This window comes from Saccharothrix sp. HUAS TT1, assembly GCF_040744945.1.
Classification (GTDB): domain Bacteria; phylum Actinomycetota; class Actinomycetes; order Mycobacteriales; family Pseudonocardiaceae; genus Actinosynnema.
Genome location: NZ_CP160453.1, coordinates 5579477 through 5635901, shown reverse-complemented (window position 1 = coordinate 5635901; position 56425 = coordinate 5579477). Strand labels below are relative to the sequence as shown.

Genomic DNA, 56425 nt, shown 5'->3' with positions numbered 1-56425 from the left:
GCTGGCCGCGGACGACAGCGTGGTGATGGTGACCGGCACCCTCGAAGAGGACAGCTCGGTGACCGCCGACGAGCTGCTGGAGGTGCTGTCCGGCGCCCGGTGGAACGGCGAGGCCGTCGTGGACGACCGCCGCCCCGACCTCACGCCGGCCGAGGGCTACCAGCGCCGGGACGCGCCCGGCGACTCGGTCCTGTTCACGCTCGGCGGCGAGGCTGGTCCGGGCGTGCCGAAGCTGCTCGCCGCGCAGTCGCTCGGGCAGGCCCCGGTCGCCGAGGACCAGCGGCGGTCGTTCGCCGTCGCGCGGTTCGAGGCGCTGCCCGCGAAGCCGTCGGTGGGGGCGGCCACCGAGGTGGCGATCGCCGGGCTGCCCGGCTGGGAGCTGACCGGCGAGGGCGACTCGGGCGCGGTGGTCTACACCGCGATCGTGTTCGACGACGACGGCTACTTCGTCGTCGCCGGCGACTTCGACCCCGCGGCGCACCCGGACCAGCTGCCGGCGTTCCGCGAGATGGCGCGGTCGCTGGTGCGGCCCTGACCGACATCGGCGACGGCCCGGTCACCGCCGCGAAGGCGTGGTCCACGCGGCGGTGATCGGGTCGGACCGCGGTGATCGAGTCGGACCGCTAGGCCGCCGACAGGGCGGCGATCACGTCGTCGGCGGTGACCGGGACCGAGAACATCGGGAAGTCGAAGCGCAGCGCGTTGTCGTGCTCCTCCTGCGAGGTGGCGGCGACGCAGTCGGTCAGCGTGACGACCTTGTACCCGTTCTCGTAGCCGGTGCGCATGGTCGACTCGACGCAGCAGTTGGTGAGGAACCCGCCGAGCACGATGGTGGTGATGCCCTTGCTGCGCAGGATGAAGTCGAGGTTCGTGCTGGCGAACGTGTCCAGCCCGCGCTTGCCCTCGACCACGATGTCGTCGCCCTTGGGCGCGAGGTCGTCCACGATCGCCGCGCCCCAGCTGCCCTTGACGAACGCCTTGCCGTCCACGACGCCCTTCAGGATGCCGTAGGGGTGGGAGGAAATTTCGTTGTAGCCCTCGACGAACGTGATGGGCGCGTGCATGACCGTCACCCCGGCCGCCCGCGCCGCCTCGACCAGCGCGACCGTCTTCGGCAGCATCCCGGTGGTGTCCATGACGTCCCTGACCGCGTCGTGCAGCGCACCGCCCGCGCTGGTGAAGTCGTTCTGGTACTCGATGAGCACCACGGCGGTCGTCTTCGGGTCCAGCACCAGCTCGGTCATCGTGTCTCCCCAGTGTTCAGCGGCGTTCGCGGACCCGATTCAACGTCCCCGCGCCCACTCGCGCAATGCGGCGTACGGGTTCACTCCCGATCGGGCTCCCGCCCCCCGAACCCCTGGAATGGCCGGTAAATCATTTGCCCGGACAGGCGACCGCTGGGCATGATGAGCGCACACCGAGCAGAGGAGGGGTCATGGACAACGCGCGACGACGCCGCCCGCTCATCCCCTGCTCCCCACCGTGACCTGTTGAGGGTTCGGACCGGGGAGCCGCCCGTCGGGTAACCGACCAGGGCGGCTTTCTCTTTGCGCACGACCCGGGAAAGCGAGTCGAACGACCATTCGACGTGCCGCACCCGTGAAATACCGGCCTCCATAGCTCAGCAGGACGGAGCGCGCCGCTACGAACGGCGAGGTCCCAGGTTCGAGTCCTGGTGGAGGCACTGCTGGAACCCGAGGCCACCGCGGCTCGCCCGGACGAACCGGGCGGGGCGCGGTCGGTGGTTCCAGACCAGCAACGCCCGGCGCGGTCGGGCGGGAATAGCCGCGGGGCACATTCCCGGTCAGTCGGAATGGCCCTCGCGCGACACATATGTGAACCGTCGAGAGCATTCCTCCGGCCACATATGTGAACCTCGAACCGGGCCCGCGACGAGCCGTTGACACGTCGGTGACATGCGCTACGGTGCGATCAGAGAGCGCTTTCCCGAAAAACCTGCACTCACCCCCTCATGCGGGAGAGGAATTACCATGCCCACACCTGTCGGGAACAGGCGCGCCCTGCTGAAGGTCGCCGTGGCCGCCGTCGCGCTGGCCACGACCGCGGTCGCGGTGCCCGGCGCCACGCCGGCGCTGGCCGCGACCACCGCGGACGGGTTCGCCTCGGTCAACGCACTCGGTCAGAACGGCACCACCGGCGGCGCGGGCGGCGCCGTGGTGACCGCCACGACGACCGCCCAGTTCCTGGACTACATCGCCCGGCCGCAACCGCTGGTCGTGCAGGTCCGGGGCACGATCACGCTGCCCACCGGCAACTCCGACGGCATGCACCCCGTCGCCTCGGACAAGACGATCATCGGCCTGGGCCCGGACGCGCGGCTGGTCGGCGGCGGCCTCAACATCGGCCTGCCGGTCGACGACGACGTCACCAGCCCGCCGGCGAACGCGGTGCACAACATCATCATCCGCAACCTGGCGCTGTCCGGGGCCACGGACGACCTGATCAACGTGCAGATGTTCAGCCACCACATCTGGATCGACCACAACGACTTCTCCAACGGCGACGACGGCGCGATCGACATCAAGCGGGGCAGCGACTTCGTCACCGTCTCGTGGAACAGGTTCCACGACCACGACAAGACGCTGCTGCTCGGCCACGACGACGACAACGGCGCGCAGGACATCGGCCGGCTGCGGGTCACCTACCACCACAACTACTTCGACGGCTCCGACCAGCGCAACCCGCGCGTCCGCTTCGGCGAGTCGGTGCACGTCTACAACAACTACTACCGCGACAACAGCTACGGCGTCGCCTCGGCGATGAACGCGGGCGTGGTGCTGGAGGGCAACTACTTCTTCAGCGTGAACAACCCGGGCCGGGTCGACTTCAGCGGCGACCTGGGCCGGATGGTGGCCCGCGACAACATCCTCGTGGACTGCAACCACGAGGTCGAAGTGCGCGGCTCCGTGGTCGAGCCCCGCACCTACTACGCCTACTCCCTCAACCGCGCCGCCGACGTGCCCACGGTGGTGCCCGCCGGCGCGGGCACCGGTCGGATCTGACAGGAGCACCCGGACAATGAGCGACATCACCAGGCGCAGCCTGCTCGCGGGCGCCGCCGCGACGGCGCTGACCGCCGTCACCGCGCGGGCCGCGTCGAGCAGCCCGGTCACCACGAACCCGGTGTGGGCGGCGCCGTTCCAGATCGCGGACGGGTTCGCCGGCACGAACACGCTGGGCCAGAACGGCACCACCGGCGGCGCGGGCGGGCCCGTGGTCACGGTGCGCGACACCGAGACGTTCCTGGACTACTGCGACCGCAACGAGCCCTACGTGATCCAGGTCGACGGGATCATGACGTTCAGCAGCAAGCAGGCCCTGCGCTCCAACAAGACCGTCATCGGCCTGCCCGGCGCGGAGATCCGCGGTGGCGGGCTGGACATGTACCGCAGGCAGAACGTGATCATCCGCAACCTCCGGTTCACCGGCGCGGACGACGACGCGATCAGCATCCAGCAGTCCTCGCACCACATCTGGATCGACCACTGCGACCTCAGCGGCGGCGCGGACGGGCTGATCGACATCGTCCGGGGCGCGGACTTCATCACGGTCTCGTGGAACCACTTCCACGACCACAGCAAGACCGCGCTGCTCGGCCACTCCGACTCCAACTCGGGCCCGGACACCGGCAAGCTGCGCACCACGTTCCACCACAACTACTTCAACGCCACCGAGCAGCGGCACCCGCGGGTGCGGTTCGGCGAGCCGATCCACGTCTACAACAACTACTTCCGCGACAACCGGCTCTACGGCGTCGCGTCCACCGAGAACGCGGGCGTGCTGGTCGAGGCGAACTACTTCGAGAACGTGCCGCACCCCATCTACTCCGGTTACGACGAGAGCGGCCCGGGGCGGGTGGTGCAGCGCGACAATGTCTTCGTCAACTCGGGCACGCCGCAGACGCTCGGCACGGTCGTGGAGCCGCGCACCTACTACGCCTACACCCCCGACAACCCGTCGACCCTGCCCAGCACCGTGCCGGCCGGTGTCGGCGTCGGTCGGATCTGAGCCTGGAGGACATCGCATGAGCCCCCTCAACCGCCGCAGCCTGCTCGCCGGCACGGCGCTCGCCGCGGTCACCGCCGCCGTGCCGCGCGCCGCGTGGGGATCGGCCGCCGCGCTCAACGTCGCGGACGGGTTCGCCGGGGTGAACGCCCTGGGCCAGAACGGCACCACCGGCGGCGCGGGCGGCCAGGCGGTCACCGTCACCACGGCCGCCGCCCTCGCCGACTACGTGGGCCGCAAGGAGCCGTACGTCATCTCGGTGTCGGGTCGGATCGAGGTCGGCGACGACATGTTGACCGTGGTCGCGAACAAGACGATCACCGGGATCGGGTCGACCGCCGAGATCACCGGCGGCGGGCTGCAGCTGGGGTCGACCACCCGGCCGGGCAACAACGTGATCATCCGCAACCTGCGGTTCACCAACGCCTCGGACGACTCGATCAGCGTCACCAACTCCGCGCACCACGTGTGGATCGACCACTGCGACCTGTCCAACGGCTACGACGGCCTGCTGGACGTCAAGCGCAACTCCGACTACGTGACGGTGTCGTGGAACCACTTCCACGACCACAGCAAGTCGGCCCTGCTCGGCCACTCGGACAGCTACACCAGCGACAAGGGCAAGCTGCGCGTCACCTACCACCACAACTTCTTCGACGGCACCGACCAGCGGCACCCGCGCGTGCGGTTCGGCGAGCCGGTGCACGTGTACAACAACTACTACCGGGGCAACTCGCTCTACGGCGTCGCCTCCACCATGGACGCCGGGGTGGTGGTCGAGGGCAACTACTTCGAGAACGTCGCCCACCCGATCCTGTCCGGCTACGACAAGAGCGGCCCTGGGCGGGTGGTGGAGCGCAACAACATCTACGCGGGTTCCGGCGCGCCGGAAACGCTCGGCGCCGTCGTGGAACCGCGCACGTACTACAGCTACACCGTGGACGCCCCGGCCTCCGTGCCGAGGATCGTCACCGCCGGCGCGGGCGTCGGCCGGGTGTAGGACGGGCTCGGGTGACAACGCGAAACCCGGCTCCCGGAGGACTGGGAGCCGGGTTTCGCGTCATCGGCCTACTGGAAGATGACGTCGCTGCAGAAGTAGTACGACTGGTCGGAGTGACTGGCCTGCCAGATCGCGTAGACGACGTGGCGGCCGGTGCGGCTGCCCGCGTTCACCGCGACCCGGTAGTGGTCGGACGGCGCGTAGCGGCCGGTGGTCGCGACCAGGTCGAGGTGGTTCCAGCCCAACGCCGTGGTCGTGGCGTTGAAGCCCTGCTTGGTCACGTACACCCGCAGGTAGTCCGCGCCGTGCCTGGCCTGGTCCCAGATGTCGAGGGTGAACTGCCGCGGCTTGGTGACGGCCTTCCACTGGCCCGGGTTGTCCAGGGCCGCGTACCGCATGCCACCGGTCCGGCCGCCGCTGCACAGCTGGCCGTTCGGGATGGCGCCCTGGTGGTTGCCCGCGACGCCTTCGCGGTACAGGCCGTTCCAGTTCCACATCGCGGTGGTGTCGGCCTGCCACGCCTGCCAGCACATCGGGTCCTGCTGGGCCATCGTCGGGTTCTGGAAATCACTGCCCCAGCGCTGCCAGCAGCCGTAGTTCCGCGACGGCGGGTCGACGGTCGACCCATGTGCGGAGGCGATGCCGGTCAGCAGGCTCGCCATGAGTCCGCCGACGATCGCTATCGTCGCGAAGAACCTGGCGAGCAGGCTTTTGTTCGCAGGGATGGACATGAGCGCCACTCTCCTCCTCGTTGAGGATGACCATGTTTGGCAGATGACCATGGATAAGCTGGGAGCGCTCCCAAATCGCACTGTAACCAGCTGTGCGCGGAAAGGGGAAGGGTTGGCGGACAACGACTTGCATTCGACGCGCATTCGACCGCAATTCGACGCGAGCACCCGGCTAATCCCGTGCCCGCGAGCGTCGGACACCAATCCGGCACAGGGTCGTCGGGCCGGAACGCGCCCGAACCCGGCGGTGCCGTTACTCCGAATAGCCGATCACGGCTCGATGAATGGCTGACAATTCACGCGCGTGGCGCGCTCACCGATCGGACACCGGGTCGGTGTCAGGAGCTGTTCGCGGTGCCGGGGACACCCAGGTGTCGGGTGAAGAACCGGATCGAACTGTCGATCTCGAAAGACGGAACCCGGAAGTGGCTGCCGGGGTTGGCGTGCAGGGTCTTCTCGGCCGAGCCTAGGGCGTCGAACAGCTTCATGACGGAGTCCCGTGGATTGCCCTCGTCGTCCCACTGCAGCACGAACTCGACCGGGATCGTGATCCGCGCCGCGATGCGGGTGAGCCAGTCGCTCCCGACGAGGCCGAGGACCGCGGCCGTGATCCGGGGTTCGGCCGCGACGAGGCGGATGCCCATCTCGCCGGCCTGGGACAGGCCGTAGTACCCGACGGGCCCGCTGTCGCCGACGCAGTCCAGTTCGCGGAGCGCGTCGAGGGTGGTCCGCCAGTCGGGCACGAGCTGTGACGCCACGGTCTCGTTCAGAGCGGGCCACTCCGGGCCGAAGGGCTCGCCCGCGGCCTCTCGTTCCTGGATGGTGGCGACGAGTCGCCGGATCTCCGGGTGCTCGGGCCTGTCGCCGGTGCCCGGCGCGTCGATCGCGGCGACCGCGAAGCCGCAGGAAGTGACGTAGGGGAAGGCCCGGGAGACGACTTCCCCTCCCTTCTTGTGCTGTCCGCCGCCGTGCCCGATCAGGACCAGCGGGCGGGGGCCGGAGGCCGCGGCGGGTGTCCAGAGCACGCCGGGGATCTCCCCGATGGTGAAGAGCTGTTCGCGGATGGCGCCATCAACGGTGTCCGAGGTGATGCGCATGGCGGCATTCAATCGGCTTCCCCCCGACGTGGCGAGCCGATTACCCGGATGATCAACACCATTGGGTCGTTCTGCGGCAACGGCATGTGGGTGCGTTCCGCTACTCGGTGACGAGAGCGCCGAGCGCGGGCCAGGGCGGGCCTTCGCGGAGCAGGGACAGGATGTCGCGGCCGTGCCCGTGCCCGTCCGGGAATTCGTCGCGGACGTCCCAGCGCCAGGCGGCGACCAGCGCGAGCACCAGCCGACGGCATTCCGCGAGCAGGACCTGGTCCAGGCCCGGGTACCGCGCGCCGACGTCTTCCGGTGCGTGGGCCACGTCGAATTCGACGGGTCCTCGGCAACACGTCTCGAAGTCGATGAACAGCAAACCTTCACGGGTGCCGAGGAGGTTGCCGGGGTGCGGTTCGCCGTGCAGCAACTGCTCGACGGCGCCGCGGCCGAGGATCCGTTCCCGAGCGTCGCGCAGCGTGTCGAGGAGGAGGCGCCGGTCGGCCTCGGCGAGCGCGGGGGTCTGTTCCCGGTGTGCGACCAGGGCTTCGGCCTGCGCGACCCGGTCCAGGAAGTGGGGGCTCGCGATCGCGACGTCGCGCATGCCGGCGTGCAGGCGCCGGAGCGCGTCGGCGTAGGCGCCCGGGTAGTCCGGGCCGGGGGCCACGACGTCGTAGTAGGTCCACAGGGTCACGGCGAAACCGTCGCGCTCGTAGACCCGCGGCTCGACCCGGGGCTCCAGCGCCGCGACGGGACTCCCGGCCGCGGCGAGCCGCCCGGCCAGCTCGACCTCGAACGCGGCCACCTCCCGCCCCGCCCGTGCCACCCGGGCGAAGACACCACACGGCGCCAGGCGCAGGGCGAGCAGGTTCGAATCCTGCAGCACCACCGCCTCGTCGACCCGCAGGCCCAGCTCACCGGCCAGCGCCACCGCCGCAGCCCTCGCACGCGACACGACCCCCGCCTCCACAACCGGAATCCTCGCACGTACCCGCCCGTCGGCAGACGCGGACGTTCACGACCCTCCCGATGCGGTGAAGAACGCCCGGATGTCGTCCACCACGACCTCCGGGACCTCGAGGGCGGCGAAGTGGCCGCCCTTCTCGAAACGGCTCCAGTGCACGATGTTGGAGTTGTCCCGTTCCGCGAACACCTTGATGGTCTGGAAGTCGTCGGCGAACACGGCCACGCCGGTCGGGGCGGCGTTCACCGGGGCGGGCTCGGTGGCGGGGGCGGCCGCGTTGTCGAAGTAGGAACGGGCCATGCCCGCGGCGGCGTTGGCGAACCAGTTGACGGACACCTCGGTGAGGATGGTCTCCAGCGGCACCAGGGACGTGCCGTTGCCGAAGGAGTTGAACAACTCGCTGTAGGCGAGCATCCCGATCGGCGAGTCGCTGAGCCCGGCCGCGACCGTCTGCGGCCTGCTGGCGTTCATGGTGTTGTAGCCGCCGACCTTCTGGAACCACCGCATGTGCTCCAGGCCGGCGTAATCCTGCGGTTCGAGTCGTTCGAACTCGGCGGGGTCGCCCGACGGGAAGGAGAACAGCTGCAGCACGTGCAACCCCAGGAAACCCTCGGGGGCGAGGATGCCGAGTTCGCGGGCGACCATCGCGCCGTGGTCGGAGCCGTGCACGCCGTAGCGCTGGTAGCCGAGCCTGCGCATGAGGGTGTCGTACGCGCGGGCCACGCGGGCGGTGGTCCAGCCCGGTTCGGTGACCGGGTTCGAGAAGCCGAAGCCGGGCGCGTCCGGCACGACGACGTGGAACGCGTCCTCGGCGCGCCCGCCGTGGGCGACGGGGTCGGTGAGCCTGCCGATCACGTCGAGGTAGTCGACCGACGAGCCGGGGTAGGTGTGCGCGAGCAGCAGCGGCGTCGCGCCCTCGTGCGGTGATTCGACGTGGATGAAGTGGATCGGCTGGTTCTCGATCTCGGTGACGAAGTGCGCGTGGGCGTTGATGCGCTCCTCGGCGGCCCGCCAGTCGAACGCCCGCCACGCCGCCACGGCCTCGCGCAGGTAGTGGTTGGGGGTGCCGTGCTCCCAGGTGTCGCCCGGCGCCGGCTGCGGCAGGCGGGTGCGGTCGAGGCGACCGGTCAGGTCGTCCAGCTCGGCCTGCGCGACCTCGATGCGGAAGGGGCGGATCTCCGTGTTCGTCATGGCACAGACGTTAGAGTGCCTATAGGAAAGGTTCGTTCCTATAAGGGGGAGGTCGTCGCAGTGGCCGCGAACACATCGGCGCGGCTCCTCGCGCTCCTGGCGCTGTTCCAGTCGCGCCCGTCGTGGAGCGGCGCCGAACTCGCCGAGCGGCTGGGCGTCACGAGCCGCACCATCCGCAACGACGTGGAACGCCTCCGCACGCTCGACTACCCCGTCGAGGCCACCCGCGGCGCGACGGGCGGCTACCGGCTCGGAGCGGGCGGCAAGCTCCCCCCGCTGCTCCTGGACGACGAGGAGGCGGTGGCCGTGGCGATCGGGTTGCGCGCCGGCCGCGGGATCGCCGGGCTGGAGACCTCCAGCGCCCGTGCGCTGGCCAAGCTCGAACAGGTCCTGCCGCCACGCCTGCGGCCGACGGTGGAGGCGCTGGCCTCGGTGGTCGACCACGCGCCGGAGAACACCGACACCGACGCCCCGGACCCCGAGGTCGACCCCGCCGTGCTGCGCACCATCGCGACCGCGATCCACGACGTGGAGTGGTTCCGCTTCGACTACCGCGACGCCTCGCTGCTCGTCGAGCCCTACCGCCTGCTCGCCTGGAAGCGGCGCTGGTACCTCGTGGCCCGCGACCCGTCCAGCGGCGAGTGGGACGCCTACCGGGCGGACTGGATCACGCCACGCATGCGCACCCACCGCCGGTTCGCCCCCACCGCCCTCCCCGACGAGGACTACACGAGCTTCACCATGCGCCGTGTCGCGTTCACCGGCTGGCAGGTGCACGCGCGCCTGCGGGTCGACGCGCCGGCCCAGGCCGTCCTCGACCGGATCCACCCGGGCGTCGGCGTGGTCGAGACGGTCACCGACACCACCTCGGTCCTCGTCACCGGCGCCGACTCGCTGGACACGATCGCCGCCTACATCGGCATGCTGGGCATGGACTTCACCGTCGAGTCGCCCGGCGAGCTCAGACCACTGCTGCGCACCCTCGCGGAGCGCTACGCCCGCGCCTGACCACCGGTTCCCGGCGGGAGCGGGGCATCGGCGAGCCGGCCCACCTGCGCGGACCGTCCGATCGGGCGGTGGCTTGACGAAGTCTTGACGTTGGCCCGGCGGGCGACTTAGGGTCCGGCATCTCGAAAATTGCCGGATCTAAGACGAAACTTTCGAACGCCGCCGTCGCAGTCGTCCGAGAAAGCGAAGAACCGCAATGAAGCCGATCCGCCTCGTCACCGCCGCGCTCGCCGCGATGGCGCTGACCACGCCGCTGGCCCCGGTCGCCTCGGCCGCCCCCGCCGGCGACCTGTCACCCGGCCACGCGAAGAAGGACACCCTGCGCTGGGTGGCGCCCAAGGGGTTCTACATCGGCACCGCCGCAGCCGGTGGCGGTCACCACGAGTCGCAGCCCTACCCCGACCCGTTCACCAAGGACCTCGAGTACCGCGAGGTGCTGGCCAAGGAGTTCAGCTCGGTCTCGGCCGAGAACCAGATGAAGTGGGAGTACATCCACCCGGAGCAGGGCCGCTACAACTTCGGGATGGCCGACGCCATCGTGAAGTTCGCCCAGCGCAACCGCCAGGTGGTCCGCGGGCACACCCTGCTGTGGCACAGCCAGAACCCGGCGTGGCTGGAGCAGGGCGAGTTCACGCCCGACGAGCTGCGCAAGATCCTGCGCGACCACATCAGGACCGTGGTCGGCCGCTACAAGGGCAAGATCCAGCAGTGGGACGTGGCCAACGAGATCTTCGACGACTCGGGCAACCTGCGCACCACCGACAACATCTGGATCCGCGAGCTCGGCCCCGGCATCATCGCCGACGCGTTCCGCTGGGCGCACCAGGCCGACCCCAAGGCGCAGCTGTACTTCAACGACTACAACGTCGAGGGCGTCAACGCCAAGAGCAACGCCTACTACGCGCTGATCAAGGACCTGCTGGCGCAGGGCGTGCCGGTCGACGGCTTCTCCGCGCAGTCGCACCTCAGCACCCGGTACGGCTTCCCCGGTGACCTGCAGACGAACCTGGAGCGGTTCGCCGACCTGGGCCTGGGCACCGCCATCACCGAGCTGGACGTGCGGATGGACCTGCCGGCGGACGGCGTGCCGACCGCCGAGATGCTGGCCAAGCAGGCCGACTACTACAACCGGACGCTGACCGCGTGCCTCAACGTCGAGGGCTGCGACTCCTTCACGATCTGGGGCTTCACCGACAAGTACTCCTGGGTGCCGGTCTTCTTCGAGGGCGAGGGCGCGGCGACCGTGATGTGGGACGACTTCACCCGCAAGCCCGCCTACGACGCCATGCGGTGCACGCTGGCCAAGGCGTCGGTCGCGCGCGGCGAGCGCCACCCGCACCTGCCGGCCTGCGCCAAGTAGCACCGGCGCGCCACCGGTCGCGTCACCACGAGCCGTCGGCCCCCGTTCGGATGAACATCCGGGCGGGGGCCGACCTCCATTCGCCATGATGGGCCGATGGCGACCCTCGTGGCCTTCCACGCCCACCCCGACGACGAGGTGCTGCTGACCGGCGGCACGCTCGCCCGCGCCGCCGCCGAGGGCCACCGGGTGGTGGTCGTGGTGGCGACCGACGCCATGGGCGTCGCGTCCTCGTCCGAACCGGACCGGTTGGCCGAGCTGCGGGAGAGCGCGGCCGTGCTCGGCGTGCACCGGGTCGAGCACCTGGGTTACGCGGACAGCGGCCACGGGCCGGTGCTGTACCCGGACCCGCCGGGCCGGCGGCGGTTCGCCCGCGCCGACACCGACGAGGCGGCCGGTCGGCTGGCCGCGATCCTGCGCGAGGAGAACGCCGACCTGCTGCTCAGCTACGACGCCAACGGCGGCTACGGCCACCAGGACCACGTGAAGGTGCACGAGGTGGGCGCGCGGGCCGCCGAGCTGACCGGGGTCCGGGTGCTGGAGGCGACGATGCCCCGCCACGCGGTCGAGCGCCTGGCCCGCCTGGTCCGGGCGCTGCGCATCCCGTTCCGCTACGACGTCGACACCCTGCGCGCGGCCTTCAGCCCCGCCTCGGCCATCACCCACCGGGTGGTCGTGCGGCGCTTCGCCCGCCGGAAGCAGGCCGCGCTGGCGGCCCACCGCTCGCAGGTGCACGGACGTGGCAGGCTCTCCCCCGTCTTCCGGTTGCTGGTCGGCCTGCCCGCGCCGGTGTTCGCGCTGGTCCTGGGCTGCGAGTGGTTCGTGGAGGCCCGGCCGCGGTGCGCTCAGGTCCACCGTCGCCGCACGGAAGGGTGAGACGCAGACCACTGCGCAGCGGGAACACCTGACGCGTCCGGACCGTTGGAAGCTTCGGTCGGTGCGGTCCGTGTCCCCGGGCCTCACCCAGCGCCGTCGCGGAATACCGTCAGGCTGGAGCCGCGTCGAGCCATTCGCCGAGAGGCGACCGCCGCGCCGACCCCTCAGCTCCCCCGCCGCGCTCAGGCGGCGACCGGCCTCAGTAGGCCAGGAACAGGATCTCGTCGCGCGAGTAGTCGTGACCCGGGTGGTTCTCCTTGAGGTGCTGCTGGGTCTTCGTCACCAGGTCGTCCTCGTCCTGACCGGTGATGTGCTCGCCGCAGGGGCAGGTGATGTTCCGCTTCATCGCAATCCTCCGCTGGTGATCTCTCCCCGTCGACTGTACTGAAAAGCGGGGGCGGCGCGGTCCGGAGGAGTTCGGTGGGACGACGGGGCCGGCCCCGCGGCGTCGTTGCCGCGGGGCCGGCCCGGCCGAGGCGTCAGCCGGCGTGCGCCTCGAACTCGGCGAGCTGCGCGGCGGGCCAGCCCGTGTTGCCGGTGAACGTCAGCCGCAGGTACCGGTGATCGGCCGACACCGGGATGCTCACCTGGTTGCCCGACGCCGGGTCGAACCGGTGCCCGGCCGACGCGACGAGCTGGCCGTACGCGCCGCCGTCGACGCTGCCCGACACGCTCAACGTCTGGGTCCGGGCGGCCCACGCGGCGGCCGGCGGCAGCTTCAGCACGATCCGGTTCACCGCGACCCGGCTGCCCAGGTCCACGGTCAGCGACTGCGGGAAGGCGTTGTTCGGGCTCTCCCAGTAGGAGTTGGCATCGCCGTCGACCGCGTTGGACGCCGGGAAGCCGCCGTTGGCCGAGCCCTGGACCGGCTTGCCGCGCGCCACGTTGCCGGTGGGCGGCGGGGTGGTGGTCGTGGTCGTGGTGGTCGGCGCCTGGCCGGCGTAGACCTCCAGCTCGGCCAGCTGGGCCGCGGGCCAGGCGGTGTTGCCGGTGAACGTCAGCCGCAGGTGCCGGTGGGCGCCGGAGACCGGGATGGTGACCTGGTTGCCGGACGCCGGGTCGAACCGGTGGCCGGTGGGCGCCACCACCTGGCCGAAGTTGGCCCCGTCGGCGCTGCCGGACACGCCCAACGTCTGGGTCCGGGCGGCCCACGCGGCGGGCGGCGGGAGCTTGAGCACCAGCCGGCCGACGTTCTCCGACCGCCCGAGGTCGACGGTCAGCGACTGCGGGAACTGGTTGTTGGCGCTCTCCCAGTAGGTGTTGGCGTCGCCGTCGACCGCGGCGGACGCCGGGAAGCCGCCGTTCGAGGTGGACGCGGTGACCGACTTGCCCCTGGCCAGGTTGCCACCCGGCGGAACGGTGGTCGTGGTCGTGGTGGTGGTGGTGGTCGTCGTGGTCGGCGGGTTGGTGGGGTCGGTGTACACCGGGTCCGGCCACGGGCCGCAGTACGGCGTGCCGTCCCAGCCGGAGTTGCCCGTGCCCCGGGTGATCTGGAACCCGTTGTCGCCCAGGCAGCTGTAGATCCCGGCCCGGCCGAGGCCGGTCGCGGTGACGTTGGTGAACGACGCCGAGCCGGGCGACTGGAGCTGGACGCCGAACGTGCCGGCGCCGTTGATCCGCACGCCGTTGAAGTGGACGTTGGTGATGGTGCCGCTGATGAACTGGATGGCCTCGTAGTTGCTGTCGACCAGGTCGGTGTCGGTGACGTCGATGCGGCCGTTCATCGCGCCGTCGCGGGCGTCGAACCACAGCGCGCCCACGCCGAACTGCCAGTTGGAGTCGAGCACGCCCGCGCGCAGCGTGGTGTTCCTGGACAGCGTGGTCGTGCCGGACAGGGGCACCGAGGAGAACCGGTTGCCGACGTGGATGCCGCCGCCCTGGTCCTGGGTGTCGGCCACGACGTTCTCGGTGGCGGTGTTGTCCCGGCCGCCGTAGATGGCGATGCCGTTGGCCTTCATCGGCACGACCACGGTGTTGCGGCGGATCGTGTTGCTGTGGTCGGCCTGCTGCTCGGACCAGAACGCGATGCCGTCGTCGCTGATGTTGCGGAACAGGTTGTGCTCGATCAGCACGTTGCTGATGCCGCGGTGCAGGTTCATGCCGTCGGCGAGCTGGTCGACGACCTTGTTGCCGCGGATGGTGAGGCCGGAGAACGGGCCGTCCAGCCACAGGCCGACCTTGGTGTGCTGCAGGAACATGCCGGAGATGACCGAGCCGCCGCCCAGCGCGCCGCCGATGGCGTTGGTCTGGTCGCAGTCGACCCGGTTGGTGACCTCGCCGATGATCGCGAAGTCGTGCAGGCCGACGCGGCTGCTGACGCCGGAGTTGCCGCCCTGGCCGCAGCTCGACGGCTCGCCGAGGCCGTAGAAGCCGACCCGGTCGCCGGTGACGACGCTGTGCCAGTGGCCCGCGCCGCGGACGGTGACCTGGTCGACGGTGATGTGCTTGGTGACGGTGAACCGGCCGGCCGGGATCCACACCTCGCGGCCGGACGCCCTGGCGGCGGCGACCGCGGCGTCGAAGGCGGCGTTGTCGTTGCCGCCGTCGTTGGGGGCGGCGCCGTGCTCGGTGACGGAGACGGAGTTGGCGGGCCGGGTGGCGGGCGGGGCGACGAGCTCGAAGTCGGCCAGGTCGATCGTGTAGGACGGCGCGGTGTCGCCCGCGTCGACCTGGAGCTTCACCTTCGCGCCCGCCGGGAGGGTGCGCGGGAACAGGGCGCGGGTGGAGTCGTAGAGGTGGTGCGGCTTGCCCTGGTTGGGGTCGTTGGCGTAGGGGTAGCCGCCGTAGCGCCAGGCGTACTTCGAGGTGAGCGTGAGGCTGCCGGTCTTGGCGCCGTCGAGGTAGAGCGACAGCGGCGCGGTGATGCCCGCGCCGCCGTTGCCGTCCGGGACGCTGTAGCGGATGTCGATCGAGTTCGCGGGCTCGGTGAGGGTGAACTCGACGTACCTGCCCTGGCCGGACAGCGTGACGGCGCGGCGGCCGGACGCCTCGCCCTCCAGCGTGCCCTGGCGGCGGCCGGGGCCGATCTTCGCGCCGTTGGTGGCGGCGTTCTCGGCCTCGTGCTCGACGAAGGGCACGTCGGCGCCGCGTCCGGGGACGTCGAACGGTGACGTGGCGACCGCCGCGGCGGCGGGCTGGGTGGGCTGGGCGGCGACCTCGCCGGGTGCGGCGGCGACCGTGATCGCGGTGAGCAGGGACGTGGCCACCGCCGCCGCGCCGAGCGCCAGGGGACGCCGGAGGGTGGGGTTGACTCGCATGGGTTCAGCCCTTCGTTGGACGGGACCTCAAGGTGCGGGCAGGGATGTCACAGGGTGTGGCGTGGCGCACACCATAAGCAGCCCGAACGAGTGACCGCAAGATGTCTACGACATCGCGCAAATCTTTGACTACCGGTCGGCTGACCTCATGCAGCGGTTTCACCGGACCGACAAGCGACATGGCCAGCGCTTTCGGCGGCTTCGCGCGGTTCCGGGGTCGTTGTTCGACGGACGGCCGCGCAACCGGCTTGCGTTCGCTTGCGCGCGTCGGTGTCCGCTTGCGCGCGTCAGTAGGCGCCGCTGAGCTTGCGGTGGTCCCAGGACACCACGGACGTGGGCGTGAAGCGCAGCCCGACGCGCTTCACCGCCTGCGCGGCCACGAACGCGTCGAGCTCGGGCCCGCTGTGCCCGGAGTAGCGCGTCGCGACCGCCGCGCCGATGCGGGCGACCTCCGCCCGCTCCTCGACCAGCCGCACGTCGCACTCCATGGCGACGCCGCGCAGCTGGTCGTAGGTCTCCCCCGCCTCCAGCTGCAGGGTGGCCCGCGGGTCGCGGCGCAGGTTGGCGACCTTCTGCGAGGCGCGGTAGGTCCAGCCGGCCAGCTCGCCGTCCCGCGCCACGAACCACAGCGGCGCCAGGTGCGGCCTGCCGTTCGGGCCGATCGTGGCCACCGTGACGACGCGCTGCTCCTCCAGGAACGCGCGCACCTCGTCGGTCGTCATCGTGATCAGGGCCCGGCGCGACATGCGCGTCAGGATAGGCGGCTGCCCTCGCGCTCGGTCGGCGAGCCGGGTCCGGCGGCGAGGTCGCCGACGAGGCCGCGGTCCAGCAGGTCCAGGAACACGTCCACCAGCTCCGGGTCGAACCGGGCGCCGCGACCGGCCCGCAGCTCGCGCACCGCCTGCTCGTGGGTCAGCGCCCGCCGGTGCGGCCGGTCGGCGCGCATCGCGGCCCACGTGTCGCACACGGACAGGATGCGCGCCTCGATCCGGATGTTGTCGCGGGTCAGCCCGGCCGGGTAGCCGGCGCCGTCCCACCGCTCGTGGTGCTGCCGGATGACCTGGGCGACCTCGCCGTGGTCGGGCAGCACGCCCACCATCCGGGCGCCGCTGTCGGGGTGCTCGTGCAGCAGGTGCCACTGCTGGTCGGTCAGCGGGCCGGACTCGGTCAGCAGGTCGTCGGGCAGCACGATCATGCCGACGTCCAGCAGCCGTCCCGCGCGGTGCGCGGTGCGCACCTCGGCCGGGTCCCGCTTCAGGTGCTCGGCGACGGTCCGCGCCCACTCGGCGATGGCCAGACTGCGCCCGGGACTCGCCACGCGCAGGTCGACCAGGTCCGCGACCTGGTTCAGGTAGTCCACCGCGACGTCCTCCCGGTGTTCGGTGAGCGATGTGCCGCCGGCGACCGCCCGGTCCCGGCCAAGGTCCTTGGCCAGGTACAGCGCGCGGTCCGCGGCGGACACCAACGCGGACGCGGTGCCGTAGTGCGGCGCGAACGCGGCGGTGCCGGCGGAGAGCGTAACCGTCACCGAGCGCCGACCGCTCACGGCGATCGGGTGCTGGGACACGCCGTGCCGCAGCCGTTCCGCGAGGCGGCTCGGGTTCTCGCCGTCGGCGCCGGTCGCGATCAGCGCGAACTCCTCGCCGCCGTACCGGGCGAGCACCCGGCCCTCGCCGGCGACCGCGCGCAGCCGGTCGGCCACCTCGACCAGCACCCGGTCGCCCGCCGGGTGCCCGAACCGGTCGTTGATCGACTTGAACCGGTCGACGTCGAGGATGACCACGCCCAGCGGCGCGCCGGTCCGCCTGGCCTTGGCGATCTCGTCGGCCAGCCGCGCCTCGAAGTACCGGCGGCTGCGCAGCCGGGTGAGGCTGTCGGTGATGGCGAGCCGGCGCTGGTCCACGGCCAGGCCTGCGAGGCGGGTGGCGGTGAGCGCGAACAGCACCGCGCAGCCCGTCGCGATCACCGGGATGTCGCGGCGCACGCCCTGGGCGTTCTGCACGAGCAGCAGCGCCGGCCCGATCAGCGCGCCGGTGGACAGCACGGCCAGCCGGGGCCAGCTCAGCCGCAGCGCGGGCACGTCGGCGGCCTGCGCGATGCGGCCCATCGACGGGTGCAGCGCGCACGCGCCGAGCGCGAGGTTGCCGGTCAGCCAGATCGCGTCGAGGAAGTTGCCCGCCGTGTAGCTGAGGTCCAGGCGTTGCAGCACGTACACGGTGTCGGCGGTGAGGATCGCGGCCAGCCACAGGGCCAGCAGCACGAACGACGCGTCACGGCGTCCGGCGCCGAACAGCAGGCGCAGCGAGACCAGCAGCAGCACCAGGTCCATCAGCGGGTAGGCCAGCGACACCAGTTCGACCAGCAGGGGCGTGCCGAGGCGGGTCTGCGGGCCGATGACGAACACCCAGGACAGCAGGCCCGCGACGACGGTGAGCGAGGCGGCGTCGAGCAGGCCGGGCAGGTCGCGGTCGGGGCGGCGCTGCCGGGTGAGCATGAGCAGGCCGACCACGACCAGCGGGTAGTGGCCGAGGTAGAAGACGTCGGCGACGGACGGGTAGCCCGTCTCGTTCAGCACGTAGTGCGAGACGTAGAACGTGGCGTCGGCCAGGGCGTACACCAGCTGGCTCAGGCCGAGCACGAACCAGGGCGCACGGGCTTCGGGGCGGTTGCGCCGCACGCCCCACCAGACGGCGAGGGCGGCGGACGTGCTCACCGCGCAGTAGACGACGACCCGCAGCGGGATCGTGCCCACGAAGATCGGCAGGGCGTAGTAGACCGCGACCGATAACAGGCCGAAAAGCAGGTATCCGGTCCACACCCGGTGCTGCTTTTCGATCGGGATTCCGCGGTTCTTTACCGACGTGGCTCCGGCGACGCGCAATCCCGGCTCTCCCCACTGAGGCAACGCTGACGTTCGGCACGGCTGAGTCATGAGACCGGTGAACGGGAGTCCCAGTCAATCCCTGTTGCCGAGTCTTCATCCTCCCATGCCCATCCGCCAGTCGTGGACGGGCTCTATAGAGTGCCTATTGGCCATGCCGCGGTCACCGGTGACGTGCGGCTCCGGGCGGGAGGGGGAACGGTGGCGAAGGACGCGAAAGCCCTGTTGGAGCGGGTGCGCGAGGAGCTGAAGGGCGAGGGTGGGACGAACCGGCTGGTGCCGTTGATCGCCGCCGGCGAGGCGCCCTTGGGCACGTTGCGGGCGTTGGCGGCGGAGGAGCACCGCATCGTGCAGAGCGACTGGCGAGCGTTCCTCACGTTGGCCGCGCAGTCGACCGAACCGGCGCAGCGGGAGTTCTTCGCCGCGGTCGCGGGTGGTGAGGGACTGGCGTTGGCCAAACTGGCCGATTTCGCCGCCGCGACCGGCCTGACCCCGGACGACGTGGCCGAGTACCGGCCGTTGCCGGGATGTCAGGCATATCCGTCGTACGTGGCCAGGCTGGCGTTGGACGGCAATCCGCACGACGCCCTCCTGGCGATTCTGGCGAACTTCGCGGAATGGGGCGGCTATTGCGCGGCGATCGCCGCGGCGCTGCGCGAGCACTACGGTTTCGACGACGCGGGCTGCGCGTTCTTCGACTTCTTCGCCGAACCCGCGCCGGAGCTGGACGCCCTGGGCCTGCGCGCGCTGGACCAGGTTCTCGCGACCGGCTGGCGCCCCGCCGCCGCGATGCCCGCCGCCCGCCTCCTGCACTCCTACGAACTCCTGTTCTGGAACACCCTGGCCGACCTCCCCTGACCACGAGAGTCCAACCTCCGGCTCGCGAGAGTCCAACGTCCAGGACCACTGAGTTCTACGTTCAGGCGCCGCCGAGCGTTCAACTCGGGGTGCGTGAGCGTTGGACTCTCGCGAGCTGAGCGTTGGACTCTCGCGGGGTCAGTGGGGGACGGAGGGTTGGGCGGTCCAGTTCTCGGGGAGGTCGGGGCGGCCGAAGAGGTAGCCCTGGGCGTAGGCGCAGCCGGCGTTGCGCAGCCAGTCGGCCTGGGCCTCGGTCTCGATGCCCTCGGCGACGGTGTGCGCGCCCAGGACGTCGGCCAGGTCGATGATGCAGCGCACGACGCCCGCGGTGCGGCCGGTGTCGTCCAGCGACCCGGTGAACGACTTGTCGATCTTCACCACGTCGAACGGGTACCGCTGCAGGTAGCTCAGCGACGAGTACCCGGTGCCGAAGTCGTCCAGCGCCACCCGCACGCCGGTCTCCCGCACCTCCATCAGCCCGCGCATCGCGGCGCCGTCGGCCCAGACCGACTCGGTGACCTCGATGGTCAGCCGCTCCGGCGGCAGGCCGGTGGTCTTGAGCACCCGGTCCAGCGACGGCAGGAACCCGGGCGCGGACAGCTGCCGGGTGGACACGTTCACCGTCACGCCGAGCGCGCGTCCCTGCTCGCGCCACCGCATGGCCTGCTCGCACGCGCCCGCCAGCACCTTGTTGCCCAGCGGCACGATGATCCCGGTCTCCTCGGCCAGCCCGATGAACTCGCCGGGCCCGAGCAGCCCGTGCCCCGGCCGCTGCCACCGCACCAGGGCCTCCGCGCCGGCCGCCGTGGACGTGGCCAGGTCCACGATCGGCTGGTAGTGCAGCACCAGCTGCCCCTCGGACACGGCCGCGCGCAGGTCGACCTTGTCGCGCTGCCGGGCCAGCACCCGCTCCCCCATCTCGGGCTGGAACAGCCGGATGCGCGCGCCGCCCTCCCGCTTGGCCACGTACATGGCGGTGTCGGCGTCGCGCAGCAGGTCCGCCGTGCCGACGCCGGGCGAGGACACGGCGATGCCGACGCTGGCCCGGATCACCGTCTCGTGCCCCAGCCCGGTCAGCGGCCGGGCCAGCTCGGACAGGACGCGGGTGGCCAGCCGGGCCGCGTCGCGGACGTCGTGGCCGGCGGCGAGCACGGCGAACTCGTCGCCGCCCAGCCGCGCGGCGGTGGCCACGGGTCCGATGGCGCGGCCGATCCGCTCGGCCGCCGACACCAGGTACCAGTCGCCCGCCTCGTGGCCCTCGGCGTCGTTGACCTCCTTGAAGCCGTCGAGGTCGATCACCAGCAGGCCGACTGCCTCGCCGGCGCGCAGCGCCTCCTCCACCAGGTGCAGGAAGTGGGTGCGCCCGGCCAGGCCGGTCAGCTCGTCGCGCTCGGCGCGGGTGCGCAGCGCGTCCTCCCACTCGCGGCGCTTGCTCACGTCCAGCGCGGTGACGAGGGTGTGCGGCTCGGAGACGTGCTCGACGGGCACGGCGTGCACCGCCAGGACGCCGGTCGAGCCGTCGGTGCGGCGCACCTCGACCTCGACCTCGACCTCGACCTCGGCGGCGCGGCAGCCCTGGTCGCAGGTGGCGATGTCGGGGCCGTGCGGGCAGGGCACCCGGCCCGGCCGGTCGGGCGTCCACGCCAGCAGCTCGCGGGCCCGGTCGTTGTGCAGGCGCGGCGAGCCCTCGGCGTCGAGCAGCACGAGCCCGACCGGGCTGGCCCGCACGACCGCCTCGACGGTGCGGTGGGCATCGCCGACGAGCCGGGACGAGCGGGACGTCTCGTGCAGCGCCATCGCGCCGACCACGAGCCCGACCAGCGGCATCAGCGCGGCCAGGACGAGCGGGCCGGACACCGCGGCGGGGGTGGCGGCGAACCACACCGCGCACCCGCTCAGGTAGCCCAGCAGCGCGGGCAGCGCTTTGAGCGGGAACAGGCCGTGGTCGCCGCGCAGCGCGCGCCGCACGGTGACCGCGAACAGGAAGGCGATGACGGGTTGCGGGTTGGGCAGCACGAACGCGCCGCCGTGGGCGACGACGCACTCGACCGCCGCGACGAGCCAGCTGTCCCGCTTGGGGCGCAGCCACCACGACACGAGCACGAGCGGCACCAGGGCGGCCAGGACGAAGTGGCCGGGCCCGGTGCCGACGAAGAACAGCTGGAGTGTGAACGCGACGGCGCTGAGCCAGGCGTAGATCTCGGCCAGCTTCCTGGTCCGGCGTGGTCCGGTCTGATCGGGTGATGAGAGCGGATCGTCCACCACGCTGCGGAGTGGACGAGCCACGCCCGGTTACCCCCAAGTCAAACGGCCTGTGATCGACGCGTTGCGTCACCGAAGATGGAACTATCCATATCGGTGTGCGCGTTCTCAACCGCCATTCGGGTGAGTCCATTATGGACTCCGCTACGCAGGGCAAACCGCGCGCGTTCAGGGGCCGGGAGGCGTCCCCTCGGCCGAATCGCCGCCGGGGAGCGGGTCGGGGGTCTTCTCGGCGAGGTCCGCGGCGAGCGCCTTCGCCTCGTCGATGTTGCGCTGGGACTCGGCCAGCCGCTCGTCCTGCGCGGCCGCGTCGGTCAAGTCGTCACCGGTCGGGCTGTCACCGGTCGTGCCGACCGGGTTGTCGTCGGTCGTGTCGATCTTCTCGTCAGGCATGCGACCAGGGTTTCCGCCCGCCCCGGGGCCAAACCGGGCCGGACTTGGACACCGGCCGCGCGGCGGGTTACCGTCGATAAGAGCCCGCTGGTTCGTAAAGCCCGTCGAGGAGCACCCGATGTCGAGCACGACGACCGCGCCACCCCGTCCGTCCGCTCGGCGGCGCGTCACCTTCACGGCGGTGCTGGTGACGGTGACCCTGTTGCTCTTCTGGGTGCCGTGGACGGCGCTGCTCCCGCCGTCCGCGCGGTGGCCGTGGCCGGTGCAGGCGGTCGGCACGGCGTTCTTCGCGATGGTCACGGTGGCGTTCCCGCTGCTGATGGTCCGCGCGCACGGCCGCCGGCACTCCGACCGGGTCTCCCGCGTCGCGCACCTGCTGCTCGGCGTGGTGTGGGTGTTCTTCTCGTGGGCCGTGATCGCGCACGCGCTGCGGCTCGTGCTGGCGGTCGCGGGGGTGGAGAACCCGTTCCGCGCCCGGTTGCTCGCGGTGGCGCTGCTAGTGGTCGGCACGCTCCTGGTCGCCTACGGCATCCGCGAGGCGCGCAGGGTGCCGCGGGTGAAGCGGACCGACGTGGTGCTCCCCCGGCTCGACGAGGCGTTCGACGGGCTGACCATCGCGGTGCTCGCCGACACCCACTACGGCGCGATCGACCGCACGAAGTGGTCCGTGGGCACGGTGGCGGCGGTCAACGGGCTGGACCCGGACGTCGTGGTGCACGTCGGCGACATCGCGGACGGCACGGTGGCGCAGCGCCGCGGTCAGGCGGCCGCGCTGGGCGACGTGCGGGCGGCGCACCGGTTCTACGTCTCGGGCAACCACGAGTACATCGGCAACGCCCAGGCGTGGCTGGACCACATGGCCGAGCTGGGGTGGACGAGCCTGCACAACCAGCACCGGGTGCTGGAGCGCGGCGGGGCCCGGTTGGTGTTCGCGGGCGTGGACGACGTGACCGGCGCGTACTCCGGCGAGGCCGGGCACGGCGCGGACCTCGACGCCGCGCTGGCGGGCGTCCGGGCCGAGGACCCGGTGGTGCTGCTGGCGCACCAGCCCAGCGAGATCGGCAAGGCGGTGGCGGCGGGCGTGGACCTCCAGCTGTCGGGGCACACGCACGGCGGCCAGATCTGGCCGTTCCACCTGCTGGTGCGGTTGCAGCAGCCGGTGCTGGCGGGCCTGAGCCGGCACGGCGAGCGGACGTGGCTCTACACGAGCCGGGGCGCGGGGTTCTGGGGTCCGCCGCTGCGGGTCTTCGCGCCCAGCGAGATCTCCCTGCTGACCCTTCGCACCGCCTGACGGGATCGCGTTCCGGGGACGGGCCGACGCCCCACTCGTTCGTGCGACAGGCGTTGATGGCGGGACGTCGTCGTCGCACGCTCCACAGGAGAGGGACGGCCGGGCCCTCGGAGCCGACGCCGAGAAGGCGGCCTTCGCCGCCGCGGCGAAGACGTTGAAGGCGCAGGCCATCGGCCGCAACTACGACTGGTTCGTGCGCACCCACATGTCGTACTCCAACGCGGTGGACGGCCACCGGTTCGCGCACATGTCGCCGTCGTTCCTGCCGTGGCACCGGCAGTACCTGCTGGAGCTGGGGAAGGCGTTGAAGGCGCACGACCCGGCGGTGGACCTGCCGTGCTGGGACCGGGCGGCCGACCCGGTCGACCGCCGGCGCGCCGTTCACCCCGGACTTCACGGGCGGCAACGGGTCGGGCGGGAACGGGCCGGTCGCCACCGGGCCGGTCGCGGGCGCCGTGAAGTGGCGGATCAACGTCAGCGCCACGTCCTCGACGGCGTTGCGGCGGGCGATGGCATTGCGCGGCTCGCTGCCGACGGTGTCCGACGTGGACACCGCGGCGGGCGTGTCGACCTACGACGTGCCGCCGTGGGGTTCGGCGTCCAGCGGCGGGGTGCGCGACCGGGCGGGCGGGCACGTGGCGCGGGTCGACTCGCCCAACGACCCGGTGTTCTTCCTGCACCACTGCAACGTCGACCGGGTGTGGTCGCGCCGGCAGGCGCGCTGGGGCTTCGGGACCGCGCAGCACCTGCCGGGCGGGGGCGTCGCGGACGTGGTCGACGTCGACGAGGCGCTGCGACCGTTCGGGGTCGCGGTGGCCGCCACCCTGGACCACCGCGGCGCCTGCACGTACGGGTGAACGGTCAGTAGGCCCGGTTGCCGGAGGCGGGCGGGTCGTAGTCGTAGTCGTCCTCGGGCACGTCGAACGGCAGGGGCCGGTTGGTCCACGAGTCGACCAGCACCACGATCCCGGCGATGACGATGACGACGACGCCGACCCAGGCCAGGCCGCCCCAGATCAGGATGCCCGCGATCAGCACCAGCGGCAGGACCATGAACAGGCAGAACGGGTCCACTCGCCCGAAATGCCGCCGTCCTCCGGAACTCGCCATCTACGCCCTCCCCGTCAAGCACCTCGCCGGGTGAACTTACGCGACGGGTGGGGGTGGGTGGTCACCCGGGCGTCACTCACCGCGTTGTTCCCGGCCGGGGTAGCGACCGGCGGAGCGCTCGGCCACCGTGGCGAGCACGGCGAGCAGGACCATCCCGGCGCCGAGGCCGAGGTGCAGGAGGTTGTCGGCGGGGTTGACCGGGGCGAAGTTGGCCGGGCCGCCCTCGTGGTCGATCGAGTGGACGACCGAGCCGTAGATCCACAGCAGCAGGTAGGCGAACCCGCCGGCGACGAGGAACAGGCGGGACGCGCCGCGGGTGGCGGCGGCCAGGACCCCGGCCACGCCGAACAGCAGGTGCAGGGCGTTGTGCAGGACCGACACCTGGAACACGCCGAACAGCTCGGCCCCGGAGTGCGGGCCGGCGAAGGTGATCCGGTCGAGGTCCGCGGTCGCGCCCGGCACGAAGCCGAGGACCCCCACCAGCAGGAACACCACGCCCACGAACAGGGCGAGCGCCTGGACGGGGCGGCGACGGGCGCCGACTCGTTCGGCCGAGGTGGTCATGGCAGCTCCTCCGATCACGCTGTTGGGCTTGGCGTACCCGGAGGGGGTCCGGTGAAACGACGATCACTCGCTTCCGCACGTGCGGCGCTACACTGGCCGTCGTGCCGAATCTGCGGATCAGCGAGGCCGCTTCCCTGCTCGGGGTGAGCGACGACACAGTGCGCCGGTGGGTGGAGCAGGGCCGGTTGGCGTCGGTGCGGCTCGACAGCGGGCGCAAGGGTGTCGACGGCCGGGAGCTGGCGGTGTTCGCGCAGCGGCTGGCCGAGGCGCCGGAGCCGGGGGTGACGGTGGCGGCGTCGGCGCGCAACCGGATGCGCGGGATCGTCACGCGGGTGGTGAAGGACGGGGTGATGGCGCAGGTGGAGCTGCAGGCCGGGCCGTTCCGGGTGGTGTCGCTGATGAGCCGCGACTCGGCCGACGAGCTGGGCCTGGAGGTCGGCAGCGTGGCGGTGGCCTCGATCAAGTCCACCCACGTCGTGGTCGAGGTCCCGGAGGCGTGATGCGCGCGCTGGCGCTGGTGGCGCTGCTCGTGGTGGCCGGGTGCGGCGGCACGGGCCCGCGGGAGCGGGTCACGGTGTTCGCGGCGGCGTCGCTGACCGGGACGTTCACCGTGTTGGGCGACGAGTTCGAGGCCGCGCACCCCGGCGTGGAGGTGGTGTTCAACTTCGGCGGCAGCTCGGCGCTGGCGCGGCAGCTCGGGCAGGGCGCGCCGGCGGACGTGTTCGCCTCGGCCGCGCCCGCGAACATGGCGGAGGTGGCGGACGCGGGCGGGACGGCCGCCGAGCCGGTGGTGTTCGCGCGCAACCGGTTGGAGATCGCGGTGCCGCGCGGCAACCCGGCGGGGGTCGCGGGGTTGGCCGACTTCGGCGACGAGGCGGCGAAGGTCGCGGTGTGCGCGGAGCAGGTGCCGTGCGGCGCGGCGGCGCGGCGGGTGTTCGCGGCCGCCGGGGTGACCGCCCGGCCGGACACGGTGGAGCAGGACGTGAAGGCGGTGCTGACCAAGGTGCGGCTGGGCGAGGTGGACGCGGGGCTGGTGTACCGGACCGACGTGCGGGCGGCGGGCGGCGAGGTGGAGGGCATCGGGTTCGCCGAGGCGGACGACGCGGTCAACGACTACCCGATCGCGCCGCTGGCGGGCGCGCCGAACGCGGCGGGCGCGCGGGCGTTCGTGGAGCACGTGCGGTCCGACCGGGGCCGGGCCGTGCTGGCCGAGGCCGGGTTCGACGTGCCGTGAGGTCGACCCGCCGTCGGACCGGGGGCGGGCTGCCCCCGGTGCTGGTGCTGCCGGCCGTGCTGGGCCTGGCGTTCCTGCTGGTGCCGCTGGCGGGGCTGGTGGCGCGCGTGCCGTGGCGGACGCTGCCGGCGCGGTTGGCGGACGCGGAGGTCGGCGAGGCGCTGCGGTTGTCGCTGGTGTGCGCGACGCTGGCGACGGCGCTGTGCCTGGTGCTGGGCGTGCCGCTGGCGTGGTTGCTGGCGCGGGGCGAGGTGCCGGGGCGGGGTGTGCTGCGGGCGCTGGTGACGGTGCCGCTGGTGCTGCCGCCGGTGGTGGGCGGGGTGGCGCTGCTGTTCGTGCTGGGGCGGCGCGGGCTGGTCGGGCAGCACCTGGAGGCGTGGTTCGGCGTGTCGCTGCCGTTCACCACGGCCGGGGTGGTGCTGGCGGAGGCGTTCGTGGCGATGCCGTTCCTGGTGATCTCGGTGGAGGGGGCGTTGCGCGCGGCCGACCCGCGGTACGAGGAGGCCGCGGCGACGCTGGGCGCGTCGCGCTGGCTGGCGTTCCGGCGGGTGACGCTGCCGTCGGTCCTGCCGGGCGTGGTGGCGGGGACGGTGCTGTGCTGGGCGCGGGCGCTGGGCGAGTTCGGGGCGACGATCACGTTCGCGGGCAACTTCCCGGGCGAGACGACGACGATGCCGCTGGCGGTGTACCTGGCGCTGGAGACCGATCCGGAGGCGGCGATCGTGCTGAGCGTGGTGCTGCTGCTGGTGTCGGTGGGCGTGCTGGCCGCGTTGCGCGACCGGTGGATCAGCGGGCCGACGTGACGCTGCGCGCGGTGCTGGAGGTGGCGCGCGACCGGTTCCGGCTGGTCGCGGAGCTGGTGGTGGAGCCGGGCGAGGTGGTGGCGCTGCTCGGCCCGAACGGGGCGGGCAAGACCACGGCGTTGCGCGCCCTGGCGGGGTTGCTGCCGTTGACCGGCGGGCACGTCCGGGTGGGCGGGCGGACGTGGGACGAGCCGCCGGGAGTGTTCCTGCCCGCGCGGCAGCGGCCGATCGGCGTGGTGTTCCAGGACTACCTGCTGTTCGCGCACCTGTCGGCGCTGGAGAACGTGGCGTTCGGCCTGCGGGCGCGGGGCGCGGGGCGGGCGGCGGCGCGGGCGGAGGCGGCGCGGTGGCTGGACCGGGTGGGGTTGGCGGAGCACGCCGGGGTGCGGCCGCGCGCGTTGTCGGGCGGGCAGGCGCAGCGGGTGGCGCTGGCGCGGGCCCTGGCGACCGGCCCGGAGCTGCTGCTGCTGGACGAGCCGCTGGCGGCGCTGGACGCGGCGACCCGGGTGCACGTGCGCGCCGAGCTGGGCCGGCACCTGCGGGACTTCCCCGGGCACGCGGTGCTGGTGACGCACGACCCGGTGGACGCGATGGTGCTGGCCGACCGGCTGGTGGTGCTGGAGCGGGGCCGGGTGGTGCAGGAGGGCACGCCGACCGAGGTGGCGCGGCGGCCGCGCACCGACTACGTCGCGGACCTGGTGGGCCTGAACCTGTACCGGGGCACGGCGGAGGGGACGGCGGTGGCGCTGGACGGGGGCGGGGCGTTCACCGTCGCGGAGCCGGCGTCGGGGCCGGTGCACGTGGTGTTCCCGCCCACGGCGGTGGGGCTGCACCCGCGGCGGCCGGCCGGGAGCCCGCGCAACACGTGGCGCGTGGCGGTGGCCGCGATCGAGCAGCACGCGCACACCACGCGGGTGCGGTTGGACGGCGCGCCGCCGGTGCTGGCGGACGTGACCACGGCGACGGTGGCGGAGCTGCGGTTGCGGCCGGGTGACGTGCTGTGGGCCGCGGTGAAGGCGACGGAGACGCACGTCTACCCCCGTCTGTGATCACCTGATCACTCCCCTTTAGCTGCCCTGCTTGACACTTCACCCCGGTCGGTGTTCACTCGGCGTCGTACTGAGTGACTGACCACTCACACCTGGAGGACGGATGGGCGAGACGCCGACGGACCGGGTCCTGGAGGTCGTGCTGCCGGGCGTGGTCGAGCCCGACGGCCTCGAACTGCGCCGCCGCGAACGGCCCGCGCCCGGCGCGGGGCAGGCGCTGGTGCGGGTCGAGGCGTCCGGGGTGTCGTTCGCCGAGCAGCAGATGCGCCGGGGCAGGTACTACGACCAGCCCGCGTTCCCGTTCGTGCCGGGCTACGACCTGGTCGGCACGGTCGCCGAGGTCGGGCCGGGCGTGGACCCGGCGCTGGTGGGCGGGCGGTTCGCGGCGCTGACGAAGGTCGGCGGCTGGGCCAGCCACGCCGTGGTGGACGCCGCCGACCTGGTGCCGGTGCCCGACGGCGTCGACCCCGCCGAGGCGGAGGCGCTGGTGGTCAACGGCCTCACGGCGTGGCGGATGCTGCACGACGTGGCGGGGGTCGCCGCCGGGCAGACGGTGCTGGTGCACGGCGCGAACGGCGGCGTCGGCTCGACCCTGGTGCGGCTGGCCCGGTTGGCGGGCGCACGGGTGATCGGCACCGCGTCGCCGCGCCACCACGACGCGGTGCGGGCGCTGGGCGCGACCCCGGTCGACTACCGCGACGCCGACCTGCCCGCCAGGGTGCGCGCGCTGGCGCCCGGCGGGGTGGACGCGGTGTTCGACCACGTCGGCGGTCCCGGGATCGTCGACTCCTACCGGCTGCTCGCGCCGCGCGGCGCGCTCGTCGCCTACGGCACCGCCTCCACCCGCGACCGGCGGGGGTCGGCCCGGCTGCCGGTGCTGGCGCTGTTCGCCCGGCTGCTGTGGTGGAACGCGCTGCCCAACGGCCGCACCGCCACGTTCTTCAACGTCTGGGCGGGCAGGCGGGCCGCGACCCGCTTCCGCGCCCGCCTGGCCCGGGACCTGGGCGCGGTGTTCGGCCTGCTGGCCGAGGGGTCGCTGCGGCCCGAGGTGGCCGCGCGGGTGCCGCTGGAGCGGGTCGCGGACGCCGTGCGGCTGGCCGAGTCGGGCACGGTCACCGGCAAGGTCGTGCTGGTCCCCTGAGCCCGCCGGTCCCCTGACCCGTGCCGTCCTTCGACCGCGCCGGTCCCCCGGCCGGCCGGGGTCACATGCGGTCGGGGGCCTCGATCCCCAGCAGGGACAGGCCCAGGGTCAGGGCGCGGGAGGTCAGCCGCGCCAGCACGAGGCGGGACCGGCGGGTGCGGTCGTCCTCGGCCTGCGCGATCGGGCAGCTCTCGTAGAACGCGGAGAACGCGACCGCCGTCTCGTACAGGTAGGTGCACAGCTTGTGCGGCGCGTACTCCTCGGTCGCGGTGGCCAGGGCGGCCGGGAACTGCAGGACCTTCACCGCCAGGGCGCGTTCGGCGGGTTCGGCCAGGACCACCGGGGTGCCGGGTTCGGCGTCGTGCCCGACGCGGCGCACGATCGACAGCACGCGCGCGTTGGCGTACTGGAGGTAGACGGAGGTGTTGCCCTCCATGGCCAGCATCCGGTCCCAGGCGAAGACGTAGTCCTTCTCGCGGTCGCCGGACAGGTCGGCGTACTTGACCGCGCCGATGCCGACGGCGCGGGCCACCCGCCCCTGCCCCTCGGGGTCCTGTTTGGACCGTTCGCCGACGACGGCGGCGGCGCGGTCGACGGCTTCGCGCAGCAGGTCGACCAGCTTCACCGTGCCGCCGGCGCGGGTGCGCAGGATCTTGCCGTCCTCGCCGAGGACGGAGCCGAACCCGATGTGGGCGGCGCGGTGGTCGTCGTCGAGCCACCCGGCGGCCCGGGAGGCGGCGAAGACCATCCGGAAGTGCTGGGCCTGGGGCGTGCCGACGAGGTAGAGCAGGTCGGTGGCGCCGCGGTCCCGGGTCCAGTAGCGGGCGGTGGCCAGGTCGGTGCCGGCGTAGCCGTAGCCGCCGTCGCTCTTGCGCACGATCAGCGGGAGGGGTTCGCCCTCGCGGTTGGTGAAGCCGGGCGGGAACACGCACACGGCGCCGTCGCTGACCTCGGTGAGGCCCTTGGCCTCCAGCTCGTCCACGACCTCGTCCAGGAACGGGTTGTAGAAGCTCTCGCCGTAGTAGTCCCCGTCGGTCAGCTTCACGCCCAGCAGCTCGTAGACGGTGGCGAAGTGCCGCTCGGACTCGCGCACCAGCTCCCGCCACAGCGCCAGGGTCGGCTCGTCGCCGCCCTGCAGGGCCACGACGCGGTGGCGGGCCCGGTCGGCGAAGGCGGGGTCGGCGTCGAACTTCTTGCGCGCCTGCTGGTAGAAGCCGTCGAGGTCGCCGATGGAGTGCTCGCCGGAGGTCCAGCCGAGGTCGACCAGGTGCTCGATGAGCATGCCGAAGGGGGTGCCCCAGTCACCGAGGTGGTTGTGCCGGATCACCTCGTGGCCCGCGAACTCCAGCAGCCGCACCACGGCGTCGCCGATGATGGTGGACCGCAGGTGGCCGACGTGCATCTCCTTGGCCACGTTGGGGCTGCTGTAGTCGATGGCGTACCGGCGGGGCCGGGCCTCGGGCACGCCCAGCCGGTCGTCGCCGAGCAGGCGGGAGGTGTGCTCCTGGAGCCAGTCGCGGCGCAGGGTGAGGTTGACGAACCCCGGTCCGGCGACCTCGGGCGGCTCGACCAGGTCGGCGGCGTCCAGGTGCTCGACGAGGGCGGCGGCGACGTCGCGGGGCGGTCGGCCGAGCCTCTTGGCCAGGCTCATGGCGACGTTGCACTGGTAGTCCGCGCCGCGGCCGGGGGCGGCGGGTCGGATCAGCGCCTCGACGGGGGTGATGTCCACGTCGAGCGCCGCCTTCAGCGCGTCGGCCACCCGCAGGCCCAGTTCGAGCCCGATGTCTCCAGCCAGCACCCGGTCATCCTCCATCGCGTCCGGAATCGATCGGGCGATTGTCCGGCACGGCGCCTTTCGGCGCGAAACGACTTTGCTGCTCGCGGCGGCGTGGGGGGCGACGGCGTACTCGTGCGACGACCGGTTCGAGCGGCACGCGGCCGAGGCGCCGGGCGGGGTGGCGGCGCGGCTGGTGTCGTGGTCGGCGGGCGAGCGGTTGGCGCGGCCGGTCGGGGTGCAGGTGGCGGACCGGTTCGCCGCGTACCGCGAGCAGTTCCCGCTGGTCGTGCGGGACGTGGCCGCGATCGGCGGCGCGGTGGTGGTCGAGGGCGCGGCGCTGCTGCCGGAACTGGTGGCGGGGTTGGGTGTGCCGGCGGCGCGGGCGGCGTGGCTGGTGCCGACGCCGCGGTTCCAGGTGCGGCACTACGCGCGGCGGGCGTGGGCGCGGGAGCTGCTGCGGGACGCGCCGGACCCGGGCGGCGCGTTCCGGCGGTGGATGCGGCGCGACGCGCGGTTCGCCGCCGCCGTCGCCGGACAGGCCCGCGACCCGGGCCACCGGGTGGTCGTGGTGGACGGGTCGCGGTCGGCCGCCCGGATCGCCGCGGACCTGTTCGGGGTGGACCGGCGTGGGGCCGGCCGGGTCAGGGGCGTTTGAGCAGCACCAGCGCCTCCCACGGGTGCAGGTCGGCGCGGCCGGTGGTGATCCGCGCCTGGCCGAGGTTGGTCAGGACGACGTCGGCGGCGGTCCAGCCGGGGTCGAGGTCGACGGCCTGCGGCGCGCCGCCGAGGTTGGCCACGACGAGCAGCCGGTCGCCGTCGAGGGCGCGTTCGTAGGCGTAGACGTGCGGGTGGTCGGCCAGCAGCATGCGGAAGTCGCCCAGGGCGACCACGGGCTGCTCGTGGCGCAGCGCGATGAGCCGGCGGTAGTGGTTGAACACCGAGTCGGGGTCGTCGTACTGGGCGGCGGCGTTGAGCCAGGTGTGGTTGGGGTTGACCGCCAGCCACGGCTCGCCGGTGGTGAACCCGGCGTGGGGGCTCGCGTCCCACTGCACGGGGGTGCGGGCGTTGTCGCGGCCCATGGCGCGCAGGCCGCGCAGCACCTCGTCGGGGTCGACGCCCGCGGCGACGGCCTCGCGGTGGTGGTTGAGCGATTCGACGTCGCGCAGCTCGTGCACCCCGGCGAACGGGGCGTTGGTCATGCCGAGTTCTTCGCCCTGGTAGACGTAGGGCGTGCCGCGGTGCAGGTGCAGCACGGTGGCCAGCGCGGTCGCGGACTCGCGCCAGTGCTCGCCGTCGTCGCCGAAGCGGGACACCACGCGGGGCTGGTCGTGGTTGTTCCAGTACAGGCTGTTCCAGCCGACCTCGCCCAGCGCGGTCTGCCAGCGGCCCAGCGACGCCTTGAGGTCGCGCAGGTCCAGCGGTTTGGGGTCGAACTTGCCGCCCGGGCCGTGGTCGAGCGAGACGTGCTCGAACTGGAACACCATGTCCAGCTCGCGCCGGGCCGGGTCGGTGAACAGCCGGGCGTCCGCCCACGTCACGCCGGGCATCTCCCCCACCGTCAGCAGCTCGCCCGACCGGCCCTCGAACACCTCGCGGTGCATCTCCCGCAGGAACTCGTGGATGCGCGGCCCCGTGGCGAAGTGCGGGAACCCGTCGCCCAAGCCGCCGACGCCGGTGGTGGCGCCGTCGGGCAGGGCGGGGTCCTTGGACAGCAGGTTGACCACGTCCATCCGGAAGCCGTCCACGCCCCGGTCCAGCCACCACCGCATCATCGCGTGCACGGCGTGGCGGACCTCGGGGTTCTCCCAGTTCAGGTCCGGCTGCTTGCGGTCGAACAGGTGCAGGTAGTACTCGCCGGTCGCCTCGTCGAGGGTCCACGCCGGGCCGGAGAAGAACGACGCCCAGTTGGTGGGCTCCGCGCCCGGCTGCCCGACCTCGAACCCCTCGCGCGGCGGGCGCCACCAGTACCAGTCGCGCTTGGGGGCGTCCCGGGAGGAGCGGGACTCCACGAACCAGGGGTGCTCGTCGGAGGTGTGGTTGACCACCAGGTCCATCACCAGCTTCATGCCCAGCTCGTGGGTCCGGGCCAGCAGCCGGTCGAAGTCCTCCAGCGTGCCGAACACCGGGTCGATCGCCTGGTAGTCGGAGATGTCGTAGCCGTTGTCGGCCTGCGGGGAGGCGTAGACGGGCGACAGCCAGACCACGTCGACGCCGAGCCGTCGCAGGTGGTCGAGCCGGGCGGTGATGCCGGGCAGGTCGCCGACGCCGTCGCCGTCGGAGTCGGCGAAGCTGCGCGGGTACACCTGGTAGACCACCGCGGAGGTCCACCACGGCGCCGCGGTCGTGGTCGCGCGCGTCTGGTCGGGAGTCATCGGCCATCCTCACCCGGGTCGTCGGTCGTCGCCCAAGTTGACCATCCCGCGCGCGGCGGCGCACCCGTCGGGGCGGCGGCGCGGTCCCCTGTGGACGGCGAGCCGGGCCGGGCAGCACGTTCACCGTCGTGGTGCCGCGGGTGGGGTCGGCCGGGGTGGCGCGCCGGGCGCTGGTCAGCCGCGGCACGATCGGCCAGGCGATGGGCGTCCTGATGGCCGCGCACCGCTGCGACGCCGACGCCGCGTTCGGCCGGCTCACCGCGATGTCGCAGCGCCGCGACGTGCAGGCGCGCGACATCGCGGCCGGGCTGTCCGACGGCCGGGCCCCCGCGGTCAGGGGCGCGCGGCCGCCCCGGCGGGACCGGCCGTCCGGGAGGGCACGCGCAGCAGCACGAAGTCGACCTCGACGCGCACCCGGAAGCCCAGCGACTCGTAGAGCCGGATCGCCGCGGTGTTGGACGCCGAGGCGTGCATCATCGGCCGCTCGCCGCGGGCCCGGATCCCGGCCGCGACGGCGTGGACCAGGCGGGTGGCCAGGCCCCGGCCGCGGTGGGCCGGGTCGGTGCACACGGCGCTGATCTCGGCCCAGCCCGGCGGGCGCATGCGCTCACCGGCCATCGCGACCAGGGCGCCGCCGCGCCGGATGCCGAGGTAGCCGCCCAGCTCCACGGTCCGCTCCCGGAACGGCCCCGGCTGGGTGCGGGCCACCAGCTCCAGCATCTCCGGCACGTCCGCCGGCCCCAGCGGCACGGCTTCGGCGTCCTCGGTGGCGACCACGCCGTCGTCCACCAGCTGCACCGCGTCGACCCGCTCGACCGGCTCCCACCCGGCGGGCGGAGTGAGGGCCGTGGTGACCGGCACGACCCCGCCCGGTCCGACCAGCGTCGACAGGTCCGCCCACAGCCGGTCGTCGGGCTCGTCCGGGATCGCCACGAACGGCGCGACGTCCGGCGGGTAGCGCAGCAGCTGCCCGTGCCGTTCGGCGAAGCGGGCGTGCGGCCCGGTCAGCGACGTCCAGGCCGGGTTGTCCAACGGCGAAACCATGCGTCATCCCCCGGGGTTGCGGATCGACCGGATCATGCGGGCCGCCGGGACCGGCTGTCCAGCGGCCCGCCGGACCGGTCACACCACCTCGCCGTCCTCCAGGTGCAGGCGCTCCCCGGCGAACCCGGCCCGCGTGCGGCGGTCGTGCGTCACCACGACCAGCGCGCCCGGGTAGTCGGCCAGCGCCCGGTCCAGGTCCTCCACCAGGCCCGGCGACAGGTGGTTGGTCGGCTCGTCCAGCAGCAGCAGGTCCACCGGCCTGGTCACCAGCCGGGCCAGCTCGGCCCGCCGCCGCTGCCCGTAGGACAGCTCGCCGATCCGCGCCCGCAGGTCGCGGCGCTCGAACAGGCCCAGCGACAGCAACGCGTCCACGTGCTCGTCCGGGTGTCCCGGCAACCCCTGCGCGAACGCCTGCAGCAGGGTCAGCCCCGGCGGCCACGCAGCCTCCTCCTGCCGCAGGTGGCCCACCCGGACCGGCACGTCGACCACCCCCGAGTCCGGCCGCAGCTCACCGCCCAGCACCCGCAGCAGCGTGGTCTTGCCCGCGCCGTTGGGGCCGGTCACCAGCAGCCGCTCGCCGGGCCGCACGGCCAGCCGCGCCAACCGCAACCGGTCGCCGACCCGCACGTCCGACAGCACGGCCACCCACTGCGCGTCCGCGCCGCCACCGCCGAGCCGCGCGGCGAACCGCAGCGGTTCCGGCGGCGGCGCCACCGGGTTCACGGTCAGCCGCGCCAACCGCTCCTTGGCGTTGCGCACCCGGCTCATCGCGCCGTGCCCACGACCGCGGGCGCGGAACGGGCCGGCCGCGAACACCGCCAGCGGCAGCTTGCGCGGGATCTCGCCCAACGCCCGCGCGTGCGCCGACAGCAGGCGACGTTGGCGCGCCACCTCCGCCCGCCACTCGCCGTGCTCGCGCGACCGCCGCGCCCGCAACGCCGCCTTGGCCGCCAGGTAACCCCCGTAGCCGTCGCCGAAGCGCGCCACCCCACCGGCCTCGACCTCCACGATGGTCGAGGTCACCCGCTCCAGGAACACCCGGTCGTGGGTGATCGCCACGACCGTCCCGCGGTGCCGCATCAGGTGCTGCTCCAACCAGGCCACCGCCCGGTCGTCCAGGTCGTTGGTCGGCTCGTCCAGCAGCAGCAGCTCCGGCGACGACGCCAGCGTGGCCGCCAGGGCCAGCCGCGACCGCTCGCCGCCGGACAGCGTGCCCAGCGCGCGCCGCCGGTCCAACCCTGGCAGCCCCAACCCGTTCAGGGCGACGTCGACCCTCGTGTCGGCCTCGTAACCCCCTCTCGCCTCGTACTGCTCCACCAGTGACGCGTAGTGCTCCGGATCGGCGCGCGGACCCGCCAGCTCGGCCTCGGCCAGGCGCATCCGGGCCTCCAGCTCGCGCAGGTCGGCCAGCGCGAGGTCGACGGCGTCGGCCACGGTCGCGCGCGGCGGCAGGTCCAGCGTCTGGGCCAGGTACCCGATCCCGCCGGGCGCGACCACGGTGACCTCGCCGTTGTCGGCGGCCACCCGGCCCGCGACCACCCCGAGCAGGGTCGACTTGCCGGAACCGTTGTCGCCGATCACGCCGACCTTCTCGCCGGGCTTGACGGTCAGCGAGACCGCGTCGAGCACGACCTGGCCGTGATAGCTCTTGGTGACGTTGTGCAGGGCTAGTTGCGCGGTGCGCAAGGCAGACTCCTGTTCCCGACGGGGACACCGCCGAGTCATCGGTGCGGAGGGTGTGGAGAAGTGCGCTCGCGGAGCGGAGCTCTACGCGGGCGCGGGACCGATGATCACAGGAAGTACAACATCGCCGACGACTGTACCCGGTTGATCGACAACGGGGAAGGTGACCGGCGACACAGTCGGATCACCGGTTTGAGTCGTATAGACTCAAACTATGTTCACCAGGGACGAAGCCCTCACCCAGGTCGAACAGGCGGACACCGCAGCCGACCTGTTCGGCCCCTTCGACCCCACCCGCCGCAAAGACGCCCAACGCCTCCACCGCCGACTCGCCACCGCCCTGCACCCCGACCGCACCGCCCCCGACGACACCAGGGCCCACACCGCCTCAGCCCGACTCACCCGCCTGCACCACGACTGGCAGCACACCAGCACCACCACCGAACTCCGCACCACCCGCGCCACCTACCGCCTCACCCGACGACACGCCATCGGCAGCGTCACCAACCTCTACCTCACCGACGGACCCCACATCGTCAAAGTCGCCCGCAACCCCACCCTCAACCCACTCCTGCACGCCGAGTGGGACGCCCTCCGCCGACTCGACCACCTCACCCACCACCACCCCTGGCTACGCCCCTACTACCCCCACCTCCACGACACCTCCGGCAACACACCCCGCGGCACCCACGCCTTCACCGTCCTCACCCCCCTCACCGACGGCTTCGCCACCCTCACCGACGTCAAAACCGCCCACCCCCACGGCCTCGACGGCCGCGACTACGCCTGGATGCACCGCCGACTCCTCCGCGCCATCGCCGGCGCCCACGAGATCGGCCTCGTCCACGGCGCCATCACCACCGACAACGTCCTCATCCACCCCGCCCACCACGGCATCGTCCTCGCCGGCTGGACCTTCGCCGTCACCACCGGCGAACGACCACTCGCCACCGACCACACCACCCACTACCCACCCGAAATCCACAAAGGACAACCCGCCACCACCGCCACCGACATCCACATGGCCCACACCCTCATGCTCGACCTCCTCGCCCCCGACGAAACCGCCCAACGCCGATTCGCCCGCGGCTGCACCCAAGACGACCCCCACCGACGACCCGACGCCGTCGACCTCCTCACCGAATACGACGACCTGCTCGAACACCTCTACGGCGAACGCACCTACCGACCCTTCGCCCTACCACAGACAGGAGCCTGACATGGGACACGGCAAATGGGACGACAACGCCTACGCAGCGGCCAAGACCTTCCGCGCCGCCAAGGGCATCGACGACTTCGGCTACACCGCCGCCATGCGCTCACGCCCCGCCACCCACTGGAAAGCAGACCCCACCCTCGACCCCAAGAACGTCACCACCCGCGAATGCCGCGACTCACCCGACCACGCCGACTCCACCCCCATCGCCATCCTCTTCGACGTCACCGGCTCCATGGGCCGCGTCCCCCAGATCATGCAGCGCAAACTCGGCAAGCTCCACGGCCTCCTCCAGCGCAAGGGCTACCTCACCGACCCCCAACTCCTCTTCGGCGGCATCGGCGACGCCGACAGCGACCGCGTCCCCCTCCAGATCGGCCAGTTCGAATCCGACAACCGCATGGACGAACAACTCCGCACCATCTTCCTCGAAGGCAACGGCGGCGGCCAGAAGAGCGAATCCTACGAACTCGCCGCCTACTTCATCGCCCGCCACGTCACCACCGACGCCTGGCAGAAGCGCGGCCGCAAGGGCTACCTCTTCCTCATCGGCGACGAACTCAACAAACCACGCCTCGAAGCCCGCCACATCCGCCGCATCATCGGCGACGACGTCAAGCAGGACATCGACCCCGCCTCCATCTACCGCGAACTCGAACGCAAGTGGCACGTCTACTTCGTCCTGCCCAACCAGTCCTCCTACTACAACGACCCCCAGATCGCCGACCACTGGCGCGACCTCCTCGGCCAGCACTTCCTCAAACTCGACGACCCCGGCGCCGTCTGCGAACTCATCGCCGCCACCATCGGCCTGGAAGAACGCGTCGTAGACCTCGACCAAGCCATGGTCGACCTCGCCGAGATCGGCTCCACCACCGAGAGCGAAGCCGTCGGCAAAGCCCTCGTCCACGTCGGCGCCAACACCACCCCCACCAACCCCGCTCCCCCACAACTCGACGGCCCCGACACCGTCACCCTCACCTGATGAACAACCACACCATCGTCATCGGCCTCGGCTTCGGCGACGAAGGCAAAGGGGCGGTGGTGGACGCACTCTGCCACCACCGCCCCACCACCGCCGTCATCCGCTTCAACGGCGGCGCCCAAGCCGCCCACAACGTCGTCACCCACCACCGCCACCACACCTTCAGCCAATTCGGCTCCGGCACCCTCACCGGCACCCCCACCCACCTCTCCCACCACGTCCTCGTCGAACCCATCGCCCTCGCCACCGAAACCCGCCAACTCGAACAACTCGGCATCCCCGACCCGCTCCGACTCCTCACCATCGACGCCGACGCACTCCTCACCACCCCCATCCACGTCGCCGCCAACCGAGCCCGCGAAGACGCCCGCGGCCACGCCCGCCACGGCAGCTGCGGCAAGGGCATCGGCGAAACCACCTGGTACAGCCTCCTCACCCAACGCCACGCCACCACCGGCGACACCGTCGAGGACCAAGAAGTCCTCGGCACACCCGGACCACCACCCACCGTCGGCGACTGCGCCAACCCCACCACCCTCCGCACCAAGCTCGACACCCTCGCCCGCTTCTACGAACCCCTCACCGGCCCCACCACCTCAGTGGACGAACTCGTCCACCTCTACCGCGACTTCGCCGCAGCCGTCCGCACCACCACCGGCGACGAAGTCGGCCGCCTCGCCGACCAGGGCGACCTCGTCTTCGAAGGCGCCCAAGGCGTCCTCCTCGACCAGCACCACGGCTTCCACCCCCACACCACCTGGTCCACCGTCACCCCCCACAACGCCCGCGCCCTCCTCGGCCACCGCCACGCCACCGTCATCGGCGTCACCCGCACCTACCAGACCCGCCACGGCGCGGGCCCCCTCCCCACCGAAGACCCCACCCTCCTCACCCGCTTCCCCGAACACCACAACGACACCGGCCACTACCAGGGCGCCTGGCGCACCGGACACCTCGACGCCACCCTCCTCCGCTACGCCATCGACGTCTCCGGCGGCGTCGACGGCCTCGCCGTCACCCACCTCGACGCCCACGACCTCAAAGTCGCCACCGCCCACGACGCACCGCTCACCGACCTGCCCGACCCCGTCACCTGGCTCGAAGAACACCTCGACGTCCCGGTCCTCATCACCGGCAACGGACCCGACCGGGAGGACTACACCGTGCGGACGCCCGCCCACCGCTGACGTGCGGGAGAATCACACCATGATCGAGTCGACCCCCGTGTCGGTGGACGTGCTGGCCCTGCGCTTCGACCCGACCGCCCGCACCGTCCTGCTCGGCATCGCACCCCGCGCCCTCGACCCGTTCGCAGGCCGGCTCGCCCTGCCCGGCGTCCTGCTCGGCAAGGGCGAACGCCTCCGCGACGCCGCCCACCGCGCCGTCACCGGCAAGCTCGGCCTGCCGGGGACCGCCATCACCGCCACCGGCCAGCTCACCACGTTCGACGAACCGTCCCGCGACCCGCGAGGCCCGACCCTGTCCATCGCCCTGTGGGCCACCGTCGACCCCGCCGGGTTGACCGGCGACGGCCCCACCTGGACACCGCTGGCCGACGTGCCACCGCTGGCCTTCGACCACGACCGCATCGTCCACGACTGCCGCCCCCTCCTGGCCGGCCACCTGTGGCGCGACACCGCGTTCACCGCAGGGCTCCTCGGCCGCGAGTTCACCACCGCGCAAGCCCTCGACGTCACCGAGTCCCTGACCGGCGACCGCCCCTACCCCGCCAACCTCGGCCGCACGATGGAACGCGTGCCCGGCCTCGAACGCACTGCCCAGCACGCCGCCGCCCTACCCAAGGGCGGCCGGCCGCCGTCGGTCTGGCGCTGGACGTCCTGAGCGGTTTTGGTCCTGTCGCACGACTTCACCCGTCGAGTGGACTGGTTTTGGTCAACACTGAAGTAATCGAGTCCACAGACATGATTTTGCCCGGTGCGAACGGGTACCCCCTGGTCGTCCACCCGACCGAGGAGGCCGAGATGCACCCGCTCCCCATCCCCTTCGCCCCGTGGGTCTGGCGCAACGTCGCCGAGGTCTTCGACCGGCGCGACACCAGCTCCCCCGAGGCGGGCGAGGCCACCGACCCGGCGCAGCGCCAGGAGCGCCCGGACATCGGCCTGCTCGGGTACGGGGTCGAAGCGCTCGACGGCCCGATCGGCGAGGTCGACGAGGCCAACGCGCGCGTGCCCGCCGACTGCCTGCTGGTCGACGCGGGCACGTGGCTGTCGCAGCTGAAGGTCGTGCTGCCGGTCGGCGCCGTGGCGAGGGTCGACCACGACGCCAAGAAGGTGCACGTCGACCGCACGCAGGACCAGGTGCGGCACGCGCCGGAGTACGACGCGGACACCTTCGACGCCGACGACTACCGCCGACGCCTCGGCGACTACTACACCGAGAGCTACCGCACGACACCGGCCTGACGCCGGGGTCGGCGTTCCAGGAGCGCCACCGGATCGACACCCGGACTCGTGCCCGGCGGACCACCACCGCCGGGCACGAGCGCGTCAGGCGCCGAGTTCCACGATCCGCGCGGCCACCTCGGCCGGCGCTTCCAGCGGCAGCATGTGGCCCGCGTTCTCCACCACCGCCGACTCGCCGCCGACCGCCGCCGCCAGCGCCTCGGCGTCGGACTCGCGCACCAGCCGGTCCTCGTCGCCGACGATGGCGATCACCGGCCGCTCCCCCGCGACGGTGAGCGCCGCCTCCCGGTCGTACCGGTCCACCGCGGGCCGGAACAACGCGATGGTCTCCGGCCAGTGCGACCACACCATGTCCGCGGTGAGGTCCACGTCCTCCTGGCGCGGCTCGTCGCCGAACAGCCACCAGCGCAGCCCGGCCGTCTTCGCGGGCTCGATCCTCTCCCGGACCGCGCGCACCAGCGGGCCGAAGGCGCGCTCCAGCTCGCGGACGAGCTTGCCCAGCGCCTTGGGCCAGGCCAACGACGTCTCCCCCAGGTCCGTCGCGGCGGTCGACACGAAGACGATGCCCGCCACCCGCTGCCGGTAGAGGCGGGGACGGCGCTCGGCCATCGCCATCGCGGCCATGCCGCCCATCGAGTGGCCCGCGACGACGACCCGACCCTCGGGCGCCAGCCGCTCGACCAGCTCGCCGAGGTCGTCGCCGAGCTGTTCGATCGTCGCGGTCCCCTTGTCGGCGGGCGAGGACGCTCCGTGGCCGCGGTGGTCGTAGGCGATCACCCGCGCGGACGCGGGCAGCGCCGCCACCACCCGGTGCCAGCTGCGGTGGTCCAGCGCGTAGCCGTGGGCGAGCACCACGGTCAGCTCGGCGTCGGGCGGGCCGCTGCGCACCACGTTCAGCTCCGTGCCGTCCTCCAGCCGCAACCGCTCGGTCGCCATGCCGCTGCCCCTTCCGTCGTCGGACCCGTGCCCGACCAACGAGCGACGACGGCGGGCGTTACGACCAGCCGGGGCGGCGCAGCAGCCGGAGCCGCTGGTCGAGCAGGGCGGCGAACTCGTGCGGGCGGCCGACGACCAGTTCGACGTCCCGCCCGGCGGCCCGGACCACGACCACCTCGCCGGCGGGCTCGCCGCGCGCCTCGGCCACCCGCACGCCGGTGATGTCGCGCAGCGGCAGCTCGCCGCCGGAGAAGTCCGGGTTGGACGGTCCGGTGGTCACGTGCCAGCGCAGCAGCTCGCCGTCGAAACCGGCGTGGGCGGGCACCGGGTGCCCGGTGGGGTTGCGCACCTGCCGCGACCCGCTGCGCACGCCGAGCGTCGTCCCGGCGATCGCGTCACCGGCGCCGTCCAGCAGCAGCGCCCTCGCCCGCGCCAGGAGCGGCGCGGCGACGGCGGCGGCGACCACCGTCGGCAGGACGAGCAGCGGGTGCAGGGTGAGCAGCCAGAGGCCGAGCGCCTGCGCCAGGGCGGCGCAGGCGACCAGGCCGGTCCACCAGCCCGTCCGGCGCGCGAAGACCCGGCGGACCAGGAACCACACCGGCGTCGCGAGACCGACCAGCAGCAGGACCCAGGACGGCGCCACCGGGCCCGGCCACGGCGCCACCAGCGCGACCACCAGGCCGGTCAGCGGCGGCGCGAGGAAACCGAGCAGCACCAACGGCCGCGCCCGTGCCCAGCGCCGCTCGAAGTCCGCGCGCACCTCGGCGTGCACGCCGAACGGCAACCGCACCCGCACCACCTCCGGGGGCAGCGTAACGTCACCGCTCCTCCACTTTCGGGTACACAGGGTGACGGCCCACCATGCGACTCGTCAAAGTGCGCCCAGGGATTTGGAAAGCGCTTACCGCAGCCGGGCGCACCGATCAAGAGCCTAGAAAGACCATGCCCTGCGAGAAATTCTGTTAACGCTAACCAGATTGCACCCGGCGCGATGGGCCACCACCGCTCAGGTGATCAACTTTCTCATTTCGCCAAAGCCGGTGCGCGATCGCCTTGCGGTCGGACCGTCGATGTGTTAGCGCTCTCATACAGGGTCGGGTTACGGTACCGTTCAAGATGGTCCACAGTGGACCTGCGGGGTCGCGCAGGTACTATGATCGCCCGATGGTCACCATCGCCGACGTCGCCCGAGCGGCCGGGGTTTCGCCCAGCACCGTGTCCTACGTGCTGTCCGGGAAGCGCTCGATCTCGGAGACGACCAGGCGCCGGGTGCACCACAGCATCCGCAAGCTCGGCTACCGGCCCAACGCGGGCGCGCGGGCGCTGGCGAGCAGCCGCACCAACGTGCTGGCCCTGGTCGTCCCGCTGCGCGCCGACCTGAACGTCCCGGTGGTCATGCAGTTCGTCACCGCCACCGTCGCCGAGGCCCGCACCCACGACCACGACGTGCTGCTGCTGACCGCCGACGAGGGCGCGGAGGGCCTGCACCGGGTCGCGGCCTCCGCGCTGGCCGACGCGATCATCGTGATGGACGTCGAGGCCGCCGAGCCGCGCGTGCCGGTGCTGCGCGAGCTGGCCCGGCCGGCGGTGCTGATCGGCGTGCCGGACGACACCCGCGACCTGACCTGCGTGGACCTGGACTTCACCGCCGCCGGGTCGGAGTGCGTCACCCACCTCGCCGACCTCGGTCACCGCGACATCGCCCTCATCGGTCCCTCCCCCGCCGTCTACGAGCGCGGCACGAGCTACGCGGGCCGGTTCCTCGGCGGGTTCCGCAAGACCGCCGCGAGCCGCGGGATCGAGGCCACCGCGCTGGCCTGCGTGCCCACCTACGACGGGCTGCGCGAGTGCCTGGACGGGCTGCTGGCCGGTCGCGGCCCGGTCACCGGCCTGGTCGTGCACAACGAGGCGATCCTCGGCCCGCTGCTGTCCGAGCTGGCCCGCCGGGGCAGGCGGGTGCCGCGCGACATCTCGGTGCTCGCGGTCTGCCCGCCGGACGTGGCGCGGGCGCAGGCCGTGCCGCTGTCCTCGGTCGACCTGCCCGCCGTCGAGATCGGCCGGCTGGCCGTCGAGCTGGCGATGCGCCGGCTCGACGGCCCGGCCGACCCGGAGGTCCGGCTGCTGCCGCCGCGGCTAACGGCCCGTGGCAGCACCGGTCCGGTGGTTGCCTAGGGTCACCAGGCGCACCGGTCCCGGATCACCCTGCGCCGCACCGGTGGAGATCACGGCGAAGGTGAGCGTGTTGTGGTCGCGCAGCACGCCGGTGGGCAGCACGAACTCGCGCTGCGGGCCGGCGGCGTTGAGGTACTGGCCCATGTTCCAGCCGTTGACGAAGATCAGCACCCGGTAGTCGCGGTCGGTGGTGTCGTCGAACCGCAGGCCGAGCGAGACGTCGTGCCCGCGCGGCAGGTCCAGGTCGAAGGTGGTGCGGTACCAGGACACCCCCGGCGCCAGCGCGCCCGGCGGGCGGTGCCAGGTTCCGGAGCCGGGCAGGTGCCAGCCGGCGCGCTCGCCGTACAGGCCGCCGGTGTTCATCGGGCCGCGTTCGCCGTCCATCGCCCGCGAACCGCGGATCTGCCACGAGATCGGCGCGGTGGAGCCCTCGACCACCACCCCGAACAGGCCGCGCGGCTGCTTGTGGCGCACGTCGTCGGCGGTCCAGTCGTCGTTGTGGCCCATGTTCTCGACCAGCACGGTCAGCGTGGCCCGCTCACCGCCGGCCAGCAGCCCCTCGGGCACGGCGAAGTCGCCGCGGCCCGGGTCGGGGTTGACCGGTTCGGAGTCGGCCTGCGTGCCGCCCGCGGCCGAGCCGAGGTAGCGGCCGTTGAGCCAGACCAGGTAGACGCCGCGCCTGCCGGTGACGGCGTTGACGCTGATCGCCTTCTCGGCGCCGGTGGCGGTGAACCGGCCGCGGTACCAGACGTTGCCGTTGTGGTGGCCGTACTCGTCGGAGTAGAGCACCGGCAGCGTCCTGGGCTTGATCGGGCTCGCGGTGGTGGTCCGGTCCGCGGTGGTCCAGCCGGACTCGGCCATGCCGGGCGCCTCGGCGCGGTACCGCCACCCGGTCAGCTCGGGCAGGCGCACCTGCCGCGGACCGGGCAGCGAGCCGACCAGGGAACCGCTGGACGTGCGGCGCGCGGACACCGGGCGCCCGCCGACCGACAGGTGCCGGACCGGCGCGAACACCTCCACCTCACCCGCGCGGTCGGTGTCGGCGCGCAGCCGCAGCCGGTCGCCCTCGACCTCGGCTCCCCTGGCCAGCGCGGTGCCGAGGACCAGGACGGGCCCGGCCCCGGTGTCCAGCTTCCAGAACCGCGCGGCGGTCTCGTCGGTGCCGAGCATGAGCAGCACCGGCTTGCGCCCGCCGCCGGAGACCAGCACCCGGGCCAGGCCGGTGTGGGTGTAGTCCAGCCGCAGGTCGCCGTTGTCGTAGCTGCTGCGCACCTGGCCGTCGAGCACCTCCACGGTCGGGGCCGAGTCGTACCGCAGCACGGTCGAGCCCTGCTCGCCGTCACGGCCGTAGAGCACGGCCACGTCGCGACCGGACACGTCGACGTGGGTCAGGACCTCCGAGTTCGACCACACCAGCCGCTGGCCGCCCAGGTCGTACCCGGCGACCAGGATCTTGGCGTCCCGGCCGTCGACCCGCACGGGCACCCGGTAGCTGCCGTCCGGGGTGGCCCAGTCCAGGGTGGTGGACACGTCGGTGTCGGTGCGCCGGTCGGCGTGCCGCACCAGGACGAACTGGGTGCCGGTGTCCGGGTTGGACCGCGCCGCCGTGCGCACCGCCGGGTCGGCGGGGGTCGGCGCGGTGGCGGCGTCGGTCTTCAGGATCGGCGCCACGGTCGTCATGAAGTAGCCCTGGCGCTTGAACTCGTCGTACTTGGCGGTGAGCTGCCGCGACTCGGTGATCGCCGCGCCGTAGTCGTAGGAGGTGTAGACGTCGTTGGGCTGCGGCAGCCAGCCCCAGGACGTGCCGCCGAAGGCCATGTAGTAGCCGAACATCGTCGCGCCGCTCTCCACGACGTTCGACTTGTAGAACACCTTCATGTACTCCGGGCCGGTCAGCTGCCGGCACTTGTCGTACCCGGCGTCGTTCAGGTCGATCGCACCCGCCTGGTACTCGGCGGCGTACACCGGCGCGGTGTCGTTCAGCCGCCGGGTCACGCCCTCGGCCGAGCCCCACGCGTCGGGTTCGCGGCAGTTGAACAGCTGCGGGTAGTCGTCGACGCCGGGGATCTCCACGGCGCCCTCGCCGGACGACCAGTTGGCCAGGTACCCGCCGCAGCAGTTGTTGTGCACGATCGGCACGTCGACGCCCGCAGCCCTGGCCTGGTCCTGGAGGTCCTGCATGTAGGCGGTGTCGACGTTGACGGCGTACTCGTTCTCGACGTTGTAGGCGATCACCGAGCCGCCGCGCGACACCTGGTGCCGCGCGATGATCGGGTTGAGGTGGCCGAGCCAGTCGCGGTAGGCCGCGGTGTAGCCGGGGTCGCTGGACCGCGCCCGCCCGTCCACCGCCTTCAACCACGCCGGGAAGCCGCCGCCGCTGGTCTCGGCGTTGATGTACGGACCGGGCCGGGCCACCACGTGCAGGCCCAGCTCGTCGGCCAGCCGCAGCAGCCGGTCCACGTCCCGCACGCCGGTGAAGTCGTAGACGCCCGGAGCGGGCGAGTGGTAGCCCCAGTGGAAGTACAGCGACACGCCGCTGAACCCGGCCGCCCGGACCTTCTCCAGCACGTCGCGCCACAGCTCGGGGCTGGGCAGCCGGAAGTAGTGGAACTCCCCCGACCACAGCATGACCCGCTCGCCGTCGACCATCAGCGAGTGCTTGTCGTAGGACACCACGGGCCGCTCGGCGGTCTCGACCGGCGCCGCGGTCACCGGAGCGGTGGCGGCCAGGGAACCCAGCAGCACGAGCACGACCGCCAACAGCCTCATCGGACGCCCCGCAGGGTCAGGGCCCCGGAGCCGGCGCTGACGAGCACCCCGTCGGGGTGCGGGCCGACCTCGCCGCCGTCCACCGCGTCGACCCCCTCCGCGCCGATCAGCAGCACCCGCCACCGGGACGGCGCGCCGTCGGCCTCGACCCGGACCACGTCGCCGTCGCGGTGGGTGTGGAACGTCGTGCCGCCCACCACCGTCACGTGCTCGCCGTCGGCCAGGCGGTACACCCGGAGCGTGACGCCCTCGGCGTAGTCGTAGTCGGGCCGGTCGTCCACCGCGCCGACCGGCAGGACGGTGTCCGGTCGGACCAGGACCGGCGCGGTGAGGAAGTCGCAGCGGTCCCGCACCCAGCGCGGGCCCTGCACGGTCTCCCCCGTCAGCAGGTGCGTCCACACACCCTCGGGGACGTAGTAGGACACGTCGCCCCCGTCCGAGAACACCGGCGCGACCAGCAGGTCGTCGCCGAGCATGTACTGGCGTTCGAGGTTGGCGCAGCCGGGGTCGTCCGGGAACTCCACCACCATCGCCCGCATCACCGGCACGCCCTCGGCGGCGGCCTGCCGCGCCGCCCGGTCCAGGTACGGCATCAGGCTCAGCTTGAGCTTGACGAACCGCCGCAGCACGTCGACCGACTCCTCGTCGAACAGCCACGGCACGCGGTAGGACGAGCTGCCGTGCAGCCTGCTGTGCGAGGACAGCAGGCCGAACGCGATCCACCGCTTGAACAGCGCCGCCGACGGCGTGCCCTCGAACCCGCCGATGTCGTGGCTCCAGTAGCCGAACCCGGACAGGCCGAGCGACAGCCCGCCGCGCAGGCTCTCCGCCATCGACTCGTAGGTCGCCTCGCAGTCGCCGCCCCAGTGCACCGGGAACTGCTGCGAACCGGCCGTCGCCGACCGCGCGAACACCACCGCGTCGCCGTCGCCGCGCCGCTTGCGCAGCACGTCGAACACGGTCCGGTTGTAGAGGTGGGTGTAGTGGTTGTGCATCCGCTCCGGGTCCGAGCCGTCGTGGTAGACCACGTCGGTGGGCACGCGCTCGCCGAAGTCGGTCTTGAAGCAGTCCACCCCCTGCTCCAGCAGGGCGTCCAGCTTGGCCGAGTACCAGGCGCGGGCGGCCGGGTTGGTGAAGTCGACCAGCGCCATGCCCGGCTGCCACAGGTCCCACTGCCACACGTCGCCGTTCGGCTTGCGCAGCAGGTAGCCCCCTGCCTTGCCCTCGGCGAACAGCGGCGACCGCTGCGCGATGTAGGGGTTGATCCACACCGAGATCCGCAGGCCGCGGGCGCGCAGCCGGTCGAGCATCCCGACGGGGTCGGGGAACGTGCGCGGGTCCCACTCGAAGTCGCACCAGTGGAACTCGCGCATCCAGAAGCAGTCGAAGTGGAACACGCTCAGCGGCAGGTCCCGCTCCAGCATCCCGTCGATGAACCCGGAGACGGTCTGCTCGTCGTAGGACGTGGTGAACGACGTCGACAGCCACAGGCCGAACGACCACGCGGGCGGCAGCGCGGGCCGCCCGGTCAGCGCGGTGTACTTGCGCAGGATCTCCCGCGGCGTCGGCCCGTAGACCAGGAAGTACTCCAGCGCCTGGCCCTCGACGCTGAACTGGACCTTCGACACCGCCTCCGAGCCCACCTCGAACGAGACATGCCCGGGGTGGTTGACGAAGACGCCGTACCCCGCGTTGGTCAGGTAGAACGGGACGTTCTTGTACGCCTGCTCGCTGCTGGTGCCGCCGTCGGCGTTCCAGATGTCCACCGTCTGGCCGTTCTTGACCAGCGGCCCGAACCGCTCGCCCAGCCCGTAGACCGCGTCGCCGACGCCCATCGTCAGCTGCTCGCGGACGTGGTGCGCGCCGTCCACGGTCATGAACCCGATGCCCTTGGCGCCGCTGCTGGTCAGCCGGCGGCCGTCGGCGGTGAAGTCCACCCGCCACTCCTCGCCGCGGCACACCCGCACCGACAACGCGCCCGCGGTCATCACCACGCCGGCGTCGTCCTCCACCACCTTCGCCTCGTGCCCGCCGTCGGCGGTGAGGGCGAACGCCGGTTCCCTCGGCGCCCCACCGGAGAAGTGGGTGACCTTCACCCCGATCACGTCGGCCATCGGCGAGGTGAGGCCCAAGGTGACCGCCGGCCCCTTGAGGGTGTCGCCGCGGTGCCGGATCGGGCGGGTCGAGGCGTGCACGACGACCTCGCCGTTGCCCGTGGTGACATCACGCACCTCGACCGGATGAGCGGCCTCGACCCCGGGCCGAAGCAGCCAGTACCCGTCGCTGAACTTCACTTGACTGCTCCTGCCGTGATGCCGCGGGTCAGCGCGCGTTGGAAGATCAGGAAGAAGGCGATGGCCGGGATGATCCCGAGCAGCGCCGAGGCGCTGGTCATGGTGGCGTCCATCATCCGCTGGCCCTGGAGCACGCCCAGCGCCACCGGCACGGTCTGGTTCTCGTTGGAGATCAGCAGCACCAGCGGCAGGAAGAACTCGTTCCAGGTCCAGATGAAGAAGAACACGAACAGCACGCCCAGGGTGGGCCTGCTGATCGGCACCACGACCCGCACCAACGCCTGCCACTTGTTCGCACCGTCGATGCGGGCGGCCTCCAGCAGTTCGCGCGGGAAGCCGCCGAGCGTCGAGGTGAGCAGGTAGGTGCCGAAGGCGGCCTGGACCACCGTGAAGATGATGATCACGGCCAGCTTCGTGTCGTACAGCCCGGCCTCGTTGGCCAGGAAGTACAGCGGGTAGACCAGCGCCTCCTGCGGCAGGGTGTTCGCGATGAGGAACACCACCAGGATCCACAGCCTGCCGCGGACGCGGCCGATGCCCAGCGCGTAGGCGTTGAACACCGAGACCACCACCGCGAGCACGGCCACCGACCCGCTGATCACCAGGCTGTTGAGCAGCTTCTCGCCGAAGTCGACCCGGTCCCAGAACGCGATCACGCCGTCCAGCCACACCCCGTCGGGCAGCTCCAGCGGCCCGCCGGTGGAGTACTCCTCCGGCGTCTTCACGGCGTTGAGCGCCACGATGGCGAACGGCGCCAGCATGGCCGCGGCGAGCACGACCACCGACCACAGCACCGCGTGCCGCCTCACGAGCGCTCGCCCCGGTTCTGCACCCGCAGGAACGCCCACGTCAGCACCAGGATCAGCACCGTGAGCACGGTCGCGATCGCCGCGCCGTACCCCACCCTGGTCTTCTCGAAGAAGTTCTGGAACGAGTAGTACGACGGCACGTTCGTCGCGCCGCCCGGACCGCCCCTGGTCAGCACGTAGATCGGCGCGAACACCTTGAGCGCGGCGATCGTGCAGGTCAGCAGCACGACGAAGGTCTCGGGCCGCAGCTGCGGCACGGTGACGTGGAAGAACCGGCCCCACCACGACGCGCCGTCCAGCTCCGCGGCCTCGTGCAGCGCGGGGTCGATCCGCTGCATCCCGGCCATGAAGATCACCACCGGGTAGCCGACCTGGATCCACAGCATCACGCCCATCACGGTCCACAGCGCCAGGTCCGGGTCGCCCAGCCAGTTCCGCGCCAGCACGTCCAGCCCGACCGCGCGCAGCACCTCGTTCAGCGCGCCGTCCCGCGGCGCCAGGATCCAGCTCCACACGATCCCGGCCACCGCGATGGGCAGCACCTGCGGCAGGTAGACGCACGCCCGCAGCACGGCGGCGGTGCGCGCGCCGAAGTGCTTGCCGATGTAGTCGAACAGGGTCGCGGCGAGGACGAGCCCGATCAGCGTCGGCAGGACCGCCATCGCCACCACCAGGCCGACGTTGTGCCGGAACGACGCCCAGAACGCGCCGTCCGACATCAGCCGGGCGTAGTTGTCCAGGCCGACCCACTCCGGCTCGCCCGCGCCGGACCACTCGGTGAGGCTGATGCCGATGTTCATCCCGAACGGCACCAGGATCACCACGAGCAGCAGCAACCCGCCCGGGATGAGGAACAGCAGGTACGACCCGCGGTCGCGGATCGCGGTGGGGACCACGCTCATTTGCCGACGCTCGCCAGGTTCTCCTCGTAGTAGTCGGCCATCTCGGTCAGCACCTCGTGCGGCCCGAGCTGCCCGGTGATCAGCTTCTGCACCGACGAGACCTGCATGTCGTAGAAGCCGGGCGCGGGCCAGTCCGGGTAGAACGCCAGCCGGTCGGCGTCGCTGAGCGCCTTGAAGTCGTCGTTGAGCTGCTTGGTCCTCGGGTCGGTGGCGGGCGCGGCGCTGGGCGCGACGGCCACGCCGCCCGCGTCGCGCAGCTTGTCCTGGATCGCCGGTGACATGGTGATCTCGATGAAGTCGTAGGCGAGCTGCTTGTTCTTCGACCCCTTCGGCACCACCCACAGGTTGCCGCTGGACCCCGACGTCATGCCGGGCCACGGCACGGACGCCCACTCGAAGTCCTTGACCTGGGCCTGCACCCGGCCGTACCACCAGCTGCCGCTGATCATGATCGGCTGCTCGCCCCGCATGAACGACAGCCCCATGTCCTCGGCCTTCACCCCGGCCGAGTCCTTGCTGATGTAGCCCTCGCGCAGCCACTTGGCGAACGTCTCCGCGCCGAACACCCACGTGTTGTCGTGGAAGTTCACGTCGCCGGTGTAGCGCTGGAACCGGTCGACCCAGTCGCGGTCGGCCTTGGTCAGCGCCAGCTGGTAGAACAGCTGGTGCGCCGGGTACTCCGCGCCGCCGAGCGCGATCGGCGTGATGCCCGCGTCGACGAACTTGTCCATCGCGGCGGTCAGCTCGTCCAGCGTCTTCGGGGCGGCGAGCCCCTGCTGGTCGAACATGGTCTTGTTGTAGTAGACCATCACGTACTCGGCGTAGTTGGGGATGCCGTACCACTTGCCGGAGCCCATGACGCCGCGCTCGTCGTACTTGGCGGTGGTGTCGATGCCCGGTCCGAGCTTCTTGTCCCACCCGCGCTTGGCGACCTCGTCGCTGATGTCGGTCAGCACGCCCTGCTTGGACAGCAGGCCGGTGGTCGCGTTGCCCTTGTTGTACTCCAGGATGTCGGGCGCGTCCTTGGAGTTGAGCACCATCGAGGCGGTCTTCTGGATCTGCTCGAAGCCCTTCTCCTCGAACTGCACCTTCACGCCGGGGTGCGACGCCTCGAACTGCTTGATCGCCTCGGCCCAGGCCACGCCCATGGCGCTGTCCGGTCCCTCGTAGTGCCACAGCTTGAGGGTGTTCGGGTCGCCGGCGTCCTCCGGACTTCCGCAGCCGGCCACGGCCATCAGGGCCGCCATCGCGGCCACCAGGAGTCGCTTGGGCATCAGGATGATCCCTCCACGGTGAGGTTGTCGATCCGGGCCTTCCCCCTGAAGACCAGGTACACGTCCTGCCGACCGGCCGCGGCGCGCAGCGGCGTCGACACCCGGGTCCAGGAGTGCTCGTCGGCCGTGGTCGGCACGGCGAGCGCGCCCACCAGCCGTCCGGCGGGGCCGCCGAGGCGGACCTCCACCGTCGTGGGCGCGTCCGGGTTGGCGACCCGGGCGGTCAGCGACCGGGCCGACCGGCGGAGGTCGACGTCCTCGAACGCGACCCACTGGTCGGGAGCCGTCGCGGCGACGGCGGTGCCGCGCTCCTTGGTGGTTCCCACCAGGGTCACGCCGGAGTAGTCGTCGAAGTTCTGCGCCTGCGTGGTCCGGCGCAGGTCGCGCGGCGGGATCGTCTCGCCGCGAACGGCGATGGTCCGGGTCAGCGGACCGACCTCGATGTCGTGCGGCGCGCGCTCCACCACCCGCCGCTCGCGGGTGACGTCCCAGAACGACAGGTCGGCCGCGCGGACGGTCAGCTCGACGGTCCTGGTCTCGCCGGGCCGCAGCTCCACCCGGTCGAACGCGCGCAGCTGCCTGATCGGCTGCGGGACCCGGGACTGTTTCTGGTGCGAGTACAGCCGCACCACCTCGGCGCCCGCCCGGTCGCCGGTGTTGGTCACGTCCACGCGGACCCGCACCTCGCCGGACGCGTCGACCACCGCCCGGTCCACCCGCAGGTCCGAGTACCCGAACGAGGTGTAGCTCAGGCCGTGGCCGAACGGGTACAGCGGCGTGCCGCGGAAGTGCTGGTAGGTGTGCCCGGACTTGGCGATGTCGAACCGGAGCTTGTCCGGCAGGTCCGCGTCGGACCGGTACCAGGTCTGGGTCAGCCGGGCGCTCGGGTTGTGGTCGCCGAACAGCACGTCGGCGATGGCGTGCCCGGTCTCCTGGCCCGCGTGCGTGGTCCACAGGACCGCGGGCAGGTCCGCGGTGTCCCAGTCGCCCGCGTACGGGTAGCCGCTCTCCAGCACGACGATCGTGCGGGGGTTCGCCCGGCGCACGGCGTCGACCACGGCCCGCTGACCGGCGGGCAGCGCGGTGGTCGCGCGGTCGTCGTCCTCGCGGCCGTTGATGAACGGCATGCTGCCGACCACCACGACGGCGGCGTCGGCTCCCCTGGCCGCCTCGACCGCGCTGTCCACGCCGCTGCGCACGACCTCGCGCCCGAACCTCGCGGCGTTCTCCGGGGTGGCGGCGCCGAGCGCGAGCCTGCCGTCCGCGCCGACCACCGCGTACCTGTTCCCGAACCACGGCTCCCGGACGTCGTTGCCCGCGTACTCCAGCACGGACGAGCCGTCGGGCTGCGCGACGAGCTTGAACTGCTGCTGGACGTACCAGCCGGTGGGCTGCGCGGCGTTGTTCACCAGGCTGCGGCCGTCGCCCAGGGACACGGTCCTGCCGTTGGCGACGGCCCGCAGCGTCACGGTGTCCTCGCCCCAGTCGAACACGTCGAACCCGGTCGCGTCGGTCGGCGTCGCCTCGGTGGCGGTCAGCGCGGCGCCGGTGGCCGACGGGGAGGCGCTGACGTAGTCGCCGGTGGCCAGGTGCTTCAGCCTGATCCGGTCGACGCCCTCGCTCGACGTCACCTCGGCGCGTTCCCGCACGCCCTGCGCGGGCGTGACGCGGTAGGGCATGGAGCCGGAGTACCAGTCCTCGTACAGCGTGTCGGCGAGCTGGCCGACGACGGCGACCCTCTTCGCGTCCTCGGTGGACAGGGGCAGGGTCTTGCGGTCGTTGCGCAGCAGCACGACCTGCTCGGTGGCGGCCTCGCGGGCGAGCCGCCGGTGCTCCGGGGCGTCGATGACGTCCGGCGTGATGGCCGCGTACGGGTTGCGGCCGACGGGGTCGAACTCGCCGAGCCGGAACCGGATCGACAGCACGTGCCGCGCCGCGTCCTCGACGTCGGCCGCGGTGATCAGGCCCCGGGCCAGGGCCGCCTTGATGGCGGTGGTGGTCGGCGCGGAGTCGCGGTCGTTCTCGGTGAAGCTGTCCAGACCGGCCCGGATCGCCGCCGCGTCCGCTTCGACGGCGGTCGGGTGGTACCGCTGGGAGCGGGTCAGGTTCGTCGCGCCGCCGGCGTCGCCGACGATCATCAGGTCCTCGTCGGTCCACGACCGCACCACGTCGTCCAGCTCGGGGGCGACGTGCGTCGGGCGGCCGTTGACCAGGTTGTAGGAGGCCATCACGCCGGTGGCGGCGTTCGCCGAGATCGCCGCCTTGAACGCGGCTTCGTCGTAGTCCTTCAGGACGCGCGGCGGGATGATCGAGTCGACGGTGGTCCGGCGGTCCTCGACGTTGTAGGCCAGGTAGTGCTTCAACGTCGGCGCGGCCTGGAGGTAGTCGGGGTGGTCGCCCTGGACCCCCCGGCCGAAGGCGGTCGAGATGCGCCCGGTCAGGTAGGGGTCCTCGGAGTAGCCCTCCTCGTTGCGGCCCCACCTCGGGTCGCGCAGCGGGTTCACCACCGGCGCCCACAGGTTCAGGCCGTTGAACGCGGGGTCGCGCGCGTGGAAGCCGCGCGCCTCGCGACCGGTGACCGCGCCGACCCGTTCGACCAGTTCGGGGTTCCACGTGGTGGCGAGGCCGAGCGCCTGCGGGAACACCGTGGCCTCGCCCAGCCACGCCACGCCGTGGAGCGCTTCGGTGCCGGTCTTGAACGCGCCGATGCCCAGCCTCGGGATGGCCGGCTGGTACTGGTGCAGCAGCGAGACCTCCTCGTCGACGGTCAACCGGTCGAGCAGGTCGGCGATGCGCGCGGCGCGCGGCAGGTCGGGGTCGCGGAACGGGAGCTCGCGCGCGTGCGCGGGCGAGGGCGCCGACAGCAGGGACACGACCAGCGGCAACAGCACCCAGCGGCGCACCTGCGACACGGACGTCCCCCTCGTCTCGGGGAAGCGACGGCGCCTTCGCCATCGAAGCGCTTCGACTCTGCACCGTAGAGGGCCGGGCGCGACGTGCGCAACGGGTTGTGGGCGCGCCATGTTAGCGCTAACCTGCGCTGCTCGTGGACGACCCGCCCGCGCGCACGGGCGGGTCGTCCACCTCTGCGGTCAGGCGGTGAGCAGGGCCAGGCCGTAGGTCGACAGGATCTCGTTGATCGGCTGGAACCAGGTCCGACCACCGGACGAGCAGTTGCCGTAGCCGCCGGACGTGACGCCCTGGGCCTGGTCGCCGGTGATGAACGAGCCGCCCGAGTCGCCGCCCTCGGCGCACACGCTGGTGCCCGCCATCTGGTGCACGTCACCCTGCGCGTAGTGGATCGTCTCGTTGCGGGACTGGATCACGCCGCAGTGCCAGCGGGTCGTGGAACCGGAGCGGCAGACCGAGGTGCCGACCGGGGCCTCCCACGAGCCGCGCACCAGCGCGTCGCTGACCGTGCCCCAGCCGAGGACGACCGGCGCGTTCCACCAGCCGCCGCCCGTGCGGACCCATGCGTAGTCGTTGCCGGGGAAGGAGGAACCGGCGAACTGGCCCTGCCAGGACCGGTCCCAGCCGTACACCTGCGCGCCGGTCCGCCCGCAGTGCCCGGCCGTGACGTAGCCGCCGTGCACCGAGAAGCCGATCGAGCAGCGGACGTTGCCGGTGTAGTACGGGTCGCCGCCGACGGTGCCCGCCGCGAACGGCACGGGCGCCGTGACGCCGGCGGTGTTCACCTCGATCGGGCCGAACCGCCTGGCCTCGGCCAGGAACCGCGCCACCGCCGCCTGCTGGACGCCGGGCTGGACGTTCACCACCACCGCGCCGCTGCGCGGGTCCGGGTGCCAGCTCGTCACCGCCGACGGCACCAGGCCGGCCGCGGACAGGCCGTCCACCCGGTCCTTCACGCGGTCGAGCTGCGCGGCCGTGCGGTCGACCAGCAGGGCTCGCGCGCCGGTGGCCTTCACCCGCTCGGCCGCCGCCCGATCGGTCACGCCGACCACCAGCACGCCCTCGTCCCGGTCGAACCAGCTGCCGCCGAACGACTCGCCGGCCGCGGTGCGGGCGGCGGGGGCCGTGCGGGCGGCGGTGTTCTCCTGCTCGATGCGGACCAGGGCCTGCTGCTCGGTGAGGCCGAACGCGGTCCGCATCGCGGTCACCAGCCCGGGTGACATCGGCTGCGCCGCTTGTGCTGCCGGGGCCACCACCAGGCCGCTGACCACCAGCGCGGCGGCCACACCGACCTTTGTCAACGTTGTCATGCGCACGCGATCCTCCTTGTCCACAGGGCGACCCGCGACCGGTGCGGGCCGGTCGCGCGCCGAGGCAAGAGTGAGAGCGCTCTCACACCACTGGTTCAGACCATGCCAACCCAGGAGGTTCCCCGTCAATCCCCTCGGTCCTAGAGCTCGAAGACCGGGTGGATGGAGTAGCTGCTCGCGTTCCAGGACTCGGTCGGGAACCCGCCGCCCTCCCCGTAGCGGTAGACGCCGGCGTCGCGCGGGATGACGAACGGCGCCCGGATCACCGTGCCGATGTGGAAGTCCTCGGCCGCGACGTACCCGCCTTCGGGCGTGTAGTACGAGACGACGTACTCCGCACCGGTGCTCACCGGGACCGGCGTGGTGAAGGTGATGGGCAGGAAGGGCTGCGTCACGGTCGCCTCTTCCTGCTGGTGCAGCAGCGCGCCGCCGGGACCCCAGACCCGGACCGTGATCGGCCCCTGG

49 protein-coding genes, 1 tRNA gene and 2 pseudogenes (2 of these 52 cut by a window edge) are annotated in these 56425 nt (G+C 72.3%); 25 read left to right on the top strand and 27 right to left on the bottom strand.

Annotation, left to right across the window (positions count from 1 at the left end; genetic code table 11):
* Nucleotides 1–535: the 3' portion of a hypothetical protein gene (locus AB0F89_RS25175; protein WP_367128050.1), read on the top strand. It extends 452 nt beyond the left edge of the window; the window shows 535 of its 987 coding nt (coding positions 453–987); its start codon lies off the left edge, out of view; it ends in the stop codon at nt 533–535.
* An 88-nt stretch (nt 536–623) separates the two neighbouring features.
* Here the strand turns inward: AB0F89_RS25175 and AB0F89_RS25170 are convergent, their stop codons facing one another.
* Entirely contained in the window at nt 624–1244 is a 621-nt protein-coding gene (locus AB0F89_RS25170; RefSeq protein ID WP_367128049.1) for a cysteine hydrolase family protein, read from the bottom strand.
* Nucleotides 1245–1610: 366 nt separating this feature from the next.
* On the opposite strand from AB0F89_RS25170, the gene AB0F89_RS25165 reads away from it, so the two are divergent.
* From AB0F89_RS25165 to AB0F89_RS25150, 4 genes are all read left to right on the top strand, one after another.
* Nucleotides 1611–1684 (top strand) — tRNA-Arg (locus AB0F89_RS25165).
* 307 nt (nt 1685–1991) lie between these two features.
* Nucleotides 1992–3023, top strand: a complete 1032-nt coding sequence (locus tag AB0F89_RS25160; protein ID WP_367128048.1) for a polysaccharide lyase family 1 protein — start codon at nt 1992–1994, stop codon at nt 3021–3023.
* Between the two features lie 16 nt (nt 3024–3039).
* A complete protein-coding gene (locus tag AB0F89_RS25155) occupies nt 3040–4029 on the top strand; it encodes a polysaccharide lyase family 1 protein (protein WP_367128047.1) in 990 nt (329 codons plus the stop codon).
* 16 nt (nt 4030–4045) lie between these two features.
* Nucleotides 4046–5026 carry a polysaccharide lyase family 1 protein gene (locus tag AB0F89_RS25150; protein ID WP_367128046.1) on the top strand — a complete coding sequence of 327 codons (981 nt, stop codon included), beginning with the start codon at nt 4046–4048 and terminating at the stop codon, nt 5024–5026.
* 68 nt (nt 5027–5094) lie between these two features.
* Here the strand turns inward: AB0F89_RS25150 and AB0F89_RS25145 are convergent, their stop codons facing one another.
* The 4 genes from AB0F89_RS25145 to AB0F89_RS25130 form a co-directional block, all read right to left on the bottom strand.
* Nucleotides 5095–5757 carry a lytic polysaccharide monooxygenase gene (locus tag AB0F89_RS25145; protein ID WP_367128045.1) on the bottom strand — a complete coding sequence of 221 codons (663 nt, stop codon included), beginning with the start codon at nt 5755–5757 and terminating at the stop codon, nt 5095–5097.
* Between the two features lie 338 nt (nt 5758–6095).
* Nucleotides 6096–6854, bottom strand: coding sequence for an alpha/beta hydrolase (locus AB0F89_RS25140; RefSeq protein ID WP_367128044.1), 759 nt, complete (start codon nt 6852–6854; stop codon nt 6096–6098).
* Nucleotides 6855–6954: 100 nt separating this feature from the next.
* On the bottom strand, nt 6955–7797 hold the full coding sequence (locus AB0F89_RS25135; RefSeq protein WP_367128043.1) for a phosphotransferase: 843 nt from the start codon (nt 7795–7797) through the stop codon (nt 6955–6957).
* Nucleotides 7798–7857: 60 nt separating this feature from the next.
* Complete coding sequence (locus AB0F89_RS25130; RefSeq protein ID WP_367128042.1) at nt 7858–8997, bottom strand: epoxide hydrolase family protein; 1140 nt, start codon at nt 8995–8997, stop codon at nt 7858–7860.
* A gap of 60 nt (nt 8998–9057) precedes the next feature.
* On the opposite strand from AB0F89_RS25130, the gene AB0F89_RS25125 reads away from it, so the two are divergent.
* From AB0F89_RS25125 to AB0F89_RS25115, 3 genes are all read left to right on the top strand, one after another.
* A complete protein-coding gene (locus AB0F89_RS25125) occupies nt 9058–10005 on the top strand; it encodes a helix-turn-helix transcriptional regulator (RefSeq protein ID WP_367128041.1) in 948 nt (315 codons plus the stop codon).
* Between the two features lie 196 nt (nt 10006–10201).
* Nucleotides 10202–11365 carry an endo-1,4-beta-xylanase gene (locus AB0F89_RS25120; RefSeq protein WP_367128040.1) on the top strand — a complete coding sequence of 388 codons (1164 nt, stop codon included), beginning with the start codon at nt 10202–10204 and terminating at the stop codon, nt 11363–11365.
* A 96-nt stretch (nt 11366–11461) separates the two neighbouring features.
* Nucleotides 11462–12241, top strand: coding sequence for a PIG-L deacetylase family protein (locus tag AB0F89_RS25115; RefSeq protein ID WP_367128039.1), 780 nt, complete (start codon nt 11462–11464; stop codon nt 12239–12241).
* Between the two features lie 199 nt (nt 12242–12440).
* Here AB0F89_RS25115 and AB0F89_RS25110 read toward each other — a convergent pair whose 3' ends face one another.
* The 4 genes from AB0F89_RS25110 to AB0F89_RS25095 all read right to left on the bottom strand — a co-directional run bounded on the left by AB0F89_RS25110 (nt 12441) and on the right by AB0F89_RS25095 (nt 18316).
* On the bottom strand, nt 12441–12587 hold the full coding sequence (locus AB0F89_RS25110; protein ID WP_367128038.1) for a DUF1059 domain-containing protein: 147 nt from the start codon (nt 12585–12587) through the stop codon (nt 12441–12443).
* 133 nt (nt 12588–12720) lie between these two features.
* Complete coding sequence (locus AB0F89_RS25105; protein WP_367128037.1) at nt 12721–15498, bottom strand: discoidin domain-containing protein; 2778 nt, start codon at nt 15496–15498, stop codon at nt 12721–12723.
* A gap of 287 nt (nt 15499–15785) precedes the next feature.
* Nucleotides 15786–16244 carry a pyridoxamine 5'-phosphate oxidase family protein gene (locus AB0F89_RS25100; RefSeq protein WP_367128036.1) on the bottom strand — a complete coding sequence of 153 codons (459 nt, stop codon included), beginning with the start codon at nt 16242–16244 and terminating at the stop codon, nt 15786–15788.
* Nucleotides 16245–16249: 5 nt separating this feature from the next.
* On the bottom strand, nt 16250–18316 hold the full coding sequence (locus AB0F89_RS25095) for a diguanylate cyclase (protein WP_367128035.1): 2067 nt from the start codon (nt 18314–18316) through the stop codon (nt 16250–16252).
* 264 nt (nt 18317–18580) lie between these two features.
* Between AB0F89_RS25095 and AB0F89_RS25090 the strand changes: the two genes are divergently transcribed.
* A complete protein-coding gene (locus tag AB0F89_RS25090; protein ID WP_367128034.1) occupies nt 18581–19237 on the top strand; it encodes a transcriptional regulator in 657 nt (218 codons plus the stop codon).
* Between the two features lie 138 nt (nt 19238–19375).
* On the opposite strand, the gene AB0F89_RS25085 is transcribed toward AB0F89_RS25090, so the two are convergent.
* Nucleotides 19376–21523 (bottom strand): putative bifunctional diguanylate cyclase/phosphodiesterase, encoded by a 2148-nt coding sequence (locus AB0F89_RS25085; protein ID WP_367128033.1) that lies wholly within the window; start codon nt 21521–21523, stop codon nt 19376–19378.
* A gap of 144 nt (nt 21524–21667) precedes the next feature.
* Nucleotides 21668–21892, bottom strand: a complete 225-nt coding sequence (locus AB0F89_RS25080) for a hypothetical protein (protein WP_367128032.1) — start codon at nt 21890–21892, stop codon at nt 21668–21670.
* 118 nt (nt 21893–22010) lie between these two features.
* Here AB0F89_RS25080 and AB0F89_RS25075 point away from each other — a divergent pair, with 118 nt between their 5' ends.
* The 3 genes and pseudogenes from AB0F89_RS25075 (at nt 22011) to AB0F89_RS25065 (ending at nt 24040) form a co-directional block, all read left to right on the top strand.
* Nucleotides 22011–23183 carry a metallophosphoesterase gene (locus AB0F89_RS25075; RefSeq protein ID WP_367128031.1) on the top strand — a complete coding sequence of 391 codons (1173 nt, stop codon included), beginning with the start codon at nt 22011–22013 and terminating at the stop codon, nt 23181–23183.
* Nucleotides 23184–23337: 154 nt separating this feature from the next.
* Nucleotides 23338–23535: pseudogene (locus tag AB0F89_RS25070) on the top strand (tyrosinase family protein); the annotation flags it as partial.
* 103 nt (nt 23536–23638) lie between these two features.
* Nucleotides 23639–24040 carry a tyrosinase family protein gene (locus tag AB0F89_RS25065; protein WP_367128030.1) on the top strand — a complete coding sequence of 134 codons (402 nt, stop codon included), beginning with the start codon at nt 23639–23641 and terminating at the stop codon, nt 24038–24040.
* A gap of 4 nt (nt 24041–24044) precedes the next feature.
* Here AB0F89_RS25065 and AB0F89_RS25060 read toward each other — a convergent pair whose 3' ends face one another.
* Entirely contained in the window at nt 24045–24293 is a 249-nt protein-coding gene (locus AB0F89_RS25060) for a hypothetical protein (protein WP_367128028.1), read from the bottom strand.
* 72 nt (nt 24294–24365) lie between these two features.
* Nucleotides 24366–24857: a DUF4383 domain-containing protein gene (locus tag AB0F89_RS25055; RefSeq protein WP_367128027.1), complete on the bottom strand. Its 492-nt coding sequence runs from the start codon at nt 24855–24857 to the stop codon at nt 24366–24368.
* 101 nt (nt 24858–24958) lie between these two features.
* On the opposite strand from AB0F89_RS25055, the gene AB0F89_RS25050 reads away from it, so the two are divergent.
* From AB0F89_RS25050 to AB0F89_RS25030, 5 genes are all read left to right on the top strand, one after another.
* Nucleotides 24959–25357, top strand: a complete 399-nt coding sequence (locus AB0F89_RS25050) for a molybdopterin-binding protein (RefSeq protein ID WP_367128026.1) — start codon at nt 24959–24961, stop codon at nt 25355–25357.
* Nucleotides 25357–26091 carry a molybdate ABC transporter substrate-binding protein gene (modA, locus tag AB0F89_RS25045; RefSeq protein WP_367128025.1) on the top strand — a complete coding sequence of 245 codons (735 nt, stop codon included), beginning with the start codon at nt 25357–25359 and terminating at the stop codon, nt 26089–26091. The genes AB0F89_RS25050 and modA overlap by 1 nt, the downstream gene beginning before the upstream one ends.
* Nucleotides 26088–26894 (top strand): molybdate ABC transporter permease subunit, encoded by an 807-nt coding sequence (modB, locus tag AB0F89_RS25040; protein ID WP_367128024.1) that lies wholly within the window; start codon nt 26088–26090, stop codon nt 26892–26894. Before modA ends, modB begins: the two co-directional genes overlap by 4 nt.
* Nucleotides 26891–27943, top strand: a complete 1053-nt coding sequence (locus AB0F89_RS25035) for an ABC transporter ATP-binding protein (RefSeq protein WP_367128023.1) — start codon at nt 26891–26893, stop codon at nt 27941–27943. The genes modB and AB0F89_RS25035 overlap by 4 nt, the downstream gene beginning before the upstream one ends.
* Before the next feature lie 103 nt (nt 27944–28046).
* Nucleotides 28047–29084, top strand: a complete 1038-nt coding sequence (locus AB0F89_RS25030) for a medium chain dehydrogenase/reductase family protein (protein ID WP_367128022.1) — start codon at nt 28047–28049, stop codon at nt 29082–29084.
* Between the two features lie 61 nt (nt 29085–29145).
* On the opposite strand, the gene argS is transcribed toward AB0F89_RS25030, so the two are convergent.
* Nucleotides 29146–30882: an arginine--tRNA ligase gene (gene argS, locus AB0F89_RS25025; RefSeq protein ID WP_367128021.1), complete on the bottom strand. Its 1737-nt coding sequence runs from the start codon at nt 30880–30882 to the stop codon at nt 29146–29148.
* Between the two features lie 73 nt (nt 30883–30955).
* Here argS and AB0F89_RS25020 point away from each other — a divergent pair, with 73 nt between their 5' ends.
* Complete coding sequence (locus AB0F89_RS25020) at nt 30956–31516, top strand: hypothetical protein (protein ID WP_367128020.1); 561 nt, start codon at nt 30956–30958, stop codon at nt 31514–31516.
* Here AB0F89_RS25020 and AB0F89_RS25015 read toward each other — a convergent pair.
* The gene (locus AB0F89_RS25015) at nt 31503–33233 is read right to left on the bottom strand and encodes an alpha-glucosidase (RefSeq protein WP_367128019.1); all 1731 of its coding nucleotides are present in this window, start codon (nt 33231–33233) and stop codon (nt 31503–31505) included. The genes AB0F89_RS25020 and AB0F89_RS25015 overlap by 14 nt on opposite strands.
* Nucleotides 33234–33361: 128 nt before the next feature.
* Here AB0F89_RS25015 and AB0F89_RS25010 point away from each other — a divergent pair.
* A pseudogene (locus tag AB0F89_RS25010) lies at nt 33362–33529 on the top strand (ANTAR domain-containing protein); the annotation flags it as partial.
* A 37-nt stretch (nt 33530–33566) separates the two neighbouring features.
* On the opposite strand, the gene AB0F89_RS25005 reads toward AB0F89_RS25010, so the two are convergent.
* Nucleotides 33567–34277, bottom strand: coding sequence for a GNAT family N-acetyltransferase (locus AB0F89_RS25005; RefSeq protein WP_367128018.1), 711 nt, complete (start codon nt 34275–34277; stop codon nt 33567–33569).
* A 78-nt stretch (nt 34278–34355) separates the two neighbouring features.
* A complete protein-coding gene (locus tag AB0F89_RS25000) occupies nt 34356–35963 on the bottom strand; it encodes a TlrC/CarA/OleB/SrmB family ABC-F type ribosomal protection protein (protein WP_367128017.1) in 1608 nt (535 codons plus the stop codon).
* A 211-nt stretch (nt 35964–36174) separates the two neighbouring features.
* On the opposite strand from AB0F89_RS25000, the gene AB0F89_RS24995 reads away from it, so the two are divergent.
* The 5 genes from AB0F89_RS24995 (at nt 36175) to AB0F89_RS24975 (ending at nt 40584) form a co-directional block, all read left to right on the top strand.
* Complete coding sequence (locus AB0F89_RS24995; protein ID WP_367128016.1) at nt 36175–37179, top strand: adenylate cyclase; 1005 nt, start codon at nt 36175–36177, stop codon at nt 37177–37179.
* A 1-nt stretch (nt 37180) separates the two neighbouring features.
* On the top strand, nt 37181–38161 hold the full coding sequence (locus AB0F89_RS24990) for a hypothetical protein (protein ID WP_367128015.1): 981 nt from the start codon (nt 37181–37183) through the stop codon (nt 38159–38161).
* Nucleotides 38161–39348, top strand: a complete 1188-nt coding sequence (locus tag AB0F89_RS24985) for an adenylosuccinate synthetase (protein WP_367128014.1) — start codon at nt 38161–38163, stop codon at nt 39346–39348. The genes AB0F89_RS24990 and AB0F89_RS24985 overlap by 1 nt, the downstream gene beginning before the upstream one ends.
* Before the next feature lie 19 nt (nt 39349–39367).
* Entirely contained in the window at nt 39368–40003 is a 636-nt protein-coding gene (locus AB0F89_RS24980; protein WP_367128013.1) for an NUDIX domain-containing protein, read from the top strand.
* Between the two features lie 140 nt (nt 40004–40143).
* Complete coding sequence (locus AB0F89_RS24975) at nt 40144–40584, top strand: PRC-barrel domain containing protein (protein ID WP_367128012.1); 441 nt, start codon at nt 40144–40146, stop codon at nt 40582–40584.
* A gap of 84 nt (nt 40585–40668) precedes the next feature.
* Here AB0F89_RS24975 and AB0F89_RS24970 read toward each other — a convergent pair whose 3' ends face one another.
* Both AB0F89_RS24970 and AB0F89_RS24965 read right to left on the bottom strand, forming a co-directional pair.
* Nucleotides 40669–41520: an alpha/beta fold hydrolase gene (locus tag AB0F89_RS24970; protein WP_367128011.1), complete on the bottom strand. Its 852-nt coding sequence runs from the start codon at nt 41518–41520 to the stop codon at nt 40669–40671.
* Between the two features lie 58 nt (nt 41521–41578).
* A complete protein-coding gene (locus tag AB0F89_RS24965; protein ID WP_367128010.1) occupies nt 41579–42310 on the bottom strand; it encodes a hypothetical protein in 732 nt (243 codons plus the stop codon).
* 374 nt (nt 42311–42684) lie between these two features.
* Here AB0F89_RS24965 and AB0F89_RS24960 point away from each other — a divergent pair, with 374 nt between their 5' ends.
* Nucleotides 42685–43692 carry a LacI family DNA-binding transcriptional regulator gene (locus tag AB0F89_RS24960; protein WP_367128009.1) on the top strand — a complete coding sequence of 336 codons (1008 nt, stop codon included), beginning with the start codon at nt 42685–42687 and terminating at the stop codon, nt 43690–43692.
* Here AB0F89_RS24960 and AB0F89_RS24955 read toward each other — a convergent pair.
* The 8 genes from AB0F89_RS24955 to AB0F89_RS24920 form a co-directional block, all read right to left on the bottom strand.
* Nucleotides 43654–46461, bottom strand: a complete 2808-nt coding sequence (locus AB0F89_RS24955; protein ID WP_367128008.1) for a beta-galactosidase — start codon at nt 46459–46461, stop codon at nt 43654–43656. The two genes, AB0F89_RS24960 and AB0F89_RS24955, sit on opposite strands and share 39 nt — an antisense overlap.
* On the bottom strand, nt 46458–48755 hold the full coding sequence (gene yicI / locus AB0F89_RS24950; RefSeq protein ID WP_367128007.1) for an alpha-xylosidase: 2298 nt from the start codon (nt 48753–48755) through the stop codon (nt 46458–46460). The genes AB0F89_RS24955 and yicI overlap by 4 nt, the downstream gene beginning before the upstream one ends.
* Nucleotides 48752–49564, bottom strand: coding sequence for a carbohydrate ABC transporter permease (locus AB0F89_RS24945; RefSeq protein ID WP_367128006.1), 813 nt, complete (start codon nt 49562–49564; stop codon nt 48752–48754). Before AB0F89_RS24945 ends, yicI begins: the two co-directional genes overlap by 4 nt.
* A complete protein-coding gene (locus AB0F89_RS24940; protein ID WP_367128005.1) occupies nt 49561–50466 on the bottom strand; it encodes a carbohydrate ABC transporter permease in 906 nt (301 codons plus the stop codon). Before AB0F89_RS24940 ends, AB0F89_RS24945 begins: the two co-directional genes overlap by 4 nt.
* On the bottom strand, nt 50463–51740 hold the full coding sequence (locus tag AB0F89_RS24935) for an ABC transporter substrate-binding protein (RefSeq protein ID WP_367128004.1): 1278 nt from the start codon (nt 51738–51740) through the stop codon (nt 50463–50465). Before AB0F89_RS24935 ends, AB0F89_RS24940 begins: the two co-directional genes overlap by 4 nt.
* Nucleotides 51740–54652, bottom strand: a complete 2913-nt coding sequence (locus tag AB0F89_RS24930; protein WP_367128003.1) for a glycoside hydrolase family 3 C-terminal domain-containing protein — start codon at nt 54650–54652, stop codon at nt 51740–51742. Before AB0F89_RS24930 ends, AB0F89_RS24935 begins: the two co-directional genes overlap by 1 nt.
* A 180-nt stretch (nt 54653–54832) precedes the next feature.
* Nucleotides 54833–55960, bottom strand: a complete 1128-nt coding sequence (locus AB0F89_RS24925) for a S1 family peptidase (protein ID WP_367128002.1) — start codon at nt 55958–55960, stop codon at nt 54833–54835.
* A 140-nt stretch (nt 55961–56100) separates the two neighbouring features.
* Nucleotides 56101–56425, bottom strand: the 3' portion of a protein-coding gene (locus AB0F89_RS24920) for a DUF4082 domain-containing protein (RefSeq protein WP_367128001.1). The gene runs 497 nt beyond the window's last position; 325 of the gene's 822 nt are visible here — the last part of the coding sequence; its start codon lies off the right edge, out of view; the stop codon is at nt 56101–56103.

What these genes read in the sequence shown, in the direction of transcription:
- AB0F89_RS24985 (WP_367128014.1), top strand. Translation starts at nt 38,161, where the DNA reads ATGAACAACCACACCATCGTCATCGGCCTCGGCTTCGGCGACGAAGGC.
- AB0F89_RS25155 (WP_367128047.1), top strand. Translation starts at nt 3,040, where the DNA reads ATGAGCGACATCACCAGGCGCAGCCTGCTCGCGGGCGCCGCCGCGACG.
- AB0F89_RS25120 (WP_367128040.1), top strand. Translation starts at nt 10,202, where the DNA reads ATGAAGCCGATCCGCCTCGTCACCGCCGCGCTCGCCGCGATGGCGCTG.
- AB0F89_RS24935 (WP_367128004.1), bottom strand. Translation starts at nt 51,740, where the DNA reads ATGCCCAAGCGACTCCTGGTGGCCGCGATGGCGGCCCTGATGGCCGTG.
- AB0F89_RS24925 (WP_367128002.1), bottom strand. Translation starts at nt 55,960, where the DNA reads ATGACAACGTTGACAAAGGTCGGTGTGGCCGCCGCGCTGGTGGTCAGC.
- AB0F89_RS25005 (WP_367128018.1), bottom strand. Translation starts at nt 34,277, where the DNA reads ATGGTTTCGCCGTTGGACAACCCGGCCTGGACGTCGCTGACCGGGCCG.
- AB0F89_RS24980 (WP_367128013.1), top strand. Translation starts at nt 39,368, where the DNA reads ATGATCGAGTCGACCCCCGTGTCGGTGGACGTGCTGGCCCTGCGCTTC.
- AB0F89_RS25100 (WP_367128036.1), bottom strand. Translation starts at nt 16,244, where the DNA reads ATGTCGCGCCGGGCCCTGATCACGATGACGACCGACGAGGTGCGCGCG.
- AB0F89_RS25170 (WP_367128049.1), bottom strand. Translation starts at nt 1,244, where the DNA reads ATGACCGAGCTGGTGCTGGACCCGAAGACGACCGCCGTGGTGCTCATC.
- AB0F89_RS24975 (WP_367128012.1), top strand. Translation starts at nt 40,144, where the DNA reads ATGCACCCGCTCCCCATCCCCTTCGCCCCGTGGGTCTGGCGCAACGTC.
- AB0F89_RS25060 (WP_367128028.1), bottom strand. Translation starts at nt 24,293, where the DNA reads ATGGCGAGTTCCGGAGGACGGCGGCATTTCGGGCGAGTGGACCCGTTC.
- AB0F89_RS24970 (WP_367128011.1), bottom strand. Translation starts at nt 41,520, where the DNA reads ATGGCGACCGAGCGGTTGCGGCTGGAGGACGGCACGGAGCTGAACGTG.
- AB0F89_RS25115 (WP_367128039.1), top strand. Translation starts at nt 11,462, where the DNA reads ATGGCGACCCTCGTGGCCTTCCACGCCCACCCCGACGACGAGGTGCTG.
- AB0F89_RS25150 (WP_367128046.1), top strand. Translation starts at nt 4,046, where the DNA reads ATGAGCCCCCTCAACCGCCGCAGCCTGCTCGCCGGCACGGCGCTCGCC.
- AB0F89_RS25160 (WP_367128048.1), top strand. Translation starts at nt 1,992, where the DNA reads ATGCCCACACCTGTCGGGAACAGGCGCGCCCTGCTGAAGGTCGCCGTG.
- AB0F89_RS25105 (WP_367128037.1), bottom strand. Translation starts at nt 15,498, where the DNA reads ATGCGAGTCAACCCCACCCTCCGGCGTCCCCTGGCGCTCGGCGCGGCG.
- AB0F89_RS24995 (WP_367128016.1), top strand. Translation starts at nt 36,175, where the DNA reads ATGTTCACCAGGGACGAAGCCCTCACCCAGGTCGAACAGGCGGACACC.
- AB0F89_RS25145 (WP_367128045.1), bottom strand. Translation starts at nt 5,757, where the DNA reads ATGTCCATCCCTGCGAACAAAAGCCTGCTCGCCAGGTTCTTCGCGACG.
- AB0F89_RS25080 (WP_367128032.1), bottom strand. Translation starts at nt 21,892, where the DNA reads ATGCCTGACGAGAAGATCGACACGACCGACGACAACCCGGTCGGCACG.
- AB0F89_RS24960 (WP_367128009.1), top strand. Translation starts at nt 42,685, where the DNA reads ATGGTCACCATCGCCGACGTCGCCCGAGCGGCCGGGGTTTCGCCCAGC.
- AB0F89_RS24990 (WP_367128015.1), top strand. Translation starts at nt 37,181, where the DNA reads ATGGGACACGGCAAATGGGACGACAACGCCTACGCAGCGGCCAAGACC.
- AB0F89_RS24955 (WP_367128008.1), bottom strand. Translation starts at nt 46,461, where the DNA reads ATGAGGCTGTTGGCGGTCGTGCTCGTGCTGCTGGGTTCCCTGGCCGCC.
- AB0F89_RS25075 (WP_367128031.1), top strand. Translation starts at nt 22,011, where the DNA reads ATGTCGAGCACGACGACCGCGCCACCCCGTCCGTCCGCTCGGCGGCGC.
- AB0F89_RS24940 (WP_367128005.1), bottom strand. Translation starts at nt 50,466, where the DNA reads ATGAGCGTGGTCCCCACCGCGATCCGCGACCGCGGGTCGTACCTGCTG.
- modA (WP_367128025.1), top strand. Translation starts at nt 25,357, where the DNA reads ATGCGCGCGCTGGCGCTGGTGGCGCTGCTCGTGGTGGCCGGGTGCGGC.
- AB0F89_RS25030 (WP_367128022.1), top strand. Translation starts at nt 28,047, where the DNA reads ATGGGCGAGACGCCGACGGACCGGGTCCTGGAGGTCGTGCTGCCGGGC.
- AB0F89_RS25110 (WP_367128038.1), bottom strand. Translation starts at nt 12,587, where the DNA reads ATGAAGCGGAACATCACCTGCCCCTGCGGCGAGCACATCACCGGTCAG.
- AB0F89_RS25130 (WP_367128042.1), bottom strand. Translation starts at nt 8,997, where the DNA reads ATGACGAACACGGAGATCCGCCCCTTCCGCATCGAGGTCGCGCAGGCC.
- AB0F89_RS25140 (WP_367128044.1), bottom strand. Translation starts at nt 6,854, where the DNA reads ATGCGCATCACCTCGGACACCGTTGATGGCGCCATCCGCGAACAGCTC.
- AB0F89_RS25015 (WP_367128019.1), bottom strand. Translation starts at nt 33,233, where the DNA reads ATGACTCCCGACCAGACGCGCGCGACCACGACCGCGGCGCCGTGGTGG.
- AB0F89_RS25055 (WP_367128027.1), bottom strand. Translation starts at nt 24,857, where the DNA reads ATGACCACCTCGGCCGAACGAGTCGGCGCCCGTCGCCGCCCCGTCCAG.